General features: G+C 71.1%; 47 protein-coding genes and 1 tRNA gene (1 of these 48 cut by a window edge). 18 read left to right on the forward strand and 30 right to left on the reverse strand.

Going from position 1 to position 56503, the window contains the following annotated elements:
* Positions 1–12 precede the first annotated feature (12 nt).
* Positions 13–88, forward strand: a tRNA-Glu gene (locus ABZT49_RS12615).
* 31 nt (positions 89–119) lie between these two features.
* Here ABZT49_RS12615 and ABZT49_RS12620 read toward each other — a convergent pair.
* The 3 genes from ABZT49_RS12620 to ABZT49_RS12630 form a co-directional block, all read right to left on the reverse strand.
* Positions 120–587 carry a hypothetical protein gene (locus tag ABZT49_RS12620; protein ID WP_355286411.1) on the reverse strand — a complete coding sequence of 156 codons (468 nt, stop codon included), beginning with the start codon at positions 585–587 and terminating at the stop codon, positions 120–122.
* Between the two features lie 278 nt (positions 588–865).
* Positions 866–1552, reverse strand: a complete 687-nt coding sequence (locus ABZT49_RS12625; RefSeq protein ID WP_355286471.1) for an aldolase — start codon at positions 1550–1552, stop codon at positions 866–868.
* Between the two features lie 2 nt (positions 1553–1554).
* Positions 1555–2601 (reverse strand): LacI family DNA-binding transcriptional regulator, encoded by a 1047-nt coding sequence (locus ABZT49_RS12630; RefSeq protein WP_407943496.1) that lies wholly within the window; start codon positions 2599–2601, stop codon positions 1555–1557.
* 133 nt (positions 2602–2734) lie between these two features.
* Between ABZT49_RS12630 and ltnD the strand changes: the two genes are divergently transcribed.
* The 3 genes from ltnD to otnK all read left to right on the forward strand — a co-directional run bounded on the left by ltnD (position 2735) and on the right by otnK (position 6001).
* Entirely contained in the window at positions 2735–3706 is a 972-nt protein-coding gene (ltnD, locus tag ABZT49_RS12635; RefSeq protein WP_355286413.1) for an L-threonate dehydrogenase, read from the forward strand.
* Between the two features lie 247 nt (positions 3707–3953).
* A complete protein-coding gene (otnI, locus tag ABZT49_RS12640) occupies positions 3954–4736 on the forward strand; it encodes a 2-oxo-tetronate isomerase (protein WP_355286414.1) in 783 nt (260 codons plus the stop codon).
* Positions 4733–6001, forward strand: coding sequence for a 3-oxo-tetronate kinase (otnK, locus tag ABZT49_RS12645; protein ID WP_355286415.1), 1269 nt, complete (start codon positions 4733–4735; stop codon positions 5999–6001). The genes otnI and otnK overlap by 4 nt, the downstream gene beginning before the upstream one ends.
* A gap of 33 nt (positions 6002–6034) precedes the next feature.
* Here otnK and ABZT49_RS12650 read toward each other — a convergent pair whose 3' ends face one another.
* The gene (locus tag ABZT49_RS12650; protein WP_355286416.1) at positions 6035–6352 is read right to left on the reverse strand and encodes a helix-turn-helix transcriptional regulator; all 318 of its coding nucleotides are present in this window, start codon (positions 6350–6352) and stop codon (positions 6035–6037) included.
* A 284-nt stretch (positions 6353–6636) separates the two neighbouring features.
* Positions 6637–8904, reverse strand: coding sequence for a ComEC/Rec2 family competence protein (locus ABZT49_RS12655; protein ID WP_407943493.1), 2268 nt, complete (start codon positions 8902–8904; stop codon positions 6637–6639).
* A 194-nt stretch (positions 8905–9098) separates the two neighbouring features.
* Between ABZT49_RS12655 and gltX the strand changes: the two genes are divergently transcribed.
* A complete protein-coding gene (gltX, locus tag ABZT49_RS12660) occupies positions 9099–10520 on the forward strand; it encodes a glutamate--tRNA ligase (protein ID WP_355286417.1) in 1422 nt (473 codons plus the stop codon).
* 239 nt (positions 10521–10759) lie between these two features.
* On the forward strand, positions 10760–12052 hold the full coding sequence (gene gltA / locus ABZT49_RS12665) for a citrate synthase (RefSeq protein WP_355286418.1): 1293 nt from the start codon (positions 10760–10762) through the stop codon (positions 12050–12052).
* A gap of 311 nt (positions 12053–12363) precedes the next feature.
* Here gltA and denD read toward each other — a convergent pair whose 3' ends face one another.
* The 6 genes from denD to ABZT49_RS12695 all read right to left on the reverse strand — a co-directional run bounded on the left by denD (position 12364) and on the right by ABZT49_RS12695 (position 20892).
* Positions 12364–13347, reverse strand: a complete 984-nt coding sequence (gene denD, locus ABZT49_RS12670; protein WP_355286419.1) for a D-erythronate dehydrogenase — start codon at positions 13345–13347, stop codon at positions 12364–12366.
* Between the two features lie 238 nt (positions 13348–13585).
* Positions 13586–14332 carry an SDR family oxidoreductase gene (locus ABZT49_RS12675; protein ID WP_355286420.1) on the reverse strand — a complete coding sequence of 249 codons (747 nt, stop codon included), beginning with the start codon at positions 14330–14332 and terminating at the stop codon, positions 13586–13588.
* A 64-nt stretch (positions 14333–14396) separates the two neighbouring features.
* A complete protein-coding gene (locus ABZT49_RS12680; RefSeq protein WP_355286421.1) occupies positions 14397–15554 on the reverse strand; it encodes a GNAT family N-acetyltransferase in 1158 nt (385 codons plus the stop codon).
* Entirely contained in the window at positions 15551–16417 is an 867-nt protein-coding gene (locus tag ABZT49_RS12685) for an isocitrate lyase/phosphoenolpyruvate mutase family protein (RefSeq protein WP_355286422.1), read from the reverse strand. The genes ABZT49_RS12680 and ABZT49_RS12685 overlap by 4 nt, the downstream gene beginning before the upstream one ends.
* 76 nt (positions 16418–16493) lie before the next feature.
* Entirely contained in the window at positions 16494–18461 is a 1968-nt protein-coding gene (locus tag ABZT49_RS12690; protein ID WP_355286423.1) for a methyl-accepting chemotaxis protein, read from the reverse strand.
* Between the two features lie 619 nt (positions 18462–19080).
* The gene (locus tag ABZT49_RS12695; protein ID WP_355286424.1) at positions 19081–20892 is read right to left on the reverse strand and encodes an IlvD/Edd family dehydratase; all 1812 of its coding nucleotides are present in this window, start codon (positions 20890–20892) and stop codon (positions 19081–19083) included.
* A gap of 225 nt (positions 20893–21117) precedes the next feature.
* Here ABZT49_RS12695 and ABZT49_RS12700 point away from each other — a divergent pair, with 225 nt between their 5' ends.
* Both ABZT49_RS12700 and ABZT49_RS12705 read left to right on the forward strand, forming a co-directional pair.
* Positions 21118–21330, forward strand: coding sequence for a hypothetical protein (locus tag ABZT49_RS12700; protein WP_355286425.1), 213 nt, complete (start codon positions 21118–21120; stop codon positions 21328–21330).
* Between the two features lie 98 nt (positions 21331–21428).
* Positions 21429–22607, forward strand: a complete 1179-nt coding sequence (locus tag ABZT49_RS12705; RefSeq protein ID WP_355286426.1) for a pyridoxal phosphate-dependent aminotransferase — start codon at positions 21429–21431, stop codon at positions 22605–22607.
* Positions 22608–22845: 238 nt separating this feature from the next.
* On the opposite strand, the gene ABZT49_RS12710 is transcribed toward ABZT49_RS12705, so the two are convergent.
* Genes ABZT49_RS12710 through ABZT49_RS12720 form a run of 3 tightly spaced genes read right to left on the reverse strand, consistent with a single transcriptional unit; the run spans position 22846 to position 24748 of the window.
* Positions 22846–23316 (reverse strand): DUF3237 domain-containing protein, encoded by a 471-nt coding sequence (locus ABZT49_RS12710; protein ID WP_355286427.1) that lies wholly within the window; start codon positions 23314–23316, stop codon positions 22846–22848.
* 17 nt (positions 23317–23333) lie between these two features.
* Positions 23334–24191, reverse strand: a complete 858-nt coding sequence (locus ABZT49_RS12715; RefSeq protein WP_355286428.1) for a DUF1206 domain-containing protein — start codon at positions 24189–24191, stop codon at positions 23334–23336.
* Positions 24192–24202: 11 nt separating this feature from the next.
* On the reverse strand, positions 24203–24748 hold the full coding sequence (locus ABZT49_RS12720; protein ID WP_355286429.1) for a DUF533 domain-containing protein: 546 nt from the start codon (positions 24746–24748) through the stop codon (positions 24203–24205).
* Between the two features lie 124 nt (positions 24749–24872).
* Here ABZT49_RS12720 and ABZT49_RS12725 point away from each other — a divergent pair, with 124 nt between their 5' ends.
* On the forward strand, positions 24873–25670 hold the full coding sequence (locus tag ABZT49_RS12725; RefSeq protein ID WP_355286430.1) for a DUF3750 domain-containing protein: 798 nt from the start codon (positions 24873–24875) through the stop codon (positions 25668–25670).
* Between the two features lie 9 nt (positions 25671–25679).
* Here ABZT49_RS12725 and ABZT49_RS12730 read toward each other — a convergent pair whose 3' ends face one another.
* Positions 25680–26828 (reverse strand): DUF305 domain-containing protein, encoded by a 1149-nt coding sequence (locus tag ABZT49_RS12730; protein ID WP_355286431.1) that lies wholly within the window; start codon positions 26826–26828, stop codon positions 25680–25682.
* 192 nt (positions 26829–27020) lie between these two features.
* Here ABZT49_RS12730 and ABZT49_RS12735 point away from each other — a divergent pair, with 192 nt between their 5' ends.
* Positions 27021–27236, forward strand: coding sequence for a hypothetical protein (locus ABZT49_RS12735; RefSeq protein ID WP_355286432.1), 216 nt, complete (start codon positions 27021–27023; stop codon positions 27234–27236).
* A 12-nt stretch (positions 27237–27248) separates the two neighbouring features.
* Here ABZT49_RS12735 and ABZT49_RS12740 read toward each other — a convergent pair whose 3' ends face one another.
* Positions 27249–28244, reverse strand: coding sequence for a LacI family DNA-binding transcriptional regulator (locus tag ABZT49_RS12740; protein WP_355286473.1), 996 nt, complete (start codon positions 28242–28244; stop codon positions 27249–27251).
* Positions 28245–28291: 47 nt separating this feature from the next.
* Positions 28292–29332, reverse strand: a complete 1041-nt coding sequence (locus ABZT49_RS12745; protein ID WP_355286433.1) for an L-idonate 5-dehydrogenase — start codon at positions 29330–29332, stop codon at positions 28292–28294.
* A gap of 167 nt (positions 29333–29499) precedes the next feature.
* Here ABZT49_RS12745 and ABZT49_RS12750 point away from each other — a divergent pair, with 167 nt between their 5' ends.
* Positions 29500–30267, forward strand: a complete 768-nt coding sequence (locus ABZT49_RS12750; protein WP_355286434.1) for an SDR family oxidoreductase — start codon at positions 29500–29502, stop codon at positions 30265–30267.
* 214 nt (positions 30268–30481) lie between these two features.
* Here the strand turns inward: ABZT49_RS12750 and ABZT49_RS12755 are convergent, their stop codons facing one another.
* On the reverse strand, positions 30482–31177 hold the full coding sequence (locus tag ABZT49_RS12755) for a DNA-binding protein (protein WP_355286435.1): 696 nt from the start codon (positions 31175–31177) through the stop codon (positions 30482–30484).
* A gap of 151 nt (positions 31178–31328) precedes the next feature.
* On the opposite strand from ABZT49_RS12755, the gene ABZT49_RS12760 reads away from it, so the two are divergent.
* The 3 genes from ABZT49_RS12760 to ABZT49_RS12770 all read left to right on the forward strand — a co-directional run bounded on the left by ABZT49_RS12760 (position 31329) and on the right by ABZT49_RS12770 (position 34737).
* Complete coding sequence (locus ABZT49_RS12760) at positions 31329–31997, forward strand: response regulator transcription factor (protein ID WP_355286436.1); 669 nt, start codon at positions 31329–31331, stop codon at positions 31995–31997.
* Positions 31994–33319, forward strand: coding sequence for a sensor histidine kinase (locus ABZT49_RS12765; RefSeq protein ID WP_355286437.1), 1326 nt, complete (start codon positions 31994–31996; stop codon positions 33317–33319). The genes ABZT49_RS12760 and ABZT49_RS12765 overlap by 4 nt, the downstream gene beginning before the upstream one ends.
* A gap of 338 nt (positions 33320–33657) precedes the next feature.
* Positions 33658–34737 carry an alpha/beta hydrolase gene (locus ABZT49_RS12770; RefSeq protein WP_355286438.1) on the forward strand — a complete coding sequence of 360 codons (1080 nt, stop codon included), beginning with the start codon at positions 33658–33660 and terminating at the stop codon, positions 34735–34737.
* Positions 34738–34783: 46 nt separating this feature from the next.
* On the opposite strand, the gene ABZT49_RS12775 is transcribed toward ABZT49_RS12770, so the two are convergent.
* A complete protein-coding gene (locus tag ABZT49_RS12775) occupies positions 34784–36940 on the reverse strand; it encodes a methyl-accepting chemotaxis protein (RefSeq protein ID WP_355286439.1) in 2157 nt (718 codons plus the stop codon).
* Positions 36941–37255: 315 nt separating this feature from the next.
* Positions 37256–37870, reverse strand: a complete 615-nt coding sequence (locus ABZT49_RS12780) for a TetR/AcrR family transcriptional regulator (RefSeq protein WP_355286440.1) — start codon at positions 37868–37870, stop codon at positions 37256–37258.
* A gap of 88 nt (positions 37871–37958) precedes the next feature.
* On the opposite strand from ABZT49_RS12780, the gene ABZT49_RS12785 reads away from it, so the two are divergent.
* Positions 37959–39212, forward strand: coding sequence for an efflux RND transporter periplasmic adaptor subunit (locus ABZT49_RS12785; protein ID WP_407943494.1), 1254 nt, complete (start codon positions 37959–37961; stop codon positions 39210–39212).
* 497 nt (positions 39213–39709) lie between these two features.
* Positions 39710–42901, forward strand: a complete 3192-nt coding sequence (locus ABZT49_RS12790) for a multidrug efflux RND transporter permease subunit (protein ID WP_355286442.1) — start codon at positions 39710–39712, stop codon at positions 42899–42901.
* A 336-nt stretch (positions 42902–43237) separates the two neighbouring features.
* Here ABZT49_RS12790 and ABZT49_RS12795 read toward each other — a convergent pair whose 3' ends face one another.
* The 5 genes from ABZT49_RS12795 to lptB form a co-directional block, all read right to left on the reverse strand.
* Entirely contained in the window at positions 43238–43555 is a 318-nt protein-coding gene (locus ABZT49_RS12795) for a hypothetical protein (protein ID WP_355286443.1), read from the reverse strand.
* Between the two features lie 2 nt (positions 43556–43557).
* Positions 43558–44022, reverse strand: coding sequence for a PTS IIA-like nitrogen regulatory protein PtsN (ptsN, locus tag ABZT49_RS12800; RefSeq protein WP_048451812.1), 465 nt, complete (start codon positions 44020–44022; stop codon positions 43558–43560).
* Positions 44023–44113: 91 nt separating this feature from the next.
* On the reverse strand, positions 44114–44731 hold the full coding sequence (gene hpf / locus ABZT49_RS12805; protein ID WP_355286444.1) for a ribosome hibernation-promoting factor, HPF/YfiA family: 618 nt from the start codon (positions 44729–44731) through the stop codon (positions 44114–44116).
* A 144-nt stretch (positions 44732–44875) separates the two neighbouring features.
* Positions 44876–46459 (reverse strand): RNA polymerase factor sigma-54, encoded by a 1584-nt coding sequence (gene rpoN, locus ABZT49_RS12810; protein ID WP_355286445.1) that lies wholly within the window; start codon positions 46457–46459, stop codon positions 44876–44878.
* A gap of 619 nt (positions 46460–47078) precedes the next feature.
* Positions 47079–47909 (reverse strand): LPS export ABC transporter ATP-binding protein, encoded by an 831-nt coding sequence (lptB, locus tag ABZT49_RS12815; RefSeq protein ID WP_355286446.1) that lies wholly within the window; start codon positions 47907–47909, stop codon positions 47079–47081.
* A gap of 264 nt (positions 47910–48173) precedes the next feature.
* On the opposite strand from lptB, the gene ABZT49_RS12820 reads away from it, so the two are divergent.
* Positions 48174–49418, forward strand: coding sequence for an amidase (locus ABZT49_RS12820; protein ID WP_355286447.1), 1245 nt, complete (start codon positions 48174–48176; stop codon positions 49416–49418).
* Positions 49419–49563: 145 nt separating this feature from the next.
* Here ABZT49_RS12820 and ABZT49_RS12825 read toward each other — a convergent pair whose 3' ends face one another.
* From ABZT49_RS12825 to ABZT49_RS12845, 5 genes are all read right to left on the reverse strand, one after another.
* Positions 49564–52302 (reverse strand): EAL domain-containing protein, encoded by a 2739-nt coding sequence (locus tag ABZT49_RS12825; RefSeq protein ID WP_355286448.1) that lies wholly within the window; start codon positions 52300–52302, stop codon positions 49564–49566.
* Positions 52303–52723: 421 nt separating this feature from the next.
* Positions 52724–54010, reverse strand: coding sequence for an FAD-binding oxidoreductase (locus tag ABZT49_RS12830; protein ID WP_355286449.1), 1287 nt, complete (start codon positions 54008–54010; stop codon positions 52724–52726).
* Between the two features lie 10 nt (positions 54011–54020).
* Positions 54021–54752: an amino acid ABC transporter ATP-binding protein gene (locus ABZT49_RS12835; RefSeq protein WP_355286450.1), complete on the reverse strand. Its 732-nt coding sequence runs from the start codon at positions 54750–54752 to the stop codon at positions 54021–54023.
* Positions 54749–55402 carry an amino acid ABC transporter permease gene (locus ABZT49_RS12840; RefSeq protein ID WP_109973670.1) on the reverse strand — a complete coding sequence of 218 codons (654 nt, stop codon included), beginning with the start codon at positions 55400–55402 and terminating at the stop codon, positions 54749–54751. Before ABZT49_RS12840 ends, ABZT49_RS12835 begins: the two co-directional genes overlap by 4 nt.
* A 17-nt stretch (positions 55403–55419) precedes the next feature.
* The gene (locus ABZT49_RS12845) at positions 55420–56199 is read right to left on the reverse strand and encodes an ABC transporter substrate-binding protein (RefSeq protein WP_355286451.1); all 780 of its coding nucleotides are present in this window, start codon (positions 56197–56199) and stop codon (positions 55420–55422) included.
* 112 nt (positions 56200–56311) lie between these two features.
* Between ABZT49_RS12845 and ABZT49_RS12850 the strand changes: the two genes are divergently transcribed.
* Positions 56312–56503 carry the 5' end (the start) of a cupin domain-containing protein gene (locus ABZT49_RS12850; protein WP_407943495.1) on the forward strand. It continues 441 nt past the right edge of the window, so only the first 192 of its 633 coding nucleotides appear in the window; it begins with the start codon at positions 56312–56314; its stop codon lies off the right edge, out of view.

Below are 56503 nucleotides of genomic sequence, written 5' to 3' on the forward strand. Positions count from 1 at the left end.
CCCGCCGGGCCAGCTCCCATCGTCTAGCGGTCTAGGACGTCGCCCTCTCACGGCGAAAACAGGGGTTCGAGTCCCCTTGGGAGCGCCACCGGCCGGAGATCTCTTCGAGCCTTCTCGCGCTACGCTGGTTCTTCTTCGGTAGGACGAAGCTCGAATTTGACCTCACTGGCGTAGAACGATTCGGTGAGGCCGATCGAGGTGCCGAACGCGATCTCGATGTCGTCTGCGGCGGGCCCTTCGCAGGTCGGCCATTCGGATCGGTCCGGGGTCGCAGGCAGGCGTCTGACGGTCAGCTCCGAGATGATGGATACCGCGTCGCCCGTCAGGCTCAGTCCGGTGACGCGGCGCATGTGGATCACCACCTGCGCGTGCCGGTCGAGGATGAAATACCCGTTCTCGTCGATCTCGTCCGTCATCCGGAACGCCTTGAGCACGATCGACGCGCTGCCGTCCGCAATGGTGATGCCGTCCAGGGTCGCGTCGTGGAAGCTCGGGCAGAACCCGAACCAGTCGATGACGGCTTGTCCGCCCGGGAGGGGCGCGAAGAGCGCCTTGTCGGTGGGGTACCACGCGCGATCGTCAGCCACGATTGCAGTGACTCCGTTACCTTGGACAGCGTCGCAAGCTCACGGCCCGCTTGAGGGACTGCGCCAATTGATCTGCGCACACGCCGTTATCTTACTATGTCATCCCGAGTCTCGTCTAAGACGAGAACCCGGGATCCATAAACGCCGACCTACCTGAATGAGGCGGAACGCGGCCCGCACCGTCCTGCATCGTCAGCGGTTATGGATCCCGGGTTCCGCTGCGCGGCCCCGGGATGACATCGAGGACTTCAATCCGGTCGGCCCAATCAAACAGAACCTCAATGCTCGTGCCCGTGCTCGTGCGTATGCTCCGGCAACGTCAGCCCGAAATGGCTCACCAGATCCTGCACCTGCGCCGGGGTCAGGTGGCGCGGGTTGAGGTTGCGCAGGAGCAGGTAGAGCTTGGCCGTCTCCTCCAGCTCCTCGGTGGCGAAGACCGCGGCCTCGAGGTCCTCGCCGGCTACCACCGGCCCGTGATTGGCGAGCAGCACGGAGGAGTATTGCCCGGCCAGGCCCCGGATCGCGTCCGCCACCGCCGGGTCGCCGGGACGGTAATAGGGCACCAGGGCGACCGCGCCGGCCCGCATCAGGCTGTAGGGGGTGAGCGGCGGCAGCACCGCGCGGGGATCGATCTCCGGCAGCATCGAGACCGCGACGGCGTGGGTCGAGTGGAGGTGGACGATCGCCCGCGCGGAAGCCCGGCTGTCGTAGAGGGCGCCGTGGAGCGGAATCTCCTTGGTGGGCTTGTCGCCGGACAAAAGCTGCCCGTCGCGGTCGAGGCGGGAGATCCGGGCTGGGTCGAGGAAGCCGAGCGAGGCGTTGGTCGGCGTCACCAGCCAGCCGCCGTCGTCGAGGCGCAGCGAGATGTTGCCCGACGAACCCGGCGTCAGGCCGCGCTCGAACAGCGAGCGGCCGAAGCGGCAGATCGCCTCGCGCAGGGAGGATTCGCTCTTGCCCGATCCAATCGTCACGCCGTCGCTCCCTCGATCAGCTCGAAGCCGAGATCCACCACCGTCGCCGGGCCTCCGGTGCAGAGGAGCCGGGCCGCCGTCGCGCCGGCCTCGACCCGCGGGGTGCGGATGGTGGCGAGCGGCTGCGGCATCAGCCGGCCGACATCGAGGCCGTTATAGCCGAACAGCGCCAGCCGTCCCGGCACAGAAAGGCCGTGGGCGAGGCAGTGGAAGTAGCCGCCGAGCGCCATGTCGTCGTTGGAGAAATAGGCTGCGTCGAGGTCCGGCACACGGGCGAGCAGGGTCTCCAGCCCGTGTCGGCCGGCCTCGACGGAGGACGGGCTCGCTACCCGCTCCTCGCCGGCGAGCGCCAGCCCGGCCGCGCCCAAGGCGTCGCGAAAGCCGGCATAGCGCTTGGCGGCGCGCTTATCCTTGGTCAGGTCGTGGCCGATATAGCCGATGCGACGATAGCCGCGGCCGGCGAGGTGGCGGGCGCTCGCCTCGCCGGCCGCTCGGTTGGAATAGCCGACCACGATGTCGAGCCCCGGCCCGTCGACGTCGAGGAGCTCGGCCACCCGCACTCCGCTGGCGAGCAGCCGCCGCCGCGTACCCGAATTGTGCTCGAGCCCGGTGACGATCAGCCCGGCCGGGCGCCAGCTCAGCAGCGAGCCGACCACCGCCTCCTCCTTGTCCTGATCGTAGTCGGTGACGGCGATGACCGACTGGAAGCCCTCCTGCTCCAGGGCGGCGGTCGCGCCGCGCAAGAGGTCCGGGAAGACGATGTTGGTGAGCGACGGGATGACGATGCCGATCAGCCGCGAGCCGGTGGAGGCCAGCGTCCCGGCGATGCGGTTCGGCACGTAGCCGAGGCGCGCCACCGCCGCCTCGACCCGGGCGCGCGTCTTCTCCGAGAACGAGCCGTGGCTGCGCAGGACCCGCGACACCGTGCTCTCGCCGACCCGCGCCTCGCGGGCGACGTCCGCGAGCGTGATCGGGCGGCGGCCGATCCCCTCCCGCAACGTCTCCTCGTCGGCCGCGAAGGCCTCGTTGCCCCCCTCGTCCATCCGCCCTCCCGTCTCGCCCGGCACCTTGTCACGGCGGCTCGGGAAAGCCACGATGTCACGGTTCCCGGGCCGGCTCAACGGATCCATGATCCGGATTGGCAGCGCTGCCACATCGATGCTAGAGCTAGGGGCGATGGCGCGGCGTCAGATCGCGCAGATCCGGGCCGGTCACGGTCCGCAGGGAGGATACGGCATGAGCGACACCCCCGCCCGCGTCGCGGTGATCGGCCTCGGTTCGATGGGCTACGGCATGGCGCAGGCCCTGCGCCGGGCCGGCCTCGACGTCGCCGGCAGCGACGTCACGTCCGACAATGTGGCGCGTTTCGCCTCCGAGGGCGGCCGTGGCGCCGCGAGCGCGGCCGAGGCGGCATCGGATGCCGGCATCGTGGTCTGCGTCGTCGTCAACGCCGCTCAGACCGAGGCGGTGCTGTTCGGGCCCGGCGGCGTCGCCGAGGCGATGCCGAACGGCGCGGTGTTCGTCTCTTGCGCCACGATGGATCCGGAGATCGCCCGCCGCCTCGCCGCCCGGCTCGAGGCCACCGGCCGCCACTACCTCGACGCGCCGATCAGCGGCGGTGCCCAGCGCGCGGCGCAGGGCGAGCTGACGATCCTGGCCTCCGGCAGCGCGGCGGCCTTCGCGCAGGCGAAGCCCGCCCTCGACGCCATGGCGGCCAAGCTCTACGAGCTCGGCGACGCCGCCGGCCAGGGCGCGGCCTTCAAGATGATCAACCAGCTGCTCGCCGGCGTGCACATCGCCGCGGCGAGCGAGGCGATGGCCTTCGCGGCCCGTCAGGGGCTCGACCTGCGGAAGGTCTACGAGGTGATCACGGCGTCTGCCGGCAATTCCTGGATGTTCGAGAACCGGATGCCGCACGTGCTCGACGGCGATTACGCCCCGCGCAGCGCGGTCGACATCTTCGTCAAGGACCTGGGCATCGTGCAGGACATGGCCCGGACCCAGAAGTTCCCGGTGCCGGTGGCGGCCGCCGCGCTCCAGATGTTCCTGATGGCCGCCGGCGCCGGCATGGGCCGCGACGACGACGCCTCGGTGGCGCGGATCTACGCGCAGGTGACGGGGACGGCCCTGCCGGGCGGGGCAGGCTGACGCTCTTCGGGCGATACGAATACTTATCCCACCCTTGACCTCATCCTGAGGTGCCGGCCGATCGAAGATCGGTTGGCCTCGAAGGAGGCCTCCAGAAGGCTCTGTGATCCCTGGAGGCCTCCTTCGAGGCTGCTACGCGGCACCTCAGGATGAGGTCGCGGGTGGGAGGTGCTGCCAGGGAGCCGTCAGGGCTCAACCAGATGCGCCGCGCCCGGACGTGCGCCGGTGCTGACGAGGGAGGATCATCATGCCGCGCTTCGCCGCGAACCTGACCCTGATGTTCACCGAAGTCCCGTTCCTCGATCGCTTCGCGCAGGCCGCCGAGGCGGGGTTCGAGGCGGTCGAGTTCCTGTTTCCCTACGACCATCCGCCCGAGGCGATCGGCGAGCGCTTGAACGCGCACCGCCTGACCCAGGCCCTGTTCAACCTGCCCCCCGGCGACTGGGCCGCCGGCGAGCGCGGCCTCGCGGCCCTGCCCGACCGGTTCGAGGAGCTGAAGGGCGGCGTCGAGACGGCGCTCGGTTACGCCCGCGCGACGGGCGTCAAGCGCCTGCACCTGATGGCCGGCATGGCCGATCGCACCGACCGGCGAGCGCAGGATTCCTATCGCCGCGCCGTCGCCTGGACGGCGGAGCGCCTGCAAAAGGCAGGCCTCGACCTCGTCCTCGAGCCGATCAACGCCCGCAACATGTCGGGCTACTTCCTCAACGATTTTGCTTACGCCGCCGACCTGATCCGCGAGCTGGCGCTGCCGAACCTGAAGCTCCAGTTCGACCTCTACCATTGCCAGATCCTGCACGGCGACGTGACCATGCGGTTGCGCGCGCTGATGCCGATCGTCGGCCACGTCCAGACCGCGAGCGTGCCGGAGCGGCACGAGCCCGGCAGCGGCGAGATGAACGACGCCTTCCTGTTCGCCGAGCTCGACCGGCTCGGCTATGACGGCTTCATCGGCTGCGAGTACAATCCGCGGGCCGGCACGCGCGAAGGGCTCGGCTGGTTCGCCCCCTACAAGGGAGCACGGACATGACCCTGGCGCTGGGCTGCATCGCCGACGACTATACCGGCGCCTCCGACCTCGCCAACACCCTGACCAAGGCGGGACTGCGCACGGTCCAGACTATCGGGGTGCCGGCGGACGATCTCGCGCTGCCCGAGGTCGACGCCGTGGTGGTCTCGCTCAAGAGCCGCTCGATCCCCGCCGGGGAAGCGGTGGCGCGCTCGCGCGAGGCCGCGGCGTGGCTGAACGCCCGGGGCGCCGGCCACCTGCTGTTCAAGGTCTGCTCGACCTTCGATTCGACCGATGCCGGCAATATCGGCCCGGTGACGGACGCCCTGCGCGCGGATGCCGGCGAGGCGATTGCCCTCGTCACCCCGGCCTTCCCGGAGACGGCGCGCACGGTCTATCTCGGCCACCTCTTCGTCGGCGCGGTGCCGCTCGCGGAGAGTCCGCTGAAGGACCACCCGCTCAACCCGATGCGGGATTCGAACCTCGTGCGGGTGCTGGCGCGCCAGAGCCGGTCCGACGTCGGGCTGATCGACCTCGCGACGGTGGCGCTGGGCGCGGAGGCGGTGAGCGCCCGGCTCGACGCGCTCGCCCGCGAGGGCAAGGGGGCGGCCATCGCCGACGCGGTGCTCGACCGCGACCTCGCGGTTCTGGGTGCGGCCGCCCTCACGCGAAAGGTGTCGACCGGCGCCTCGGGCCTGGGCCTCGGCCTCGCCCGCGCGCTCGTCTCCTCGGGCCGGGTCGCGCCGGCGGCCGCGGAGTCCGACCTCGGCGGGCCGATCGGCGGCCCGGCGGCCTGCCTCGCCGGCAGCTGCTCGCAGGCGACGCTCGGGCAGATCGCCCGGGCCGAGGCCGCGATGCCGGTGCGCCGCCTCGATCCGGCGCGGCTGCTCGCCGGCGCGGACGAGGCCGGCGCGGCGCTGGCCTGGGCGAAGGAGCGGATCGGCGACGGTCCGGTGCTGATCGCCAGCAGCGCCGGCCCGGAGGACGTGGCCGCGGTCCAGGCCAAGTACGGCCGCGACGCCGCCGGCCACGCCATCGAGGCCGCGATGGCGCGGATCGCCGAGGGGCTGGTCGCCCACGGCGTGCGCCGCCTGGTGGTGGCGGGGGGCGAGACCTCCGGCGCCGTGGTCGACCGCCTCGGTCTGCCGGCCTTCCGCGTCGGCCCCGAGATCGCCGCCGGCGTGCCGGTCCTGCGCACCACCGACCGGGACATGTGGCTGGCGCTCAAGTCGGGCAATTTCGGCGGGCCGGACTTCTTCGCCGATGCGCTGAAGTTGATGCCGTAGTGTCGTTGCGCGGCCCGGCCGGGCTCCGTCCGGTCAGGTCGCGCGGGCCTCGGAGCGGCGGGGCTGCATCACCAGCCTTACCTCAAGGTCGCCGTCTAGCTTCTCCAGGATCGTCATCAGCCGGTCGAGGGTGAAGCGCCGCAGCTGGCCGTTGCGGATGCAGGAGAAATCGCTATGCGCCACCCCCGTCGCAGCCTCGGCGTCGCGGATGGTGAGGCCACGCCCGTCGAGCGTCCGGATGATCTGCGCGGCGATGAGGGTGCGTGCCTGTTCGAGATCCGGATGCGGGCGCTTCAGGTCGCGATAGACGTTCCCGCTTCCGTGGACGAGGTCGAGATCGTCGTTGCTCATCGTAAGGCCTCCTGCACTCTCCTTACGTAAGATCATGGATCACGTCATACGACCCTCGCTCGTTCTTTTCTGGAACAAATGAAGCGCGGGATCCCCTCTCCCGTGTGGGAGAGGGGTAGGGGTGAGGGTGACACGCCGCAGTGTGAAGCTCTAACCGTTGTGCTGGCAGCTCAACGTTTGGTGCCAGACTCAGAGCCGTAGCACCCTCACCCCCGACCCCTCTCCCACACGGGAGAGGGGAGACGCGCTCTGTCCTAATGCGATCAGGTCCGGAAAATATCGCGTCACGGCTCACCCTGCCCCTCCGCCTCTTCCCCCTCGGGCGCGGCGGGCGGCGGCACCGGCCGCGGCGCCACGCTCGGCACCGGCGCGACAACCACCGGCGGCGCAGGCGCCGCCACGACCGGCGCCGGCCGCCACGGCCGCGTCTCTCCCGGCCGCTTGGCGGTCTCGATCACCGGGCCGTCGGTGGTGAAGCGCAGGGTCGTCGCCCCGTGCGCCGCCAGGAATGTCTTGTCGAGGATGTGCGAAGCGGCGCAGCCCGGCGGCGCCGGCAGCCGGCTCACCACCACGGTCGCGCGGGCGCAATCCTCCGGAAAGGCGCGCTTGTCGCGGACCAGCGCCACGCTGACGCCCCGGGGCCCGTGGCCGACGCAGCCGAGCTTGTCGCAGCGGGCGCCGGCGGTGAGCCCGGGATCGTCGCGGGAGCGGCCGTCGCCGTCGGCCTTGAGCCACTGTTCGAGCACGAAGGCGGGGGGCCGCCCCAGAACCACGAGGCGCCCGTCCGCCCCGCGCAGGGCCGCGCCGCCGCCCTCGCGGTCGACATAGAGGTCGCGGCGCTCCGGCGACGCCGCCAGCGCGAGGCCGAGGAGGCCGGGGGCGAGGCCGAGCCAGCGCAGGCCGGAGACCGGCAGCACCAGGAGCAGCAGGGCCACGCTCATCAGCCCCAGCGCCTCCGGGCCGAAGGCCGGCAGCACGACCGTCGCCCGGTCGAAGCCCTGGATCCAAGTCGAGATGTCGAGCATGCCGCGCACGGCGAGCCCCATCGCCCACCAGACCGGCCGGTCGAGGGCGAAGGGATAGGCCAGGATGCCGAGCACCGCCGCCGGCATCACCACCAGCGAGACGAGCGGCAGGGTCAGCGCGTTGCCGACGACGCCGAAGGGCTGCACGGTCTGGAAATGGTAGGTGGCGAAGGGCGCGGTGGCGACCTGCGCCACGAGGGTGGTGGCCAGCGTGCCGATCACCGTGGCGAGGCACCAGGCGAGCGCCCGGGTGACCGGCCCTGCCCCCTCCGGGTTCCACAGCCGCCCGTCGATCAGCTTCGCGCAGGCGATGAGCCCGGCCACCGCCCCGAACGACATCTGGAAGCTCGGGCCGAGCAACCCGTCCGGCTCGCGGGTGAGCGAGATCAGGGCGGCGAGCGCGAGGTTGCGCAGGCTGAGCGCCGGCCGGTCGACCAGGATCGCGCCGAGCATCACCAGGGTCATCACCAGGGAGCGCTCGGCGGCGAGGTCCCAGCCCGAGAAGGCACAGTAGGCGGTGACCCCGAGCATGGCGAGGCCGGCGGAGATCTTCTTGATCGGCCAAGCCAGCGCCAGGCCGGGGACCAGGGCGAGGAGCGCCCGGGCGAGCCAGAACACCACGCCGGCGGCCAGCACCATGTGCAACCCGGAGATCGACACGACGTGATAGATGCCGGCCGCCCGCAGGGCGTCGTTGGTCGGCTGGTCGATGAGGCCGCGCTTGCCGGTGACGAGGGCTGCCGCCACCGCGCCGGGTTGGCCGCCATTGGACTCGGCGATGCGGCGAGTGAGCGCGTTGCGGGCCTCGTCGAGGCCGGCGGCGAGGCGCAGGGCGAGCGGTGCGGGCTCCGGTGGCGGCTTCACCGCCGCCTGGCCGAGGAGCGAGCCGACGGCGCCGATCCCGCGAAAATACGCGTCGCGGGAGAAATCGTAGCCGCCGGGCCGGGCCGGCTCCGGCGGGGGCAGCAGGCGCGCCTTGGCCTCGATGTAGTCGCCGGGTTTCAGGTTGTCGGCGCGGCGGTACGAGACCCGCACCCGGGCCGGGCGCTCGGAGACGGGCATCTCGCCGAGCCGCAGGACGCGCACCACCAGCCGCGCGCCCTCCTCCCGCTCCTCCAGCGCCTCGACGAAGCCGTGGAGCGGCGCGATCACCGTGCGGGCGAGGACCGGCGCGGCGACGCTGGCGGTGCGGTAGGCGGCGGCGGAAAAGCCGAAGAACGCGAAGGCGGCAGCGAGCAGCAGGGCCGGCGCCACCGCCCGGGCGCGCAGGCCGAAGGCGGCCCCGGCGAGGACGAGCCCGGTGCCGAGCGGCGCGGCGAGCACGGCCGGGCCGTCCGCCACGGTGAGGAACAGGAGCGCCCCGCCACCGAAGGCGACGGCGAGCCAGGGAAACAGCCGGCGCTGCGCGGCCTCCTGCGCGAGGCCGGCGGAGAACCAGCCGCCCAAAGCCGGCAGCAGCAGCACGGGCGCCGGCATCGCGCGCAACCGGCGCGCCACGGCTCCCGTTCCTGCCCCCGGCCCCGCCATCCCGCGTCCCGACCCGACGAGGCTGCGCCCAACCGCCGCTGATCCCGCCGTGACGGGACGGCCCGGAAGACGGTTTCTTAACGGCTCGTCCCGCGCATGCTACAGGACCCGGCGCCGGCGGGTCGACTCGAGCAGCCCTGCCCTAACGGCCCCGGCCACACCGTTTTTTCGCTCTCACCCGGTTCACGTCGCGCATGTCCTCCGTCGTCACCCGCTTTGCCCCGTCGCCCACGGGCTTCCTCCACATCGGCGGGGGTCGCACGGCGTTGTTCAACTGGCTCTACGCCCGCCGGCACGGCGGCCGGATGCTGCTGCGCATCGAGGACACCGACCGCGAGCGCTCGACGCAGGGAGCCATCGACGCGATCCTCGACGGGCTCAACTGGCTCGGCCTCGATTGGGACGGCGACGTAGTCTACCAGTTCGCCCGGGCCGCCCGGCACCGCGAGGTGGCGGAGGGGCTGCTCGCGGCCGGCCGGGCCTATCACTGCTACGCCACGCCCGACGAGCTGACCGAGATGCGCGAGGCGGCCCGCCGCGAGGGCAAGCCGATCCGCTACGACGGCCGCTGGCGCGACCGCGACCCGTCCGAGGCCCCGGCCGGCGTCAAGCCGGTGATCCGGCTTCGCGCCCCCACCGACGGCGAGACCGTGGTCGAGGACGCGGTGCAGGGCCGGGTGGTGTGGCAGAACAAGGACCTCGACGACCTCGTCCTGCTGCGCTCGGACGGCACGCCGACCTACATGCTGGCGGTGGTGGTCGACGACCACGACATGGGCGTGACCCACGTCATCCGCGGCGACGACCACCTGACCAACGCGGCGCGCCAGACCCAGATCTACCAGGCGCTCGGCTGGGACGTGCCGAACATGTCGCACATCCCGCTGATCCACGGGCCGGACGGGGCGAAGCTCTCGAAGCGCCACGGGGCGCTCGGCGTCGACGCCTATCGCGACCTCGGCTACCTCCCGGTCGCTCTGCGCAACTATCTCGTGCGCCTCGGCTGGAGCCACGGCGACCAGGAGATTTTTTCCACCGAGGAGATGATCGCCGCCTTCGATCTCGGCTCGGTCGGGCGCTCGCCGGCCCGGTTCGACTTCGCCAAGCTCGAGAACCTGAACGGGCACTACATCCGCTCGTCCTCGAACGAGGCGCTGGTGGAGGCGATCGAGGCGATCCTGCCGACGCAAGGGCAGCGCTGGGGTCTCTCGGCTCCCCTCGATCCGGCCTTGCGGGAAAAATTCATCGCCGCGATGCCGGGACTGAAGGAGCGGGCCAAGACCCTGATCGAGCTCGTCGACAGCGCCTACTACCTCTACGCGCCGCGCCCGCTCGCCCTCGACGAGAAGGCGACCGGCCTCCTCGGCAATGGCGGGCGCGAGCGGCTGGCCGGCGCGCTCACGCACCTCGAAGCGTTGAACGAGTGGAGCGCCGCCTCGACCGAGGGTGCGGTGCGGCATTTCGCCGAGACCGCCGGGGTCAAGCTCGGACAGGTGGCCCAGCCCCTGCGGGCCGCGCTCACCGGCCGGACGACCTCGCCGCCGCTCTTCGACGTGATGGCGGTGCTCGGCCGCGAGGAGAGCCTGGAGCGCCTGCGCGAGCAGGTTGCAGCGTAGGGCCGACGGCACGCCCCTCGCGAATCCACCGTCGCGGGGGGCGATCCAAGCCCGATCCGAGGGCCTCTGAACAGATCATGAATTCTGTCACCCGTGCGGGGGGCCGCGGTTGATGCCGGTGCGACGATCCGCTAACCCGGTCGGCGAGTGAGCACCCGCAGCAAAGTCGCCGCCCTGCCCCGGGGGCCGCGGTCGAGGCGCCAACGCTCAGTCACGTTGATGAAAGGGTCCGCAACCCCATGAGCCTCCCCACCAGCACCCTCACGGTGAACGGCCGCGCGATCGAGATGCCCACCAAGGCCGGTACGATCGGTCCGAGCGTCATCGACATCAGCAAGCTCTACGCGCAGACCGGCCAGTTCACCTACGACCCGGGCTTCACCTCGACCGCCTCGTGCGAGTCGAAGATCACCTACATCGACGGCGACGAGGGCGTGCTGCTGTACCGGGGTTACCCGATCGAGCAGCTGGCCGAGCACGGCGACTTCCTCGAGACCTGCTACCTGCTGCTGTACGGCGAGCTGCCGACCGCGGCCCAGAAGGCCGATTTCGATTACCGCGTCACGCGCCACACCATGGTGCATGACCAGATGAACCGGTTCTTCCAGGGCTTCCGCCGCGACGCCCACCCGATGGCCGTCATGGTGGCCTCGGTCGGCGCGCTCTCGGCGTTCTACCACGACTCGACCGACATCACGGACGAGAAGCAGCGCATGATCGCCTCCATGCGCATGATCGCCAAGATGCCGACGCTCGCGGCCATGGCGTACAAGTACACGATCGGCCAACCCTTCGTGTATCCGAAGAACGACCTCGACTATACCTCGAACTTCCTGCGGATGTGTTTCGCGGTGCCGTGCGAGGAGTACCAGCCCAACCCGGTGCTGTCGCGCGCGCTCGACCGGATCTTCATCCTGCACGCCGACCACGAGCAGAACGCCTCGACCTCGACGGTGCGTCTGGCCGGCTCCTCGGGCGCCAACCCCTTCGCCTGCATCGCCGCCGGCATCGCCTGCCTGTGGGGGCCCGCGCATGGCGGCGCCAACGAGGCGGCGCTGAAGATGCTGGCCGAGATCGGCACGCCGGAGCGCGTCTCCGAATACGTCGCCAAGGCGAAGGACAAGAACGATCCCTTCCGCCTGATGGGCTTCGGTCACCGGGTCTACAAGAACTACGACCCGCGCGCCCGCATCATGCAGAAGACCACGCACGAGGTGCTGAGCGAGCTCGGCATCAAGGACGACCCGCTGCTCGACGTCGCGATGGAGCTGGAGCAGATCGCCCTCAAGGACGAGTACTTCATCGAGAAGAAGCTCTACCCGAACATCGACTTCTACTCGGGCATCACGCTCAAGGCGATGGGCTTCCCGACCTCGATGTTCACGGTGCTGTTCGCCCTCGCCCGCACCGTTGGCTGGATCAGCCAGTGGGCCGAGATGATCGAAGACCCGTCCCAGAAGATCGGCCGTCCGCGCCAACTCTATACCGGCGCTCCGAAGCGGGATTACGTCACGGTGGCTCAGCGCGGCTGAAGCCTCGGGCATCCGGATATGAGAACGGGCGGCACGCGCGTGCCGCCCGTTTCTGTTTGTGCGACCACCAAAACAACACCGCTCCCTTTCCCGGACGACTGAAACGAAGTGGAAGGAGATCCGGGATCCAGCGAAGCAAGTGCCGCGCAGCGGCTCTGCATACTGCACCGTGGCAGACAAGCGGACGCTTCGCGATTTCTTATGCTGGATCCCGGATCTCCTTCCGCTGACGCTACAGTCGTCCGGGAAAGGGGGCGGAGAACTTTGACTCTCGGCGGATTGATGTATCCGCCGAGAGTGCTTTCAGCCCGTTACGCCGGCACCTTCCCGCCCAGCTCGTCCTCGATATGCGCCCGCACGATGGCGTCGAAATCGGGCTCGGCCTTGAAGCCGAGCTCCAGCGCGCGGCGCGCGTCGAAGGTGCGGGGCCAGCCGGAGACGATGCGTTCGATCGTCGGATCGGGCTCGCGGCGGATGCGGGCGACGGCCGAGTCGCCCGCGGCGCGGCGCAGGGCCTCGATCTGCTCGGCCACCGTGGCGCCGACGCCCGGCATGGTCAGGTTGCGGCGATCTCCCAGACGCTTCGTGTCGATCGTCGCGGCATGGATCAGGAAGCCGACCGCCGAGCGCGGCGAGGCGTGCCAGTGGCGGACCTGGTCGGAGACCGGCAGCACCGCCTCCTGGCCGGCCAGCGGCTCGCGGATAATGCCGGAGAAGAAGCCCGAGGCCGCCTTGTTGGGCTTGCCCGGCCGCACGCAGATGGTGGGGAGGCGGATACCGACGCCGTCGAAGATCCCCCGCCGGCTGTAATCGGAGAGCAGCAGCTCGCCGATCGCCTTCTGGGTGCCGTAGCTGGTGAGCGGCGCCGTCAGGTATTCGTCGGGGATCGGGTCGGGCATCGGCGCCCCGAACACCGCCACCGACGAGGTGAAGACGAAGCGCGGCTTGTAGCCCTCGCCGATCGCCCGCACCGCGTCGTAGAGGCGGCGCGTGCCGTCGAGGTTGATCCGGTAGCCCTTGTCGAAATCGGCCTCGGCCTCGCCGGACACGATCGCCGCGAGGTGGAAGATCACGTCCGGCCGGCCGGCGACCAGGCGCTCGGCCTCGCCGGGATCGGAGAAGTCGGAGGCCGAGAGCGAGACCGGGATCGCGGTGCCGGCGGGTGCCTCGGGCGGCACCACGTCGTGCAGGGTCAGGCGCGAGATCGTCTCGCCGCCGAGCGAGCCGTCCTTGACCAGCCGGTCGAGGAGCTTGCGCCCGACCATGCCGGCGGCGCCGAGGATGAGGATATGCATGGGATGATGTCCTTCGCGTCGTCAGAGCCAGTTCGGCTTCGTTCGCATCGTCGTCCCACCCTCACCTCATCCTGAGGTGTCAGTCGATCATGGATCGACTGACCTCGAAGAGACCTCCAGAGATGTCTCAGGCTTGTGGAGGCCTCCTTCGAGGCTCACTGCGTGAGCACCTCAGGATGAGGTTGCGGGTGGGAGAAATCGATGCTCGCGGTACCGTGGCTGCGAGTGAAAGAAGTTCTCAGAGCGTGAAGCCGCCATCGGCGACGTGGGTCTGGCCGGTGGTGAAGCGGGACTCGTCGGAGGCGAGGTAGACGGCGAGCAGGGCCATCTCCTCCGGCGTGCCGAGCCGGCCCATCGGCTGGCGGTCGATGAAGGCCTGGCGGGCGGCCTCGACCGAGGTCTTGTTCATCTCCGCCAGCGCCGCGATGCGGTCGTCGAGGGAGGGCGACTGGATCGTGCCGGGGCAGATCGCGTTCGCCCGCACGCCGCTGCGGATGAAGTCCCGCGCCACCGCCTTGGTCAGGCCGACCACCGCCGCCTTCGAGGCGCCGTAGACGTAGCGGTTGGGCGCGGTGGCATCGGCGCCGACGGCCGAGGCGATGTTGACGATCGAGCCGTTGCCGCGCTCCAGCATGCCGGGCAGGAAGGCCCGGATGGTGCGGTGCATCGAGCGCACGTTGAGGTCGAAGGCGAGGTCCCACTCGGCGTCGGTGCAGTCGAGGATGGTGCCGTGATGGACGAAGCCCGCGGCGTTCACCAGCACGTCGACCGGGCCGGCGCCCTTCGCGAATTCCGCCACCGCCGCATCCGAGCGCACGTCGAGGGCGGCGGCCTGCGCACCCTTCAAGCTCTCGAGCTTCCCCGCATCGAGATCGGTCGCCAGCACCTCCGCGCCCTCGGCGAGGAACGCCGCCGCGATGGCGCGTCCGATCCCCTGGCCCGCCGCCGTCACGACCGCGCGCTTGCCCGTCAGACGTCCCGCCATTCTGTCCTCCCGCTTGTGTCGTGCCCCGCTCGCCGGCGGGGCTTGTTCGTGAAACCGTGGCGCCTCAGGCGAGGCGCTTGAGCATGTGGACCAGGCGCCGGTCCGGCAGATCCTCGACCCGCTCGGTGGCGTAGCCCCGCCGCGCGTACCAGTCGATGTTCCGCACGAGCTTGTCCCCGGTGTAGAGCCGCAGGCACGACAGGTCGAGGTCCCGCGCCCTCGCCTCGGCCGCCGCCAGCAGGGCGTTGCCGAGGCCCGATCCCTGATGCGCCGGATCGACCGACACGCTCCAGATCATCAGGTGATCGGGCGTCGGGTCGAGGATCAGGGCGCCGGCGGGCTTTTCGTCCTGGTCGGGCAGCCAGACCTCATAGCGCGCCAGCACCTCGGCGGCCGGCGTGAGGAGCGGTACCGGCTCGACGCCGAGGAGCGGGCGGTTCGGCGCGTAGGCGGCTTCCTGAAGGGCCGCGAGGGCGCTCTCGTCCGCATTGGTCGCCCGCCGCAAGGAGGTGCCGGGGATCGTCGCCCGGTTGAGCGCGCCGAGGCGCAGGGACTGTCCGCCTTCGAGGTTGTCGGGCGCGAGCCAACGGTCGAAGCCCTGGGCGAGCTGCGGCCACTCGCCGTCGAGCATCGAGAACCACGCCGTGTCGCGGTTGCGGCCCTTGACGATCACCGCCTGGCGAAACAGCCCCTCGTAGGAGAAGCCCAGGCGCTCGGCCGCGCGCCGCGAGGGCGCGTTGAGGGCGTTGCACTTCCACTCGTAGCGGCGATAGCCGAGGTCGAAGACGTAACCGGCGAGGAGCCGCATCGCCTCGGTGGCGCCGGGCGTGCGCTGGAGCGCCGGGGTGTAGAGGATGTTGCCGACCTCGATCACCCGGTTCGCCCGGTCGATCCGCATCAGGGAGGCATGGCCGATCGCCTTGGCCGTCTGGGCGTCGAGGATGGCGTAGAACAGCGGATCGGCCGAGGCGGCGCAGGCCGCGATGTAGGCCTGGAAGCTCTCAGGATCGTCGAACGGCCCAGCGGCCATGTACTGCCACAGGGCCTCCCGGCCCGGCCCGACCGCGCCCTCGGCGAGGTCGGCGGCGTGGGCCGCGTCGAGGGGCACGATCGTGACGTGGCGCCCCTCCAGACGGATCCGCTCCGGCGCGGGGGCCGGGGCGGTGATGGCGACGGGCCGGCCGATCGGCAGGCCGGTGACGGGATCGCGGTCCTGGCTCATGCGCCGCCCTGCTCCTTCGGGTCTCGCGCCTTGAGATCCTGGCGGAAGAAGCCGTTGATCTCCGAAAAACTCACCGAACCGTCAAAGCCGCCGAAGCTGCCCTCGTCGTGGATGCGCCTGGCCGCCCGGATGAAGCCGGTCCAGGCCGCCCGCGCCAGCGACGAGCCGACGCTGATCCGGCGCACGCCCAAGGCTTCGAGATCGGCGACCTTGAGTCCCGGATTGGTGCTCATCAGGAGGTTGACCGGCACCGGCGCCAGGGCGTCGACCAGGGTGCGGATCTCCTCGCGCCGTTTCGGGCCCGGCGCGTAGACCACGTCGGCCCCCGCCTCGGCATAGGCCTGGAGCCGGCGGATCGCCTCTGGTAGCGGCTCGGGATGGCCGGTGAGGTAGCACTCGGCCCGGCCGGTCAGCATCACGTCGGCGCCCGCGGCGTCGATTGCCGCGCGGGCGGCGCGGATGCGCTCGGCGCCCTCCCGGATGTCGTAGAGCGGCCGGGCGGGATCCCCGGTGGCGTCCTCGATCGACAGCCCGGCGATTCCGGTCGCGACGCAGGCCGCGACGTTGCGGGCCACGCCCTCGGGATCGTGCGCGTAGCCGGATTCGAAATCGGCGTTCACCGGCAGGTCGGTGGCGGCGACGATCTCGGCGATGTGGGCGAGCATCGCCTCGAGCGGCACCGCCCAGTCGGTGTCCGGCAGGGCGCGGGTGAACGCGTAGCCGGAGCTGGTGGTGGCGAGCGCCGGAAACCCCATCGCCGCGAGGTAGCGGGCCGTGCCGATGTCCCAGGGATTCGGCATCACGAAGCAGCCGCTCTCGTGGAGCCGCCGGAAGGCGGCGCGGCGCGCGGCGAAATCGGTCATCGGGGTCGTCTCGCGGGAATCGGAGCGCCAGCCTTTCATAGGGCGCGGGCCGCTGTAAACTGGTCGTCGCCGCGCGTCAGGCGGCGCGCACCGAGGCGATGAAGCCTGCGACCTCGGCCCCGAGCCGGTCGGCTTGCTGCGTGAGCGCCGAGGCCGATTCCAGCACCGCGGCGCCGGCGGCGCCGGCCTGCTCGGAATCCTGCGCGACGCTCGCGATGGTGCGCGTCACCTCACCGGTGCCGGTCGCGGCCTGCGCCACGTTGCGGGCGATCTCCTGCATCGCCTCGCCCTGCTGGGCGACCGCGGCGGCGATCGCGGCGGCGCCCCCGTCGATCTCCCGGATGCGTGCCGTGACCGTGCCGATCGCCGCGACGGCGCGGGCCGTGGCGGCCTGGATCTCGCCGATCTGGCCGCCGACTTCTTCAGTCGCCCGCGCGGTCTGGCTCGCCAGCTGCTTCACTTCCGCCGCCACCACCGCGAAGCCGCGGCCTGCCTCGCCGGCCCGCGCCGCCTCGATCGTGGCGTTCAGCGCCAGCAGGTTGGTCTGGGCGGCGATGGACGAGATCAGCTGAACCACGTCGCCGATCCGCGCCGCGGTCCCGTCGAGGGCCCGGACGGTGGCGCCGGCCTCGTCGGTCTCGGCCACGGCCCGCCGCGCGAGGTCGGCGGAATCCCGCACCTGCCCGCCGATCACCGTCACCGAGGTTCCGACCTGCCCGGCCGCGGCCGAGACCGCCTCGACGTTCCGCGCCGTCTCCTCGGCGGCGGCCGCCACGGTGGCGGAGCGCTCCGCCGTGTCGGTGGCGACGGCGCTCATGCTGCGGGCGGTCTCCTGGAGGGCGCCCGCCGAGGCCGAGACCGTCGCGACCACCGCACCGACCGCCTGCTCGAACCGGTCGGCCATATTCCGGAACGCCGCCCGGCGCTCCGCTTCGCTGCCCGCGCGCAAGGAGGCCTGCTCGGCGACGAGCGCGCCGTTCTCGACCATCTTGGCGTGGAACACCGCGAAGGCGCGGCCGATGGCGCCGATCTCGTCGCGGCGGCGGGAATCCGGGACGGCGACCGCGAGGTCGCCCCCGGCGACCCGCCCCATGGCGTCGGCCAGCTGCGTCAGCGGGCCGGAGATGCGCTGGCCGACCCACCAGGACAGGCCGGCGGCGCACAGCATGACGAAGCCGATGCAGCCGAGGATCAGCCGGCCGGTCCAGTCCCGCGAGGCGGTCACCGCCGCTTGCGCCCTGGCGCGCTCCTCCTCGGCGGCCTGCGCGACCGCGGCGATGCGGGGCGCGAGGCGGGTATAGAGGGTCGCGAGGTCGTCCGCTTCCTGCTTCAGGCTGCCGGCGCCGACGAGGTAGGCCATGAAGCCGTCCCGGTAGCGCCCGACGAGGTCGCCGATCTCACCCCGCTCGGCCGGGCTCAGCCGCGTGCCCTTCAGCGCCTCGACGAATTCCGCCGCCCGCTCCCGCAGCGCGTCGCCGTAGGCCTCGTCGCCCCGCAGCATGAAGTCCTTCTCGTGCCGCCGCATCATCAGCATCAGCACGGCGAGGCGCGGCTCGTCGATCCGGGCGAGCCGCGTCTCGACGTCGTGGATCGCCCCGCGCAGGCGTCCCTGCAGCCCGTCCTTCTCGGTGAAGCCGAGGGTGCGCTGCGCCGCTGCGACGTTCTGGAAGCGCGTGGCGTAGATGTTGAGACCGGCCCGCAGCGCCTCCGCGGCCTTGAGCGGCGCATCGTCCGGCAGGGGGGCGACCTGCCGCTCGATCTCGTCGAGGCGTTCGCCGGCCTTCGCCAGCAGGGCCTGGCGCTCGTCGATCAGCGCGTCCTTCCGGTGCAGCAGGAAGTCGGTCTCGACCTGATGCGCCTTGAGGAGATCGTCGGCGAAGGCGGTGATCCGGGCCGCGAGATCGGCGGCCCGGTCAGCGCTTGCCTGGAGCCGCTCCTGGCTCCACGAGCCCCAGCCGAAGACGACGCCCAGCAGAAGGACTCCGCCGACGCCGAGAACCGCAATCTGTGCGCGCAGACCGACGCTGGGGAAACGGAGCTTCATCGAAGGACCTATCGGGACGACAAGGTCTTTTTGTTAGCCGGATGAGCGTTAAGATCCGGTGAGATCCGGTATTTTACGCCATATGACCGTTATATATCTCGAATTTCCGGAATGATGCGGTGCGGAACGCTGGGTCAGAATGGCGGATCAGCACGCAGGCTCAGGGAAGCAAGAGACAGGAAAGTTGCGCACGGCCATGCTGATGAGACGGACCTCTTGCCCGGATCGCTCCCCTTTCCCGGACGACTGAAGCGGCAGCGGAAGGAGATCCGGGATCCAGCACGAGAAGTCGCGAAGCGTCTGCTTGTCTGCGACGGTGCATAAGACAGAGCCGCTTCGCGGCGAATCCTTGTGCTGGATCCCAGATCTCTTCCGCTTCGCTTCGGTCGTCCGGGAAAGGGGAGCCGTTCAAGGAGGGGCGTTTGCGCGTCGACACAGGTCTCCGCATGGTCTTCGGCGAACCGTGATCGGCGGCGTCGAGCGATAGCCCGGCCGCACCATCGAAAAAAAGAGCGCAGGACCTCCCCTCGCCCACGGGAGAGGGGAAACCCTGCGCTCGGTCTCGAAACGGCGTTTCTCGATCGCGCCCCAGTCCGTCATCGGCCCGGGGCGCGGGACATCAGTGGTTGTCGCGCGGCACGCCGTGCGTCTGGGCGATGCGCTGGAAGGCCTCGGAGCCCTTGAGGATCATGCCCTCGGAGAGCTGGTCGACCATCGCGCGCTGGATCGCCTGCCAGGGGGTCTGGCTCGCCGGGTAGGGGTAGCCGCCCCGGGCGTTCAGGTCCTCGCGGCGGCGCCGGATCTCCTCCTCGGGGAGCAGGATGTCGGCGGTGCGCTTGTTGAGGTCGATCCGGACGCGGTCGCCGTTCTGGAGCAGCGCCAGGCCGCCGCCGGCCGCGGCTTCCGGCGAGGCATTGAGGATCGAGGGCGTGCCCGAGGTGCCGGACTGGCGCCCGTCGCCGATGCAGGGCAGCGACAGCACGCCCCTGCGGATCAGCTCGCCCGGGGGCTGCATGTTCACGACCTCCGCCGCGCCCGGATAGCCGATCGGCCCGGCGCCGCGCATGATCAGCACCGTGTGCTCGTCGATCTCCAGCGCCGGATCGTCGATGCGGTGGTGGTAATCCTCCGGCCCGTCGAACACCACGACGCGACCCTCGAAGGCGTAGGGGTCGTCCGGGTTGGCGAGGTAGCGATCGTAGAACTCGCGGCTGATGACGCTGGTCTTCATGATCGCGGAATCGAACAGCGAGCCCTTGAGGTTGAGGAACCCGGCGCGCTCGCGCAGGGGCTCGTTATAGGGCTTGATGACGTCGCGATCCCAGGTCTGGGCGCCGGCGCAATTCTCCGCCACGGTCTTGCCGTTGCAGGTCAGCACGTCGGCGTGGAGCTTGCCGGCCTCGAGCAGCTCGGACATCACCGCCGGCAGGCCGCCTGCGCGAAAATACTCCTCGCCGAGATAGTGGCCGGCGGGCTGCATGTTGACGAGGAGCGGGATGTCGTAGCCGACGCGCTCCCAGTCGTCGCAGGTCAGCGGCACGCCGATCAGCTTGGCGATGGCGTTGATGTGGATCGGCGCGTTGGTCGAGCCGCCGATGGCGGTGTTGGCGACGATCGCGTTCTCGAACGCCTCGCGGGTGAGGATGTCGGAGGGCTTCAGGTCCTCCCACACCATGTCGACGATGCGCTGGCCGGTGGCGTAGGCCGCTTGTCCCCGCTCGCGGTAGGGCGCGGGGATCGCCGCCGAGCCCGGCAGCGCCATGCCCAGCGCCTCGGCGAGCGCGTTCATGGTCGAGGCGGTGCCCATGGTGTTGCAGTGGCCGTCCGAGGGTGCCGACGAGGCCACGATGTCGAGGAACTGCTGGTAGTCGATGTCGCCGGCGGCGTGGCGCTCGCGGGCCTTCCACACCACGGTGCCCGAACCGGTGCGCTCGCCGCGGCTCCAGCCGTTCAGCATCGGGCCGACATTGAGCGAGATCGTCGGGATGTTCACGGTGGCCGCCGCCATCAGGCAGGCCGGCATGGTCTTGTCGCAGCCGGTGAGCAGCACGACGCCGTCGAGGGGGTAGCCGTACAGCACCTCGACCAGCGACAGGTAGGCGAGGTTGCGGTCGAGCGCGGCGGTCGGCCGCTTGCCGGTCTCCTGGATCGGATGGCACGGGAACTCGAACGCCACGCCGCCGGCCGCGGTGATGCCCTCGCGCACGCGCTTGGCGAGCTCGAGATGGTGGCGGTTGCAGGGCGAGAGGTCCGAGCCGGTCTGGGCGATGCCGATCAGCGGCTTGCCGCCGCGCAGCTCGCCCACCGTGAGGCCGAAATTGAGGTAGCGCTCGAGGTAGAGCGCGGTCATGCCCGGGTTGTCCGGGTTGTCGAACCAGAGGCGCGAACGCAGGCGGCTGGCGTCGATGCGGGGGCGCGGCGTCTGGGCCATGGCGGGGTCGTCCTTCCCGAGTTCGTTCTTGTCGAGAACCGTTCCGGGGAACCTATGGACCCGGCCGGTGCAGGAAGGCAACACCGCCGTGCGCATGGCCGGCGCCCCCGCGGCTGCGACGCCGAGAGGCCGAAAGTTTCTCGCGGTACTGCTGTCGCATCACGGCGGAGCGGTGCTATGAGGCCGGCTGAACCACATCGCTCGACTAGTCCAGGGGAGCCGCCGATGAGCCAAGAGAAGCCGTCCAACCCGCTCGTGCCGATCGCCATCGTGGTGGCGATCCCGGTCGTCGTCTGCCTGATCATCATGCTCACCGACGACGGCATCGAGCGCTCGCTGCTCTGGGCGGCGATCAAGACCGGCATCATCCTGACGGTGCTCGGCGGCGCGATCTCGTACGGCGTCAGCCGGCTGGCCGAGCGCAACGCCTCGCGCTGAGCCAGATCCGTCCCGACGGCACCGGAAGGCCGCGGGACCGCCGGGCGGGGCGCGACGACGCCCTGCCCCGCCTGCCATCGAGGAAACGAGTGACCGCCATGCCCGCCATCGTCCCCGCCTTCTCGCGCATCGGGGAGGAGAACGCTTTCGCGGTGCTCGCCCGCGCGACCGCCCTCGCCCAGGCCGGCCGCGACGTGATCAATCTCGGCATCGGCCAGCCCGACATGCCGACCCCGCCCCACGTGGTCGAGGCGGCGGTGAAGGCGCTCCAGGACGGGCATCACGGCTACACCCCGGCCACCGGCATCCTGCCGTTGCGCGAGGCGGTGGCCCACGACCTCGACCGGCGCCTCGGCGTACAGGTCTCGCCCGACAGCGTGATGATCGTGCCGGGCGGCAAGGTCACCATGTTCATGGCGATCCTGATGTTCGGCGAGCCGGGCGCCGAGATCCTGTATCCGGATCCGGGCTTCCCGATCTACCGCTCGATGATCGAGTTCACCGGCGCGACGCCGGTGCCGGTGCCGATCCGCGAGGAGAACGGCTTCGCCTTCTCGGCCGAGGAGACGCTAGGGCTGATCACGCCGCGCACCCGCCTCTTGATTCTCAACTCCCCCGCCAATCCGACCGGCGGCGTGACCCCGAAGGCCGAGATCGACACGCTCGTGGCGGGGCTGGCCAATCACCCTGACGTGACCATCATGTCGGACGAGATCTACGGCACGATGACCTATGACGGCGAGCGCCACCACACGCTGCTCGCCTATCCGGAGATCCGCGACCGGCTGATCTACCTCGACGGCGCCTCGAAGACCTACGCGATGACCGGCTGGCGCCTCGGCTGGTCGGTCTGGCCGGCGCCGCTCTACGACGCCGCCCGCAAGCTCGCGGTGAACTCGTTCTCCTGCGTCAACGCCGCGACGCAATGGGCGGGGATCGCCGCTCTCGACGGGCCGCAGGATTGCGTCGCCGCGATGATGGCCGAGTTCGACCGCCGCCGCCTCCTAGTGGTCGATGGATTGAACAAGCTGCCGGGAATCTCCTGCATCACCCCGAAGGGAGCCTTCTACGCCTTCCCGAACATCAGCGAGACCGGCTGGAAGGCCAAGGCCCTCGCGTCGGCGCTCCTGGAGGAGTCCGGCGTCGCGACGATCGGCGGGCCGGATTTCGGGGTGCACGGCGAGGGCTACCTGCGCCTGTCCTACGCCAACTCGGCGGAGAACATCTCTCGGGCGCTGGAGCGGATCGGGGCTTTTCTGGAGGGGAACCGGCGCTGAGCAGGACGAAGAGATGACGACGAGCCCTATCCCACCTGCGACCTCATCCTGAGGTGCGACCGTAGGGAGCCTCGAAGGAGGCCTCCAGTGATCGCAGCGATAGCTGGAAGCCTCCTTCGAGGTCAGTCGATCTTCGATCGACTGACACCTCAGGATGATCGACTGACACCTCAGGATGAGGGTGTGGGCGGGACGGGTGTTCAGCCCGGGAACAGGATTTCCAGATCGTCCCTGGGAATCACATCACCCCATACACATCATAAACCGGCCCCTCCGGCAGCCGCTGCCCCACCCCCACGGCGACCACCCGGTTGAGCCAGGCGAGATCCGCCGCCCCGGTCTCGAAGCGGAGCGACGTGCGGAAGTAGTACTCCTCCGGCCCCACCGCCTCGCCGCGGCCGAGGCGGGCCAGCACCTCGGGCGGGCCGGCGCGCAGGCCGGTATACTGGCAGTAGACCAGGGCACCGCCGGAGGCCCGAAAAGTCAGGCGCACGTCGAGATGGGTGGTGCCGTCGGGCTCGACCCGCAGCCAGTCGCCGGCCGGGCCAGGCAACACCTCGCCAGAGAGCCGCGGGCCCGTGACGGTGCCGCCGGTGACCGGGACGACCCGCAGGTCGGTGCCGCGGGACGCGCCGATCCCTTGCGGCGCGCCGACCGTCAGGGCCATGCGGAACAGGAACTCGGTGTTGAGCGGCAGCGGTGCGTCCATGCGGTCTCCTCCGATTCTTATCGCGCGATATCCTCTACCGCCCGGCGCGCCGCGTCGAGGTCCGGCGGGTCGATGCGGCGGTAGCGGGCCTGGACGAGTCCGAACACCCCGAAGGCGGCGAGCCCCGCCGCAGTGAGGCCGAGCAGCACCCAGCCATAGGGCTCGCCCCGCAAGGCCTGGAGGGCGCCGCCGAGGCCCTTGACCTCGCTCGACCGGCTGGCGAGCGCCGCGGCGATCAGGAACCCGCCGATCAGCCCGAAGGTGAGCGCCCGGGCGGCGTAGCCGAAGCGGCCGACATGGCGCACCCAGTCGCGGGCGTCGTGAGGCACGGAGAGGCGCTTGCACACATCGCCCTTCCACGCCTTCCACGCGAAGGCAAGGCCGGCGCCGATGACGACGAGCCCGACCGCGCCGACGAGCCACTGGCCGAAAGGCTGCTGCAGCAGCCAGGCGGTCCAGTCCCGCGCGCCCTGGTCCTCGGCCTGGCGCGCCGTGCCGCGCCCAAGGGCCGCGAGCATCATCGAGACGCCGAGGCCGCCATAGGTGAAGCCGCTGACGAGGTGGCCGGCCCGGGTCGCCAGCCCCTTGGCCGAGCGGCCGTAGCCGTCGGCGTCGGTGAGCGCCTCGACCACCCGCCAGAGCGCGAAGGCGGCGAGCCCGAATGCCACGATCCCGAGCAGGATCCAGCCGAAAGGCCGCTCCAGCAGGATCAGGAGCGCGCTGCGGCTGCCCCCGGTCTGGCCGCCGACGCCGATCGCCGCGAGCAGCGCGAGGCCGCCGACGAGGCAGTAGGTCACGCCGCGGGCGCCGTAGCCGAGGCGGGCGAGCAGTTCGAGGGCTTGCCGGCCGCGGGAAGGCACGAGACCTCGGCGCATGGCGGTTCCCCTCAGGCCGCGAGGCCGGATTCGACCCGGGCCACCGCCGCCTCGTCGAGGTCGAGGGCCTCGGCCAGCATGCGCAGGAAGGTGCGCTCCTGCATCGTGTCGGGATCGATGGCGAGACGGGCCGCGGCGTAGACCCGGGCTCCGGCCTCCGGATCCTGCACCCGGTCGGCGATCTCGTCGATCGTCGCCGGATCCTCCAGTTCGCGGGCGAGCCATTGCCGGCCGGCGAGGTCGAGGCCGGATTCGGCCACAGCCGCGTCGAGCCGCTCGCGCTCGCGGGTATCGATCACCCCGTCGGCGGCCGAGGCCGCCACCATGATGCGCAGGCAGAGCGTCGCCTCATCGTCGCTGAGCGCGCCGGCCTCGAAGGGCGTCCCGGACGGCGTCGCTGCCGACTTGGCCGCCGACTTGCCGGCCGGCGTCTCCGGCTGCGTCGCCCGCAGGGCCAGACCGGCGATCAGCGCCAGCCCGCCGAGGGCCGCGGAGGCCGCGAGCCCGCCGCGGCGACTGCGCACCAGGGCGTCCAGCACCCGCTTCACCTCGGCCATCGCGCTCTCCCGTCACACGCACAAATCTTTGCCGACAACGGTTTCGTGCTGCTCCGGTTCGCGCGGGGCGGATCGATCGCCGCAGCCGTTGCGCCGCCACGCTCGACGCGCCATCTCTCCAGTCATGCTTCTCGCCCTGGCCTGGCTGGCACGCACCCTCGTGCTCGCGCTCGTCCTCCTGTTCCTGCTGCCCCTCGCCGCCCACGCCCTGTGGTGGTGGAGCCGCGACGACCTCGCCCCCGACTGGTCGACCGCCGACTGGTCGAGCGCACGGCTCCTGCCCGCCGCCGCCGCAACGCCGCAGGCGATCGTGCGGATCTACGCCGCCCGGGTCGGGCGCTGGCGGGGCATCTTCGCCCATCACACCTGGATCGTCGTCAAGGAGGCCGGCGCCCCGCGCTACACCCGCTACGACGTGGTCGGCTGGGGCCTGCCGGTGCGCACGGACGCCTACGCGGCCGATGCGCGCTGGTTCGGCAACCCGCCGCAGGTGGTGCTGGCCCTCGACGGCGAGGCGGCGGCACGCGCCGTGCCGGCGATCCGCGCGGCGGTCGCGGCCTATCCCTACGCCAAGGCCGGCAGCTACAGCGCCTGGCCGGGGCCGAACTCCAACACCTTCGTGGCCCACGTGGCGCGGGCGGTGCCGGACCTCGCCGTAGCGCTGCCGCCGACGGCCCTCGGCAAGGACTTTTCGGAGAATCTGGTCGCCTGGACGCCGAGCCGGACCGGAGTGCAGGTCTCGGCGCGGGGCTATCTCGGCCTCACCTTCGGCTGGGTCGAGGGGATCGAGCTGAACGTGCTCGGCACGGTGGCGGGGCTCGACCTGCGTCGCCCGGCCCTGAAGCTGCCCGGCTGGGGCCGCATCGGCATGGACCCGGCCGGCGCGACCGAGACGCTGATCGCCCCGACGGCGCGGGGGTGAGCGGGCCCTTCACGGCCCGGCTCGGTCGAGGGCGCGGTCCGCCGTCACTTGTCCGAAGGGCAGGAGAAGGTTGCGGGTCGCCGCCGCGACCGCCGCGAGATCCCGCGTCCCGCGCATGAGGTCGATCTCGCCACGCTGCTGGTGGCGGATGGCGTGGGAGAGAAGGCGCACCCGCGGATCTCCGGCCCGGCTTAAGGCCTCGTCGGCCATCTGCGCCGCGCCGGCGTGGTGGCGGCTCATCAGGGCGACGAACAGCGCGTCGAAGGCGCTCCCCTCGGCCCGGCGCAGGGTCTCGATCTCGTCGGGACGCGCCCGCCCGGGCATCGCCTCGCGCTCCTGCGGCGTGCAGAGGGCCGAGAGTGCAGGAAACCAGCTGTCCCACCATTGCGACATCACGGCGATCTCGCCGTTCTGCGCCGCCTCCATCAGCCCGGCAAGCGCCCGCAGGTGCGGATCCTCGGCCTTCTCGACGGCGAGAGCCGCGAGTTGCGCACCCTGCGCGTGGTGGTCGCTCATCCGCCGCAGGTAGGCCTGGTCGAAGGCCGCGTCGCCGAGATGCGGCACCTCCCAACCGAGCCATCCGAGGAGTGCGAGGAGGCCGAGTCCGGAGACCCCCGCCGCGGCGAGGCCGGCCCACACCTCCGAGAAACGCCGGTGCGGCGAGGGACGGCCGACGACCCAGTCGCGCAGGACGGGAAACAGCGGGTAGAGCGAGGCCGAGGTCAGGTGGACGAGGAAGCCGATCCAGTAAGGCTGCTCGAGGGTGAAGAGCGGCTGGCGGAACGGCAGCAACGGCACCAGCACGAACCATTCGAGGGCCGAGGTCAGGAGCGCCCAGGGCCCGCACAGGACCAGCAGGGTGATGGGCGACAATCCCGCGGTCCAGCGGCCGAGGAGCCCGAAGAACACCAGCGCCCAGGAGACATCCGCCCATTGGTGAAACAGGATGCCGGCCGCGATGACCGACCAGCCCGGCTCGGGCGAGAGCGCGGCGTCGCGCAGCGGGATCGCCGCGACCACCATCCAGTCCACCGCCGCGTCGCGGCCGATGCGAGCTGCGGTCGACTGGCTCACCAGGGTCGAGAAGGTGCTGCTGAGGAGCCCGAGCAGGGCGGCGGCGCGCCAGGCGGTGGAGTCTCCGAAGGGCCGGGTGAGCATCGTGACGGGTCGCTCCCGTGCGGGGTCCTCCCCTGAACCTAAGGGAGAGGCCCGCCGCGGCACGACAGCCTATGTTGCTCTCCCGCATCGGTGCGCGGGCTAGGGAGCCATCCGGCGAATCATCCGAACGCAGGTCGTGAACCAAACCATGGTGCAGCGCGTTGACACTGGCTCCGAGGTTTGCACTGCCACATGTCCAGCTCCCGATTCGTCAGGGTCGACGCGGCCCCCTCCCCGCTCTCCGGCCCCTTCGCCCCGGTCCTCACGGGCGTCTCGCGCGGGCTGCAGGACCTGTTCCCGCTGGTCGAGCTGCCGCAGGCGGCGCGCGTCGTGCGGGACGAGGAGGAGCACGAGGCAGTGGCCCCAGTGCTGCGGCCGCGCCAGAATCCGGAGCCGCGTCTGGCCTGACGGCGCACTCCCCTAACCAGTGCTCTCCCGCAGAACGAGCCGAAACCCCAGATCGACCACCGCCGGCGCGACCGCTTCTCCTTCCAGGAGCCTGAGCAGCAGCTCGCCGGTCCGCCGCCCGATCCCGACCGGGTCGACCGCGATGGTGGAGAGACGCGGCACGCATTGGCGGCCGATCTCGAAATCGCCGAAGCCGAGGATCCGGACGTCCCGCGGCACAAGCAGGCCGCGGCGCCGGCACTCCATCAGGGCGCCGAAGGCCGAGATGTCGGAGACGAGGAAGACGGCCTGCGCGCCGCCGCGGGCGAGCAATTCGGCCATCGCCTCGGCCCCGTGCGCGAAGGCGCCCGCCGCCCGGCCGTGATGCAGGATCAGGTCGTCCGGCAGGCCGGCCTGCCGAAGGCCGTCGCGCAGGCCGCGCAGGCGCTCCTCGCCGCGAAAGTCCCGGACCTCACCGGTCCGTTCCGGCCCGAGCCCGGCGATGCAGGTGGCGCCGAGGCCGATCAGGGCCTGCGCGGCGAGCCGGCCGGCCTCGTAATTGGAGAAGCCCACCGCACGGTCGATCGGCCTCTCGGGCCGATCCCAGATCTCCACCACCGGCACGCCGGCGCGGGCGAGCAGGTCCCGCGCGGCGGGGGAATGCCGCATGCCCGACACCACGATCGCGTCCGGGCGGCGCGACAGCATCGCGCGCAAAACCACCTCCTCCTCGGCCAACGAGTAGCCGGTGACCCCGATCAGCGGCTGGTAGCCGCGCGGGCGCATCGCCGCGGTGAGGCCGGCGGCGGTATCGGCGAAGTTCGGGTTGGTCAGCGTCGGGACGATCAGGGCGACGAAGCCGGTGCGCCGCGACGACAGGCCCCCCGCCCCGCGATCCGGCACGTAGCCGAGCCGGTCCACCGCCGCGAGCACCCGCGCCCGCGCCTCCGGCGAGACGAGGCCGGGATCGGCCAGCGTCCGCGAGACCGTCATCGGCGAGACGCCGGCGAGGCGCGACACGTCGCGCATCGTCGGCGCCCGGCGGGGCGGCGCCCGGTCCTCGGACACCGTAAGCTCTAGAAGGCGAGGTGGACCTTGATCGCCCGGCTGCGGTCGGCGGCGAGCGCGAAGGCCTCGTCGGCCCGGCTCATCGGCATCTCGGCCGAAAGGATCGGCCCGACATCGATCCGGCCGGCGGCGAGCAGCGCGATGGCGGTGCGGTACTCCTCGTGGAAGCGGAACGCGCCGACGAAGTCGATCTCGCGCGCCATCAGCATGTTGGCCGGCACCGGCACGTCGCCCGGCGGCATCATGCCGAGCTGCACCACCCGGCCGCCGGGCCGCACCACCCGGAACAGCGAGGCTAGCGCCACCGGCGAGCCGGTCGCCTCCAGCGCGACGTCGAAGGTGCCCTTGTCGGCCTCGTAGGCGGCGAGCCGCTCGGGCTCGCTCCCGACATTGATGGTCTCGGCGGCGCCGATCTCCCGGGCGAGGCTAAGCGGCGCATCGGACAGGTCAGTGCAGACGATCCGGCGGGCGCCGGCGAGCTTCGCCGCCATCAGGCACAAGAGGCCGATCGGCCCGGCCCCGGCGATGAGGACGTGGCGGCCGAGGAGCTCCCCGGCCCGCCGGATCCCGTGCAGCGACACTGCCAGCGGCTCGCCGCAGGCCGCGACCCGCATCGGCATCGAATCGGGGATCGGCACGCACTGATCGGCCCGGGCGAGGAAGAGCTCGCTGAAACCGCCCTGGACGTGCGGGTAGATCGCCGCCGAGCCGAAGAAGCGCATGTTGCGGCACAGGTTCGAGCGGCCGGCGCGGCAATAGTCGCAGGACAGGCAGGGCCGGCTCGGATCGACCGCGACCCGGTCGCCCGGCTTGACGCTCGTGACGGCGGCGCCGACCCGCTCCACCGTGCCGGCGACCTCGTGGCCGAGCACCATCGGCTCGCGCAAGCTGAAGTCGCCGACCCGGCCCTTGCCGTAATAGGACAGGTCCGAGCCGCAGATGCCGCCGGCGCCGAGCGCGACCACGACCTCGTCGGCCGCCGGCTCGCGGAGCGAGATCGCCTCGACCCGCAGGTCCTTGGCGGCGTGGATGCGCGCGGCGAGCGTCATGCGTCAGGTCTCCTCCCGGTGCGGCGTCCGGATCGGCGCGAGTCTCGCGCGCCGAGATGCCGCTTGCGCTGGTATCGGTACCATGCTTCCCTCGCCGTACAAGCGCAATCGCGGGAGCGGCCTTTCCGGCCGCCGGAACCGGGGCGCTCCAGGGGAGGAAGCGTCTCGTGTCGACCGCCTTGTTCGATCTGTCGGGCCGACGGGCCCTGGTGACCGGCTCCAGCCAGGGCATCGGCCTGTCGCTGGCGCTCGGCCTCGGCCGGGCCGGGGCGGCGATCGTGCTCAACGGCCGCGACCGGGACAAGCTCGACGGCGCGGTGGCCGAATTGCGCCAGGAGGGTCTCACGGCCGAGGCCGCGGCCTTCGACGTGTCGGATTCCGCCGCCGTGAAGGCCGGCATCGACCGGATCGAGGCCGAGATCGGCGCGATCGACATTCTGGTGAACAATGCCGGCATCCAGCGCCGCGGGCCGCTCGAAGATTACTCCGTCGAGACCTGGCACGAGCTGATGCGGATCAACCTCGACAGCGTGTTCTACGTCGGCCAGGCGGTGGCCCGGCACATGATTGCGCGCAAGCGCGGCAAGATCATCAACATCGCCAGCCTCCAGAGCGAGGCGGCGCGCTACTCGATCGCCCCCTACACCGCCTCGAAGGGCGCGGTGAAGAACCTGACCAAGGGCATGTGCACCGACTGGGCCCGCCACGGCCTGCAGGTGAACGGCATCGGGCCAGGCTACTTCGCCACGCCGCTGAACCAGGCGCTGATCGAGAACCCCGAATTCGACGCCTGGCTGAAGAACCGCACCCCCGCCGGGCGCTGGGGCCGGGTGGAGGAGTTGCAGGGCGCGGCGATCTTCCTGGCGTCGGCCGCCTCGGATTTCGTCAACGGGCAGATTCTGTACGTCGATGGGGGCGTGCTGGCGACGTTGTGAGTTTGTCTTTTTCCACACTCCAACGATGACACCCTCCGCGTCATCCCGGGGCCGCGAAAGCGGAACCCGGGATCCATGAACGCTGAGGCTTCAGGACGAGGCGGACCGCGATCCGCGTCTTTCTCCAACGTCGGCGGTTATGGATTCCGGGTTCTCGCTTGCAGCGAGCCCCGGAATGACAGGGTGGGTGTCAGACGCCGTCGGATCTCGACGCTCAGAACACCCGCTTCTCGCGGATCTGCCCGTCGAAGCCGACATGGAGCATCCGCTCCTTGCCGTCCTGGCCCTTGGCCGCCACGTCGAGGTGGCGCGGCCCGCGGCCGGCGACGCGCACGTCGGTGTAGCCGGCATCCGAGACCGCCTTGGTGAGGGCCGGGACGTCGACGCTCGGCCCTAAGCCCACCTTGTCCTTGGCCCAGTCGAGGCCGCCGGGGGGCGGGCCCACCGGGCGCAGGGACTCGACGCGGCCGTCGGCCCGGGTCAGCGCGGCGGCATGCAGGAAGCCGTTCTCGAACCGGCCCTGCACCGTCACGCTCTCGCCCTTGGCGACGAGGGTGCCGCCCTCCCCGGCCCGGCCGGTCTCGACCAGCGCCCGGCCGGTGCCGTCCTGGAGGATGAACTTGTTGCCAAAAATCTCGGCGACCTCGCCCTTGGCGGCGGTGGCGCCGGAGGGGGCGAGCGCGCTCACGGCGACCGGCGCGACGGGGGTGAGCGGCGTCTGCGCCGGCTGGGCCAGCGAGAGCCCGACGGCGCCGAGCGCCAGCGGCACCGCCACGGCGCCGACGAGGAGGCCGCGGCGGGGCCGCGGGCGCGGGGCGACGGGCGCCTCGGTGTTCGGGGTCTCAGTCTTCGGGGTCTCGCGGGTCTCGATCGCGACGGCCTTGCCCTCGATGGTGGTGTGGTCGGTCATGTCGGTGTTCCCTGTGTGTGAAAGCCCTGTCCGGGTCGGCGCTGCTTCTACGTCAGGCCTCGGGAACCGGGCCTGAACCCGCCCGTTCAGGTTCGGTTAAACCGCCGGGACTACGGCGGAATCCGCTCCAGACACTCGGGTCCGCCCATCCATGAAGCTCCTGCTCGTCGAGGACGACGCAGCCCTCGCGGCCGAGATCCTGCGGGTCCTGCGCGCCGAGAACTGCGCCGTCGATCACGCCCGCAACGGCGAGGACGGCGCCCATCTCGGCGACACCGAGACCTACGACGCTGCAGTGCTCGATCTCGGCCTGCCGAAGCGCGACGGGATCGCGGTGCTCCAGGGCTGGCGCGCCGCCGGCCGCACCCTGCCGGTGCTGATCCTCACCGCCCGGGACGCCTGGAGCGACAAGGTGGCGGGCTTCAAGGCCGGGGCCGACGACTACCTGGTGAAGCCGTTCCGGGTCGAGGAACTGGTGATCCGCCTCCGCGCCCTCGTGCGCCGCGCCGCCGCCCACGGCGCGACGACCGTCGCGTGCGGGCCGGTCAGCTTCGATCCCGGCCTCGGCGCCTTCACCCGCGACGGGCTGCCGCTCAAGCTCACCGCGCTCGAATGGCGGGTGCTCTCGTGCCTGATCCTGCGCCGGGACGGGGTGGTGCCGCGGGGCGAGTTGCTGGAGCGGGTCTACGAGGGCGACGCCGAGGTCGATTCGAACTCGGTCGAGGTCATCATCACGCGCTTGCGCCGCAAGATCGCCCCGGCCCGGATCGAGACCGTGCGCGGCCACGGCTACCGGCTCACCGCCGGCGAGACGTCGTGACGGCTCTCGGCCAGATCGGATCGCTGCGCCGGCGCCTGCTCCTCGGGGCGCTGGCGCTGATCGCGACCGCGCTCGTGGTGGCGGGCCTCGCGATCGGGCTGATCCTCGCGCGCTTCGTGCGCGGGCAGATCGACCAGCGGCTCGACGCGCAGATCGTCTCCCTGGTCTCGGGGCTGGAGCCGGGGCCGACCTTGCGCCTCTCCCGCGACCTCGACGCGCCGCCCTTCGACCGGCCGGGCTCGGGCTGGACCTGGCAGGTGACCCGCGGCTCCGCCCGGCTCGGCTCCGGCTCGCTCGGCGAGCGTGCCCTCGCCGTGACGTCGGCGCCGCAGGCCGACGAGGACAGACCCCGCCCGGCCGACGCCACCGGTCCGCGCGGCGAAGCCCTGATCCTGCGCGTCCTCGCCCTGCCGGACGGCACGGTGGTGGCGGCGAGCGCGCCGCGGGCGGCCCTCTACGGCCCGTTGCGCGAGGCTGGGCTGGCGCTCGCCGCGAGCCTCGGGGTGCTGGGCCTGTGCCTCGCCGCGGGCGCGGTGGCGCAGGTACGCCTGGGGCTTCGCCCCCTCGACCGGCTGCGCCAGGAGCTGGAATCCGTGCGGGCGGGCCGGCGCGAGCGGGTGCCCGATCCGCAGCCGGCGGAGGTCCGGCCCCTCGCCGCCGAGATCAACGCCCTCCTCGACCAGAACGCGGCGCAGCTCGCCCAGGCCCGCACCCACGTGGCGAACCTCGCCCACGGGTTGAAGACGCCGCTCGCCACCCTGTCGCTCGCCCTGTCGGAGCCTGGCCGCGACCCGGACGGGCGCCTGTCGCAGCTCGTGGCCCAACTCGACCGCGGCGTGCGCCACCACCTGCGCCGGGCCCGCAGCGCCGCGCTGACCGGGGCGGCCCGGATCCGCATCGAGCTCGCCGGGCCGGTCGCCGACCTCGCTGGCGCCCTCGAACGGCTTCACGCCGACAAGGGAGTGCGGGTCACCTGCGCCGTCCCGCCCGGCCTCGCCGCGGCCTGCGACCCGCAGGACCTCGACGAGATGCTGGGCAACCTCGTCGACAATGCCTGCACGTGGTGCCGGCGCGCGGTGCGGGTGTCGGCGGAAGGCTCGGGCAGCGACGTGGTGGTGGCGATCGAGGATGACGGACCGGGCCTCGGGCCCGAAGCCCTGGCGGCGGTGGCGCAGCGCGGCCGGCGCCTCGACGAGCGGGTGCCCGGCCACGGTTTCGGCTTGGCGATCACCACGGAACTCGCCGAGCTCTACGGTGGCGGGCTGGCGCTCGACCGGTCCGCGATGGGGGGCTTGCGGGCGCGGCTGCGGCTGCCGGGGTGAGAGGCTGTTCGATAGATAGATAGATAGATAGATAGATAGATCGATTCTATTCCACCCTCGACCTCGTCCTGAGGTGCGAACGAAGTGAGCCTCGAAGGAGACTTCCAGAAGTCTGCGAGGGAACTCGAGGCCTCCTTCGAGGCCGCTACGCGGCACCTCAGGATGAGGTCGCGGGTGGGATGGGACTATGTCTCGCGGGACCGCTCCCCGTGCATCGAACAGTCTCCGAGCCCCACCGGCCACCGGCTTGCTGGCATACTCCTCCGCCCTACACTCCATCGGACCGGGGGAAGCGTCGCACGAGACGGCGCGGAGACCGGCCGGGAGGAGTTTTGTCCATGACCCATCGTCCGCGCCGCCTCGGCGGCTGGAGCGGCTCCCTGACGGGTGCCGTGACCCTGGCGGTCCTCGCCGCCGTTACCCAAGCGGCCGCGCAAGGCGCGCCGCCGCCGCTGCAGGTGCCGGCGAAAAGCGTCCCGGTGCCGGACGATGTCAGCCCGCAGATGGCGAAGATCATCGGCGCGCCCCTGCGCACGAACTGGGACATCCAGCCGAAGACCGGCGAGGCATGGAAGCCCGTCGCCGAGGCCGGCGCGGCCGCGCTCGGAAAGCTCGTGCCCGGCATGCTCGAGCGCCTCAAGGTGAAGGTCGAGCGCACCACGATCGACGGGGTGCGCGCCTTCATCCTCACCCCCGAGGAGATCCCGCCGGAGAACCGCAACCGGCTCCTCGTCCACGTCCATGGCGGCTGCTACGTGCTCAATCCCGGCGAGGCCGGCCTGCCGGAGGCGATCTTCATGGCCGGGTTCGGCCGCTTCAAGGTCATCTCGGTCGATTACCGGATGCCCCCGGAGGCGACCTATCCGGCCGCCCACGACGACGCGATGACCGTGTGGAAGGCGGCCACCAGGATGGCCGACCCGAAGAACATGGCGATCTTCGGCACCTCGGCGGGCGGGGCGCTGACCCTCGCCATGGTGCTGCGGGCCAAGCAGGAGGCGCTGCCGCTTCCCGCGGCGATCGCCCCCGGCACGCCGATGTCCGACACCACCAAGGTCGGCGACAGCTTCGTCACCAACGCCATGCTCGACAACGTGCTGGTCTCCCCCGACGGCTTCTGCGACGCCGGCGCCAAGGTCTACGCCAACGGCCACGACCTGAAGGACCCGATGCTGTCGCCGGTCTACGGCGACATGCACGGCTTTCCGCCGACGATCCTGACCACCGGCACCCGCGACCTCTTGCTCTCGAACACCGTGCGGGTGCACCGCAAGCTGCGCGACGCGGGCGTCGAGGCCTATCTCCAGGTCGCCGAGGGACAGTCGCACGCCCACTACATCCGCGACGACACCGCGCCCGAGACCCGCAAGGTGTTCGAGGAGATCGCCTGGTTCTTCAACCGGCATCTCGGCCGGTAGGGTCTGAGGCCGGCGGTCGTCCTCACAGGACCGCCGGCCCGGGCCGTCAGGCGGCGCGCACGCTGCTTAAGAAACCGGCGACCTCCCGGCGCAGGCGGGCGCACTGGTCCGACAGGGCGTCGGAGGCCAGTGCCACCTCGCCGGCCGCGCGGCCGGCGCTGCCCGCCGCATCCGCGACTTCGCCGATGTCGTGCGTCATCGCGGCGGTGCCGTCCGTCGCCTCGGCCATCTGGCGTACGATCTCCTGGGTCATCGCGCCCTGCTCCTCGATCGCCGAGGCGATGCCGGTCGCGACCTGGCTCATCGCCTCGATCTGTGCGGTGACGCCGGCGATCGCCGCGCCGGCCCCCTGGCTGGTGGACTGGATCGCCGCAACGTGGCGGCCGATCTCGTCGGTCGCCCTCGCGGTCTGGCCGGCCAGTTCCTTCACCTCCGCGGCGACCACCGCGAAGCCGCGACCGGCCTCTCCCGCCCGCGCCGCCTCGATGGTGGCGTTCAGCGCCAGCAGGTTGGTCTGGCCGGCGATCTGCGAGACGAGGCCGACGACGTCGCCGATGCGGGCGGCGGCGGCGGAGAGGTCCGCCATCGTGCCGCCGGCATCACGCGCCTGCGCCACCGCCTCGGCCGACATCGTGGCGGCCTGCACGACCTGGCGGCCGATCTCCGCGACGGTCGCGCCGAGTTCCTCGGCCGCCGCCGCGACGGCGCCGACATTGCCGCTGGTCTGGCGCGCGGTGGCGGCGACGCCGACCGAGCGGGACGCGGTCCCCTCGACCGCGCGGGTCACGGCGCCGGAAGCCCCGGTCAGCCCCTCGGCCGTCCCCGAGACCGCCGCTACGATGCCGCCGACCGAGACCTCGAACCGGTCGGCGAGGTCGCGCAGCAGGCCGCGCCGGGCCTGCTCCTCGCGCAGGCGCGCCGCCTCGGTGGTCTGGAGCTGCTGCGCCGCCTCCTCCAGGGACAGGTCGCGGATCCTCGCGACGGCCCGGGCGATGTCGCCGATCTCGTCGCGGCGCCGGTGGCCGGGTACCTCGTCGAGGGTCCGGCGGGCGGCCAAAGCCGTCAGCGCCGCGGTGAGCGCGCCGAGGGGACGCACGATCGCCCGCGACATCAGGAGCCCGAGGATCGCGGTGCCGGCGAGCACGGCGAGGCCGATCGACACCAGGATCCGCGACAGGGCATCCACCGCCCGCAGCGCCTCGGCCTCGGACTGCTCGGCCAGCATGGTCCAGCGGGCGCCGAGCACCGGTACCGCGGCGCTCACCGCCATGCGGCGGCCGGCGGGCGCCTCGTAGGAGAACGGCGCCTGGGCGGCGAGCCGGTCCGGAGTGATGCCGAGATCGCTCGCGGCGGCGCCGGCCGCGACACCAGACGAGAGCGGCGGGGTGCCGCGCAGGCGCCCGTCGGCCCCGATCACAAGGGTCTGGCCGGTCTCGCCGAGGCCGGCGCGCTGCGCCAGGGTCGCGTCGAACAGGGCGGGGGTGATCCGCATCACGACGTAGCCGGCCCGCTCGACGGCCTGCGCAGTGCCCATGGCGACGTTGGCGCGCCGGCTCATCGCCTTGCCGATGAAGGCCGCCGGAGCCCCGCCGACCGGGTAAGCGGAAAAATCCGCGAAGGAGACCGCGTCGGGCGCCGCCTCCTTCATCTGCGCGAACAGCCGGGCGAGGCCGGTCTCGCGCAGGGCCGGATCGGCGACCGAGGCGGCGAAGTCGTCGCCCTTGGTCGCCGTGTAGACGATGCGCCCGTCGGGATCGAGGAATAGGAGGTCGGCGTAGCCGGGCCGGCCCAGGAGCTTGCGGGCCACCTCCTGCACCTTGACGTGACGGCGGCCATACATCGTGTTGGTGGTGGTGCCGTCGAAGGCGAGCCGCGCCTCCACGCTCGGCGGGGCCCGGAAGGCTGCCAGGATCCCGGCGTAATCGGGCTTGGCCGGGTCGAGGGTCTCGATCAGGTCGGTGAAGTTCGAGGCGACCTGCGGGTGGCCCGCGGCGGCGACGAAATCGGCCTTGGCCTGGTCGGCGACGAGGGCGATGCCGTGGCCGGTCGCCGTCGCGGCGAGCGCCAGCCGGTCCTGGACGGCCGCGACCAGGCTGCCCTTCGCAGAGGACCAGCTCAAGCCTCCCATCACCGTCGCGCTGACGAGCGCGAGCCCGACGATGGTCGAGGGCAGCCTGACGGCCAGCTTGGACAGGGAAGGCATGTGGTGATCCAGCTCGCGACGCGCTGCTTGCCGTGGAGGACCTTGTGAGGACCCGATGAGACGCGGGGCGCGGATGCCCCTCGATGGCCACGGAGCCAGATCGGACATAATTTCCGGTAAAGACCTGATGGGCGATCGTCGCACCGATTGCTCCGCGTGACCCAGGAGAGCCATGCCGCGAATCATGCCTTTACGGTTAGTTCGCGCGCAGGGATCGCTGCCGATCGATCGGGATCCGCCGCAATAGCCTCGATCGTCGGCAGCCCTCGCGGAAGCGCCGCGCGCCGACGAGGAGGGGCGCCGGGCTCTCTCCCGTCAGCCCGGCCCGTCGGCGGCCGCGCCGCAGGCCGGGAACGCCCCGAGCGACACGAGCGCCACCTCCCGCAGCGCCTCCCGGTCCGCGCCCGAGGAGGCCAGCACGCCCATGCCCGAGGCGACCGTCGACAGGAAGCGGGCGAGCGCGGCCGGGTTGCTGCCCTCAGGGAGATCGCCCTCCTCCCTCGCCCGCACGAAGCGCTCGCGCAATTCGGCCTCGCCCTGAGCGCGGCGGGCGGCGAGTTCGAACGGGATGTTCTCCGAGCCGGCGCCGCAGGCGAGCCCCCCCTGGACCAGGAGGCAGCCGGGCGGGTTCGCCGGATCGGTGTGGCTCTCGGCGATGCTCGACAGGAAACGCTCGGCGACGTCGCGGGCGGTCGCTCCGGCCAGCACGTAGCGCATGTGCTCCGAGCGCCGCTCGGCGTAGCGGTCGAGGGCGGCCTTCAGCAGGCCCTCCTTGCTGCCGAAGGCGGCGTAGAGGCTCGGCGGCTTGATGCCCATCGCCTTCGTCAGCATGGCGAGGGTCGCCCCATCGTAGCCGTGGCGCCAGAACACCTCCATCGCCTCGTCGAGGGCCTTGTCCGTGCAGAAGGACCGGGGCCGCCCCATCACCATTGTCCGCTGGCTCCAACTTTTGTATCGAGTGGTAGATAAGTCTCTTGACGGCCGGCGTCCATGCCGACATGTGTAACGCACCTTACAGATGTCGGAGCCGGTCGTGAATCCCGATCCTGCTGTCGTCCCTTCTAAAAAAGCTCCGCGTCTCGCCGCGGCCGGCCTCGCCCTCGCGCTTCTCGCAGGGGCATCCTACCATGTCGCTCCCCTGTCGCGCCTCTCAGGGAATCAGGCCGTCGCCGCGACGCCGCCGGTCGAGCAGGCGGTCCCGGTGCCGGTCGCCGCGATCGAGCCGCGCGACGTGGTGCTGTTCGATGAATTTTCCGGTCGCCTCGAGGCGGTCGAGCGCGTCGACGTGCGGGCCCGGGTCGGCGGCGCGGTCGCGGCGACGCATTTTTCCGAGGGCGACCTCGTCCGCGCCGGCGACCTCCTGGTGACGATCGACCCCGCGCCCTATGCGGCCGAGGTGCAGCGCCTGGAGGCGCAGGTCGCCGTCGCCGAGGCGCGGTTGGCACTGACGGCGAGCGACTACGAGCGCGGGCAGCGCCTGTCGGATCAGCGCATCGTCACCGCGCGCGACCTCGACGTACGGGCGAACGCCTTCAAGGAGGCGAAGGCCAATCTCGACGCCGCGAAGGCGACGCTGGCCTCCGCCCGGCTCAACCTCGACTACACGCAGGTGCGGGCGGCGGTGGGTGGCCGGGTCGGGCGCCGGGAGATCACCCCCGGCAACCTCGTGGCGACGGGGGCGGGCGCCGCGGTCCTCACCACCCTGGTCTCGGTCGATCCGATCTATGCGAGCTTCGACGCCGACGAGACGGTGGTCTTGAAGGCGCTCGGGGCCATCGCCGACCCGTCGGGCCGGCGCGGCAAGCTCGACCGCATCCCGGTCGAGATGGCGACCGCCGACGGCGAGCGCGCCAAGGGGCACCTCCAGTTCATCGACAACAAGGTCGATGCCCGCTCCGGCACGGTGCGGGTGCGCGCCACCTTCGCCAATGCCGACGGGCACCTGATCCCGGGCCAGTTCGCCCGGATGCGCCTCGGCCAGGCGGCGCCCGAGCGGCTGCTCCTCGTCGACGAGCGGGCGGTCGGCACCGACCAGGACAAGCGCTTCGTGCTGGTGGTCGGAGCCGACAACCGGGCCGAGTTCCGGGCCGTGACCCTCGGCCGGGCGGTCGACGGCCTGCGGATCGTCACCGCCGGGCTATCGGGGGGCGAGCGGATCGTCGTCAACGGCCTGCAGCGGGTGCGCCCGGGCAGCCTCGTCAGCCCGTCGCCGGTGACGATGGGCGCGCGGCCGATGCAGGAGCCGGGGACGGGGAAGCTGGCGCAGCGGTGAGGTGGGTGGCGGATGGCTTATCTAGCATCGGCCGACACCCCCTCCCGGTCATCCCGGGGCCGCGCAGCGGAACCCGGGATCCATAACCGCCGACGTTGAAGATCATGGCGGCCCGCGTTCCGCTTCATCCTGGACCGTCGGTGGTTATGGATCCCGGGTTCCGCTGCGCGGCCCCGGGATGACGCGGAGGGTGCAAGATCTGTCGTGCAATCGGAAACATTCCTGAACTGCACGCCTCCACCGCCTCGCGTTCTCAAACATAGATCTCAGTTCCCCTCTCCCGTGTGGGAGAGGGGCCAGGGGTGAGGGTGCTACGTCTCCGCGTAAAACTCGGATCGTTCCGGTCCCGGCACCCCGATCAGTGCTTGATCCTGAACCATCTCCACCCTCACCCCTACCCCTCTCCCACTCGGGAGAGGGGATCCCGCGATCATTCCTGATCCCGGGACGTGGACGGCATCCGCCTTCCGCGACCCCTCGCGCCCCCGGAGGGCGGCATGAACCTCTCCAAATTCTTCATCGACCGCCCGATCTTCGCGGGCGTGCTCTCGGTGCTCATCTTCATCGGCGGATTGCTGTCGCTGTTCGCGATGCCGATCTCCGAGTACCCGGACGTGGTGCCGCCCTCGGTCGTCGTCAGGGCGACCTTCCCAGGCGCCAACCCCAAGGTCATCGCCGAGACCGTCGCGACGCCGATCGAGGAGCAGATCAACGGCGTCGAAGGCATGCTATACATGTCGAGCCAAGCGACGACGGACGGCATCATGACGCTGACCGTCACGTTCCGCCTCGGCACCGATCCCGACAAGGCGCAGCAGCTGGTGCAGAACCGCGTCTCGCAGGCCGAGCCGCGGCTGCCGGCGATCGTGCGCCAGCTCGGCATCGTCACGGTGAAGTCCTCGCCCGACCTGACGATGGTGGTCCACCTCGTCTCGCCGAACGGCCGGTACGACATGACGTACCTGCGCAACTACGCGGTCTTGAACATCAAGGACCGGCTCGCCCGCCTCGACGGCGTCGGCCAAGTCCAGCTCTTCGGCTCGGGCGATTACGCGATGCGGATCTGGCTCGACCCGCAGAAGGTCGCCGAGCACGGCCTCTCGGCCGGCGACGTGGTGCGGGAGATCCAGGCCCAGAACGTCGAGGCGGCCGCCGGCGTCATCGGCGCCTCGCCGGCGATCCCCGGCCTCGACCTCCAGCTCTCGCTCAACGCCGAGGGGCGGCTCACCAGCGAGGAGCAGTTCGGCGACATCGTGGTCAAGACCGGCGAGAACGGCGAGATCACGCGCCTGCGCGACATCGCCCGGATCGAGCTCGGGGCCTCGGACTACGCTCTCCGCTCGCTCCTCGACAACAAGTCGGCGGTGGCGATCCCGATCTCGCAATCGCCCGGCTCGAACGCGATCCAGATCTCCGACGAGGTCCGCCGGACCATGGCGGAGATCAAGACGACCATGCCGGAGGGGATCGATTACCAGATCGTCTACGACCCCACCCAGTTCGTGCGCGCCTCGATCGAGGCGGTGATCCACACCCTGCTCGAGGCGGTGGCCCTCGTCGTCCTGGTGGTGATCCTCTTCCTCCAGACCTGGCGGGCCTCGATCATCCCGCTGCTCGCCGTGCCGGTCTCAATCGTCGGCACCTTCGCGGTGATGCACGCTTTCGGCTTCTCGATCAACGCGCTCAGCCTGTTCGGCCTCGTGCTCGCCATCGGCATCGTCGTCGACGACGCGATCGTGGTGGTGGAGAATGTCGAGCGCAACATCGAGGCCGGGCTGTCGCCGCGCGACGCCAGCTACCAGGCGATGCGCGAGGTCTCGGGGCCGATCATCGCCATCGCCCTGGTGCTGGTGGCGGTGTTCGTGCCGCTCGCCTTCATCAGCGGGCTGACGGGCCAGTTCTACAAGCAGTTCGCGCTGACCATCGCGATCTCGACCGTGATCTCGGCGATCAACTCGCTGACCCTGTCCCCCGCCCTCTCGGCCCTGCTGCTCAAGGACCACCACGCGCCGAAGGACCGGCTCACCCGGGTCCTCGACACTCTGCTCGGCTGGTTCTTCCGCCGCTTCAACCGCGCCTTCGGCTGGGCCTCGGACGGCTACGGACACGGCGTCGGCGGCGTCATCTCCCGCAAGGGCGCGATGATGGTGATCTACCTCGTCCTCGTCGGCGTGACCGCGATGCTGTTCCGCCAGATCCCCGGCGGCTTCGTGCCGGGCCAGGACAAGCAGTACCTCGTCGGCTTCGCGCAGCTCCCCGACGGCGCGACCCTCGACCGGACCGAGGAGGTGATCCGCAAGATGAGCGAGATCGCCCTCAAGGAGCCCGGCGTCGAGAGCGCGGTCGCCTTCCCCGGCCTGTCGATCAACGGCTTCACCAACTCGTCGAATTCGGGGATCGTGTTCTCGACCCTCAAGCCCTTCGAGGAGAGAAAGGATCCGGGCTTGAGCGGCGCCGCCATCGCGATGTCGCTCAACAAGAAGTACGCCGCCATCCCGGAAGCCTTCATCGCCATGTTCCCGCCGCCGCCGGTCAACGGCCTCGGCACGATCGGCGGATTCAAGCTCCAGATCGAGGACCGGGCCGGCCTCGGCTACGAGGCGCTGAACGAGGCCACGAAGGCCTTCCTCGCCAAGGCCGCCCAGGCGCCCGAGCTCGCCGGCCTGTTCTCCAGCTTCCAGATGAACGTGCCGCAGCTCTTCGCCGACATCGACCGGACCAAGGCACGCCAGCTCAAGATCCCGGTCACCGACGTGTTCGACACCCTGCAGATCTATCTCGGATCGCTCTACGTCAACGACTTTAACCGCTTCGGCCGCACCTACTCGGTCCGGGTCCAGGCCGACGCACCCTTCCGCGCCCATTCCGACGATGTCGGCCAGCTCAAGGTGCGGGCGGGCTCGGGCGAGATGGTGCCGCTCTCGACGCTCCTGCGCGTGCGCCAGACCGCCGGGCCCGAGCGGGCGATGCGCTACAACGGCTTCCTCTCCGCCGACATCAATGCCGGTGCGGCGCCGGGCTTCTCGTCCGGCCAGGCGCAGGAGGCCGCCGCCCGCATCGCCGCCGAGACCCTACCGCGGGGCTTTGCCTTCGAGTGGACCGACCTCACCTACCAGGAATTCATCGCCGGCAATTCGGGGGTGTGGGTGTTTCCGCTGGCGCTGCTCCTCGTCTTCCTGGTGCTGGCGGCGCAGTACGAGAGCCTGGCCCTGCCGCTGGCGATCCTGATGATCGTGCCGATGGGCCTGCTCGCGGCGATGACCGGGGTCTGGCTGTCGTCGGGCGACAACAACGTCTTCACGCAGATCGGTCTGATCGTGCTGGTCGGGTTGTCGGCGAAGAACGCGATCCTGATCGTCGAATTCGCCCGCGAGCTGGAATTCGCCGGCCGCACGCCGGTCCAGGCGGCGATCGAGGCGAGCCGCCTGCGGCTTCGCCCGATCCTGATGACCTCGATGGCCTTCATCATGGGCGTCCTGCCCCTCGTCACCGCCACGGGCGCCGGCTCGGAGATGCGCCGCGCCATGGGCGTGGCGGTGTTCTCCGGGATGATCGGGGTGACCGCCTTCGGGCTCTTCCTGACCCCGGTCTTCTACGTGCTGCTGCGGCGGCTCAGCGGGAACCGGCCGCTGAAGCAGCATGGTGGGCACGAGGGAGTGGCGGAGGGGCGCGTGGTCGAGGCGGCGTGAGGGGGAGGTCGCCGGTGGCGCCATCGGGCGGCATCGTCAACGGCGCATTGACCGTGGTGTCGTCACACGCTGCCAGCAGCGCTGGTTGTTCGAGACACGCAAAGCTGTACGGGAAAGGAAGAGGCGCCGGTCCCCCCTCTCCCGTGTGGGAGAGGGGCCGGGGGTGAGGGTGACACGGTTCAGTATGAAGCGCGGTGCGTGGTGCTGGCAGCTCAACAGTCGGAGTTTACTCCGGCACCGTGTCACCCTCACCCCTACCCCTCTCCCACACGGGAGAGGGGATCCCGCGCTTGATCTTGAGAGGGATTTGCCTCGGGCAACACCACTCAACAGTTATCACCGCCCCTTGCAGCGGCTCCGCAGCAGCTCCAAGAACTCCTTCTCCGAGCCCTGGACCTGGGCCAGGCGCTCGCTGCGCTCTCCCCCTGAGAGACACCGCCCATAGACGGTGGCGGCGCGGCGCATCGTGTCGACGTGCTGGCGCCAGCCGCGGCAGCGGTCGGCCTCGCTGTCGCCGACGGTCTCCAGGCGCTCGATCGCCATCTTCTGCGAGGATTGCGCCACCAGGAGGTCGCGGGCGCAGGTGCCGTCGGTGGCGTGGGCGCCGCCGGCCGCGACGACGAGGAACGCCGCCGCGCAGAGAGCAAGTCGCATGGTCACGCCGCCTGGGCGGGAGATTGGGTCAGGAGGGCGTAGAGCGCGTCGGCGTCGCGGGCGGCGCGGATGCGGTCGATGATGCCGGGCTCGCGCAACACCCGGGCGACCCGGGCGAGCGCCTTCAGGTGGTCGGCGCCGGCGCCCTCGGGGGCGAGCAGCAGGAAAGCGATGTCGACCGGCTGGCCGTCCAGGGCCTCGAAATCGACCGGGCGCTCGAGACGGGCCATCAGGCCGAACAGCGTGTCGAGCCCCGGCAGCTTGCCGTGCGGGATCGCCACGCCCTCGCCGATGCCGGTCGAGCCGAGGCGTTCGCGCTGGAGCAGCGTCTCGAAGATTTCGCGCTCGTCCAGGCCCGGCAGGTGGCGGGCCGCCTGGGCGGCCAGCTCCTGCAGAACCTGCTTCTTCCCCTGCGCGCGCAGCGCCGGGAGGACCGCCTCCGGCTTCAGGAATTCCAGCAATGGCATCGAGACCGCTGCCTCATCGGCGGGGAGCGCGACGGGCGCCCCGCACTTGTTCCAGGACCGGAGGCCTTCCGCGACAGGGGGTTAGACCTGCTCACGGAGTGCCGCGTTCCGGCGGATCGATCCAGCCGATCGCGCCGTCGCCCCGACGATATACGACGTTGACCCGCTCGGTTCCAGCGTGAACGAAGACGAGAACGGGGACACCGGTGAGATCGAGCTCCACCACCGCCTCGCTCACCGTGCGCCGATGCAGGGTGCGGGTGCTCTCGGCGATGATCGGCGGGTGCTCGCCGGTATCCTCCTCGGGCGATTCCATCACCGAGTAGGCCGCCTCCATCACGGCGGTGTCGTCGCTCCGCAAGGCCCCGTTTCCGAGGACGCCGTCCACCGCCGCGCCCTTGGCGTGGCCGTTCGGATGGGCCTTGAGGCGATGCTTGTAGCGGCGCAGGCGCTTCTCGATCCGCTCGGCGGTCTGGTCGAAGCTCGCATTCGCGTCGTGGGCGGCGCCCGACGCCTCCAGGGTGATGCCCGAGGGCAGGTGCAGCACGCAGTCGGTGCGAAAGGCGCTGCCGTCCCGACCGACCGTCACGTGGCCGTGATAGGCACCGTCGAAGTACTTGGCGAGGGCCGCGGAAATCCGCTCCTCCACCCGGGTTCTCAGGGCCTCCCCGAGATCCACGCCACGACCCGACACGCGCAACGCTGCCATCAGCTCCCTCCGGTCTCGTCGTTCGTCGGCCCTTGCTCCGGGGACGTCTCCGGCGCCAGGGCCAGCCCTCAAGAGCTAAGAACGCCGGGACGCGAAGTCAACGAAGCCGGCTCAGTTGCGGCAGCGGAAGCGTGGCCGCTGCGTTCAGCGCGCCGGCATCGCCGCGCGCTCGCGCCGGCGCTCGATCGAGGACGGGATGCGCAGGGATTCCCGGTACTTCGCCACGGTACGGCGGGCGATGTCGACGCCCTCGCCGCGCAGGCGCTGCACCAGGGCGTCGTCCGACAGGACGTCGTCGGCGGTCTCGCCGTCGATGAGCTGCTTGATGCGGTGGCGCACCGCCTCCGACGAATGGGCCGCCGCGCCCGCCGCCCCGGGGATCGCCGCGGTGAAGAAGTACTTCATCTCGAAGGTGCCGCGGCTGGTGCCGATCGACTTGTTCGAGGTCACCCGCGAGACGGTGGATTCGTGCATGCCGATCGCGTCGGCGACGGTCTTCAGGTTGAGCGGCCGCAGGTGGGCGACGCCGTTGACGAAGAACCCGTCCTGCTGGCGCACGATCTCGCTCGCCACCTTCAGGATGGTGCGGGCGCGCTGCTCCAGGCTGCGGGTGAGCCAGTTGGCGGTCTGGAGGCATTCCGACAGGAAGGCCTTGTCGGTCTCGGTCGCCGCCCCGCGCGAGACGGTGGCGTAGTAGCTCTGGTTGACCAGGACCCGCGGCAGCGCCTCGCTGTTGAGCTCGACCAGCCAGGAGCCGTCGGGGGCCGGGCGCACGAACACGTCCGGCACCAGCACCTCGACCGGGCCGGCGCCGAAGGCGCGGCCGGGCTTGGGATCGAGGCGGCGCAGCTCCGCCAGCATGTCGGCAAGGTCCTCCTCGTCGACCCCGCACAGGCGGCGCAACCCCGAGAAGTCGCGCTTGGCGACGAGGTCGAGGCGCGAGACCAGCGCCTGCATCGCCGGATCGAACCGGTCCTGCTCGCGCAGCTGGATCGCCAGGCACTCGGCGAGGTCGCGGGCGCCGACGCCGGAGGGATCGAAGCCCTGCACGATCCCCAGAACCCGCTCGACGACGGCCAAGGCGACGCCGAGGCGCTCGGCGAGGGCGGAGAGATCCTCGCGCAGGTAGCCGGCCTCGTCGATGGCATCGACCAGGAAGCCGCCGACTAGGCGCTCGACGGGGTCGCGAGTGGCGATGTCGAGCTGGGCCGCGAGGTGGTCGTGCAGCGAGGATTCGGCGGTGAGCGTTGCCTCGAAATCCGGCGCCTCGCCGTCGAAGCTGCCGCCGCTGCCGCTCCACGGCGCCGGGGTGAGCGACAGCCCCTCCCCTGCCGCCGCCGGCGCCTCGCGGCCGACCGGGCCATCATCCGGAAACACGTTGTCGAGGCGGGTGCCGAGGTCGCTCTCGATCTCGCTGCGGCTCGGATTGAGGTCGTGGGCGAGCCAGGGCTCGGCCGCCGAGTCTCCGTCGAATCCCGCGCCGTCGAATCCCGCGCCGTCGAACCCGTCGCCGTCGCCGCCCGAATCGGACGCCTCGCCGCGGGAGTCGCCCGGCTCCGGCGCCTCGGTCTCGGCCCGCTCCAGGAGCGGGTTGCGCTCCAGCTCGGCATCGACATAGGTCGCGAGGTCGAGGTGGGACAGTTGCAGAAGCTTGATCGCCTGCAGGAGTTGCGGCGTCATCACCAGGGCCTGGCCCTGGCGCATCTCGAGCCGTTGCAGCAATCCCATCAGCCAGCCCCGCCATGCGACGCCCCGGCTTCGCCCGAGGTCGGCACAAGTCTTGCTTCAGACATCTGACAGCAGCTTTAAACCGAAGCGGGTCACGCGTCAAAGCGATCGTGAGGGGGCGGTCGGCTGCCCCCGAGGGTGCCGCAGGGCAGGGCCGGGTGCCAGTGGAAAAGAGCCCTCCCTCTCAAGAGGGGGCGGATCGACGCAAGGTCGCTTGAATCTGCAAATTTTTTGACAAGTGAAGATCGCGAAAATCCTTGAAACCACTATTCCGCGATTATCTAGATCGCATCCGATCGCAGCGTGACACGGCACACGCTATGGAAGGACTCCATGCCGCCGGACGGTCCTTCATAAGCCACTCCCCTTTCCCGGACGACTGGAGCGTCAGCGGAAGGATATCCGGGATCCAGTAGAAGACGCACCGCGAAGCGACTCTGTATGCTGCAACACCACAGACATACGGTTACTTCACGATTTCTTGTGCTGGATCCCGGACCTTCTTCCACTTCGTTTCAACCGTCCGGGAAAGTGGGAGCGCCATGATCGATGCACGAGATTCTTGATTTCGTAGCATTGTCTCCCATGGAGCGGCATCCGCTTCGTCGGAGAAAAGACTCTACAGCCGGAAATCCTCGCCCAGGTACAGCCGCCGCACGTCCTCGTTCGCCACGATCTCGTCGGGCGTGCCCTCGGTAAGGATGCGGCCGGAATGGACGATGTAGGCCCGGTCGATCAGGCCGAGCGTCTCGCGCACGTTGTGGTCGGTGATGAGCACGCCGATGCCGCGGCCCTTGAGGTGCATCACCAGCTCCTGGATGTCGCCGACCGCGATCGGGTCGATGCCCGCGAAGGGCTCGTCGAGCAACATGAAGGAGGGCGAGGAGGCGAGCGCCCGGGCGATCTCGCAGCGCCGCCGCTCGCCGCCCGAGAGCGCGATCGAGGGCGACTTGCGCAGGCGGGTGATGTTGAACTCCTCGAGCAGCGAATCGAGCTTGCGCTCGCGGGTCTTGCGGTCGGGCTCGACCACCTCGAGCACCGCCCGGATGTTGTCCTCGACGTTGAGGCCGCGGAAGATCGAGGCCTCCTGCGGCAGGTAGCCGATGCCGAGGCGCGCCCGTTGGTACATCGGCAGCCGGGTGATCTCCTGGCCGTCGAGGCTGATCGTGCCGCGGTCGGCCGAGACCAGGCCGGTGATCATGTAGAAGATCGTCGTCTTGCCGGCGCCGTTGGGGCCGAGCAGGCCCACCGCCTCGCCGTTGCGCACGGTCAGGCCGGCATCGTGCACGACGGTGCGGGCGCCGTAGCTCTTCTTGAGCCCGGCCACCGCCAGGATGCCGGGCCCGCCGAACCCGTCGGCGGCGCCGTCCTGCTCCACCGCCAGGCCTTCGGCCCGGCGTCCGCGGCCGAACAGGCGCCCGAGGCGCGAGACGGCCCGGGGGGCGGGCATGGCAGGCGTCTGGGTTGCGTGCGCTTGCAGGGGCAGGGCGGAGGGAAAGGTCACGGGCTCACTCGCGAAGGATGCCGGAGGTCCGGCGCCCCGCCGCGTCGGCCTGATCCGCCCCAGGCGGCCGTGCGGCGGGTGAACGGCGCCGGTTTAGCCGAAGCCGGGCCCCGGCCGCAACGCGCGCGAGATCCACTTCGTGTTCTGGAACACACCGCCACAATGCGCTTACAAAGTCGTTCATCCGACTCCTCCCGCCCGGACGGCCCGATGCTCTCGCTCCTCGACCTCTGCGCCCGAATCGATGCCGGCCATCTGACGCCCGAGGGGGCGGTCGGCCTCGTGCGCGAGGCGATCGCGGCCCGCGAGCCGGAGATCGGCGCCCTGGTCTGCGTCGATCCCGCCCCCGCCGTCGCGGCGACGGGCCCGCTCGCCGGCATCGCGGTCGGGATCAAGGACATCATCGACACCGCCGACCTGCCGACCCGGATGGGCTCGGAGATCTACGAAAACTGGCGCCCGAGGGCCGACGCGCCGGTGGTGGCGCGGCTGAAGACCCTCGGCGCGGTGCCGCTCGCCAAGACCACCACCACGCCCTTCGCCTTCCTCGACCCCACCGCGACCCGCAACCCGCATAACCCCGGGCACACCCCCGGCGGCTCCTCGGCGGGATCGGCCGCCGCGGTGGCGGCCGGGATGCTGCCGCTGGCGCTCGGCACCCAGACCGGCGGCTCGATCATCCGCCCGGCGGCGTTCTGCGGCGTCGTCGGGGTCAAGCCGTCGTTCCGGCTGCTGCCGACGGTGGGGGTGAAGTGCTATTCCTGGGCCCTCGACACGCTCGGCCTGTTCGCAGGCAGCGTCACGGATGCCGCCCACGCGCTCGCGCTGCTCGCCGACCGGCCGGCCATCGCGCGCACCGGCGATGCCGGCGCGCCCCGGATCGGGATCCTGCGCCAGGAGTTCTGCGCCGCCCCCGAGCCGGAGGCGGAGGCAGCGCTGGCCCGGGCAGCGCGCGCGGCCGAGGGGGCCGGCGCGACGGTCCGCGACCTCACCCTGCCGGCCCCGTTCGGCGAGGCCTTCGCGGCGCACGGCACGATCCAGGACTACGAGGCGCGCCAGGCGCTCGCCTGGGAATACGCCGCCCACCGCGACGCCCTGCCGCCGCGCCTGCGCGCCGCCCTCGACGCGGCGCAAGGGGTCGAGACCGCGGCCTACGACGCCGCCCGCCGCACCGCCCACCACGCCCGCCGCAGTCTGAAGGACGTTTTTTCCGAGAGCGGCTGCGATGTGCTCCTGACCTACGCGGCGCCGGGCCCCGCGCCGGCCGGCCTCGACCAGACGGGCGATTCGCGATTCAACCGGCTCTGGACCCTGATGGGCGTGCCCTGCGTCACCCTGCCGGTCGACCGGACCTCTACCGGCCTGCCGGTCGGGGTGCAGGTGATCGCCCGGTTCGGCGACGACGGCCGGGCACTCGCGGCGGCGGGGCTGATCGAGCGGGCGTTGCGGGAGTAATACCAACGGTCGTTGAAAACGACCTTTCGTTCCGTTCTCGAATTTTCGCCAAGCGAAAGGCCCTGGACGTCTGGGCTTGGCATCGGAAATTCGAGATGGATCAATGGCCCGATGCGTCAACATCTCGGGCCATTGGTATAAAGGCTTACGCCGCCGCCGACACCCCTCCACCGGCCGCCCCGGCTCCCGGCAGCGCTCCCACCGGACAGGGCCGGCCGAACAGGAAGCCCTGCAGCTCGTCGCAGCCCGCCTCGCGCAGGATCGCCGCCTGCGCCTCGGTCTCGACGCCCTCGGCCAGCACGATCATGCCGAGCGCCTTGCCGAGACCGACCGTGGCGCGCACGATCTCGATGCTGCCGGCCTCGTCGCCCGCCCCCTGCCCGAGGCCCTGCACGAAGCAGCGGTCGATCTTGATCTTGTCGAAGGGGAAGCGGCGCAGGTAGCTGAGGGACGAGTAGCCGGTGCCGAAATCGTCCATCGCCGTGCCGATCCCGAAGGCGCACAGGCGGTGCAGGATCGCCAGCGTGGCCTCGTCGTCCTGCAGCAGCACCGATTCGGTGATCTCGAGTTCGAGCCGCTCGGGCGGCAGGCCACTCGCCGCGAGGGCCCCCATGACCTCCTCGACGAGGCTGTCGCCGACGAACTGCGCCGGAGAGAGGTTCACCGCCACCTTGATGTCCGCCGGCCAGGCGGCGGCGTCGGCACAGGCCCGGGCGAGGGCCCAGGCGCCGAGCCGGCGGATTTGCCCGGTCGCCTCGGCGATCGGGATGAATTCGCCCGGGCTGACGAACCCTTCGCGCGGGTGGCGCCAGCGCAGCAGCGCCTCGCGGGCGCGCAGGCCCGACCCGTCCGCGGCGACGATCGGCTGGTAGTAGAGGTCGAGCTGCCCCTCGGCGAGGGCGACGCGCAGGTCCGCGCCGAGCTGGCGGCGGCGCTGGAGGTCGGCATCCATCGCCGGGTCGAAGAAGCGCCAGCCATTCCGCCCCGAGGACTTCGCCTGATAGAGGGCGACATCGGCCCGGCGCAGGAGCTCGGCGGTGGTGAGGCCGGGCTCGTCCGTCATCGCGAGGCCGATCGAGGTGCCGATGCCGACCTCGTGGCCCTGGACCTCGAAGGGCCGGCGCAGCAGCTGCACGATCCGCTCGGCCAGCGCCGCCACGCCGGCCGGGTGCGAGGGCGCGCAGCGGATCACCGCGAACTCGTCGCCGCCCAGGCGCCCGACGAGCGCCGTGGCGCCGACCGCCTCCTGGAGCCGCCGCGCCACGAGGCACAGGAGTTCGTCGCCGACCGGGTGGCCGTGGGTGTCGTTGACCTCCTTGAAGCCGTCGAGGTCGAGGCAGAGCACGCTCACCACCTCGTCGGCGCCGCGCTCCGCCAGGACCGCGTCGAGGCGCTCCTGGAGCTGCGTGCGGTTCGGCAGCCCGGTCAGGGCGTCGTGGCCGGCCATGTGGGCGATGCGCGCCGCGCTACGGCTGCGCTCGGTCACGTCCTCGTGGGTGCAGACCCAGCCGCCGCCGGGAATCGGCACGTGCACGACCGCGATGGCGCGCCCATCGGGGAGATCGCAGGTGAAGCTCGTCGGCGTCCCGCCGGCGGCGATGCGGGCGCAGGACTCCACCAGCGGGATCGCCAGCCGCCCGGCCGCGCCGAGATGTCCGAGCAGCGCGGAGAGCGGCGCGCCCGGCCGGCGCAAGGCCTCCGGCACGGCGTGCATCTGGGCGTAGCGCGCGTTCATCACGATCAGCCGGTCGTCGCGGTCGAACAGGCACAGGCCCTGAGTCATGTGGTCGAGGGCGACGCCGAACTGTGCGTGCTGGGTGCTGAGCTCCCGCTCGGCGCGCGCGCGCATCTCGGCGGCGGCGCGGGCGGCCTCGGCCTGCACCAGCTGCGCCTGCGCCCGCACCTGGCGGAAGGCCAGGAACACCAGCCCGCCGAGGCCGAGATCGAGCAGCAAAGCGGCCGCGCCGACGAGCCAGGCCTGCCGGCGCCACCCGGCGAGGCTCGCCTCCGCCGTGCGGCTGACGCTCAGGAGCATCGGGTAGCGTATCAGCGTCCGGCTGGCGATGATGCGGTCGCGCCCGTCGATCGGGCTGGCGGTGCGGATCACCCCGCTGGTCATCTGCTTCTGCGCGACGCGGGACGCGCCGACTCTCGCGAAGACCTGCCCGACGCTGCCGTCGTGCTGGGGATGGCGCACCAGGAGCGTCCCGTCGTCGCGGAACACCGAGATCACGTCGTTCGGCGTCGGGGCGATCGTCCGGTAGAGCCGCTCGAAATAGCCGAGCTCGACCGCGCCGAGCACCAGGCCGAGGAAGGTCCCGTCCGGGGCCCGGACCTTGCGGGCGATGTAGATCGTCCACACCCCGTCGCCGCGGTTCTGCACCGGCCGGCCGATGAAGCGGTCGAGGGCGGGATCGGCCGCCAGGGCCTTGAAGTAGTCTCGGTCGGCGATGTTGACCGTCGGGATGGGCCAGTAGCGGCTGAAGTTCAGGAGGTTGCCGCGGCGGTCGATCACCGTGACGGCGTTCACCTGCGGCAGGGCGGCGATGCGGGTCTTGAGCGCCTCGTGCAGCGCCTCCCGGCCCGCGAAGGCGGCGTAGGCCTCCTCGCTCGCCACCTGCGCGGTCCGGGCCTCGGCGATCACCGTCTCCTGGACCAGCTCGATCGATTGCAGCGCCCGGTCGGCTTGGTCGGCGAGAACGGTGGAGAGGCCGATGAGGCTGCGCTCGGTCTCCGTGATCGCCTGCTCGTGCAGGTTGCGGACCAGCAGTCCCGCCGCAGCGGCGATCATCGCCGCCAGCAGCCCGGCGGAGGCCGCCACCATCCGGAAGGAGCGGCGGCGCGGGGCCCCGGTGGGCCGCAGGATCGAGGTCGTCGGGTCCACAGCTCTCGTCTGGTCGAAGCGGATGCGTAGAGGCGACGTGTATGCGGCGGGGCTTAAGGAGCGATGAAGCCGCGGGCTGCAATCGGACTTTGCCGAGGGAGAGGCCGAGTATAGGACCGGGCCTCGATTTCAAGGGTGTGGGAATTGTTTCGCTTCGGTCGCAACCGGACGGCGGCACGCAGGATGCGACGGTCGTCCCCGCACGAAGGAATACACCGTGGCAGCCCCGATGCGGCGGCTTCACGCGCCGCCGGGCGTTGGCGGACAGAATTCCCATGAATACCGGGAAGCAGTCCAGTACCAGGACATCGGTTCCGCTGCGTTCCGATGAAGCGTGACCGTGGCGGGCGAGGTCGATGCGGGCTGCAAAGGCGTTCGGCGTCTCTCGGACTCGACTTGCCGCCCCGATGTGCCGCCGCCGCTACAACCCGCCGTCGCGGAACCGGTACCAGGCGACCACCGCCGAGGCGTAGAGCCGGTGCAGGCGGTGCAGCGGCAGCGGCGCGATCGGCGTGGGGGCGAGGGGCAGCGCGTCGGCATCGCCCCGGGCGAGATAGGCGGCGATCGCCTGGCCCATGCGGGTCTGGAGGCCGACGCCCCGGCCCTGGCAGCCGATATCGACGAGGAGGCCGGGCTCGGGCGTGTGCAGGTGGGGCAGGTAGTCCCGGGTGACCGCGACCCGGCCGCACCAGCGGTGGTCGAAGCCGATGCCGGCGAGCTGCGGAAACAGTTTCGGGACGATCCGCTCCAGATGCGCCCAGTCGCCCTGGCCCCGCGGCTCGCGGAACGGCCCGCGCCCGCCGAGCAGCAGCCGGCCGGTATGGTCGAGGCGGAAATAGAGCAGGAGCTTGCGGGTGTCGGAGGAGACCTGGCCCTCCGGCAGCACGCTGCGGCGCAGGTTGTCGGAGAGCGGCGTGGTCGCGACCTGGAACGAGTTCGCCGCGATGATGGTCTGGCGGAGATTCGGCCACAGGTCGCGCGAATAGCCGTTGGTGCAGAGCACCACCTGCTCGGTGGTCAGGCTCGGGCCGGCCTTCGTCCGCACCGTCCAGGTCGCACCCTGCCGCGACAGGCCGGTGACGGGCGTGTCGGTGTGGATCCGGGCGCCGGCGGCCAGCGCGGCGCGGGCGAGGCCGCGGGCGTAGGAGAGCGGCTGCACCGCGCCGCCGCGCCCGTCGAGCCAGCCGCCGCGGTAGCGCTCGGAGCCGATCAGCCGGTCGGTCTCGGCCTTGTCGAGGAGGCGCGCCGGGGCGCCGCGGCGCGCCCATTGTTCGGCCCGGCTTTCGGCCTGGACCAGCCCCTCGTCGGTATGCGCGCCCTGGATCCAGCCGGTGCGGGTGTGGGGCACGTCCATGCGGTGCTTCGCGATGAGGTCGAACACCGCGTCGGCGGTGCCGGCCCCGAATGCAGCGAGGCGCTCGCCGCGCTCAGGCCCGAACAGCTGCACCAGCTCGTCGGGATCGTGCTTGAGGCCCGGGATCACCTGGCCGCCGTTGCGGCCCGAGCCGCCGAAGCCGATCTCGCGCGCCTCCAGCACCACGGGCCTGAGGCCGGCCTCGGCCAGGTGGAGCGCCGTCGACAGGCCGCAGAAGCCGCCGCCAATCACCACCACGTCGGCCCGGCCGGATTCCGTCAACGGCGCCGTCGCGGGCGGGGGGGCGGCGGTGGTGGCCCAGAGGGCGGGCCCCAGCGGGAAGGGTTCGGTCATGGGACGCTCGTCACAGCGGGTTCAGCACCCGCCTCAAAAAATCCTGGGTGCGGGGCTGCTGCGGGCGGCCGAGTACCTCGCGGGCCGGGCCCTCCTCGACGATCACGCCGCCGTCGAGGAAGAGCACCCGGTCGGCGACCTCGCGGGCGAAGCTCATCTCGTGGGTGACGACCACCATGGTCATTCCCTCCTCGGCGAGCCCGCGCATCACGCCCAGGACCTCGCCGACCAGTTCCGGGTCGAGGGCCGAGGTCGGCTCGTCGAACAGGATCGCGTCGGGCCGCATGGCGAGCGCCCGGGCGATGGCGACCCGCTGCTGCTGCCCGCCCGAGAGCTGTTGCGGATGGGCCTCCTCCTTGCCGGAGAGCCCGACCCGGGCGAGCAGCGCCCGGCCGCGCTCGGTAGCCTCCCGGCGATCCTCGCCCTTCACGTAGACCGGCCCCTCGACGACGTTCTCGAGCGCCGTGCGGTGGGGAAACAGGTTGAAGCGCTGAAAGACCATCGAGACCTGGACCCGCACGCCCCGGATCGAGCGGTGGCTGCGGTCGACCTTGCGGCCGTTCACGGTGATCGTCCCGGAATCGTAGGATTCGAGGCCGTTGACGCAGCGCAGCACCGTCGACTTGCCCGAGCCCGACGGCCCGATCACGCAGACCACCTCGCCCTTCGAGACCCTGGCGGTGATGCCCTTCAGAACCTGCAGCGCCCCGAAGGACTTGCGGACGTCGTCGAGCACGATCATCGCCGGCCGGCCTGCTTCTCGAAGTGGCGCACGATCAGGATCAGCGGCAGGCTCAAGGTCAAGTACATCAGCGCGACGAGGGTGAACACGCTGGTGTTCTTGAAGGTCGCCGAGGCGATGAGCTTGCCCTGGAGCGCCAGCTCCGCGACCGTGATGGTCGAGGCCTGCGAGGAATCCTTCAGCATCATGATCATCACGTTGCCGAAGGGCGGCAGCGCGGTGCGGAAGGCCTGCGGCAGCAGCACCCGTCGCATGGTCAGCCCCCAGCCCATGCCGATGGTCTGCGCCGCCTCGACCTGGCCCTTGTCGATCGCCTCGATGGCGGCGCGGAAATTCTCGGCCTGGTAGGCCGAGTAGGCCAGCCCCAAGCCCAGCACGCCCGCCTGCACCGCCGAGAGCGACAGCCCGAAATCCGGCAGCACGAAGTAGATGTAGAACAGCTGCACGATAATCGGGATGCCCCGGATCACGTTGATGAAGGTCGCGGCGAAGAACGACAGAGCGCGGATCCCTGAGACCCGCATCATCGCCCAGACGAGGCCGAGCGCGGTCGAGACCACGAGCGAGCCGACCGTGATCAGGATCGTCAGCCACACGCCCTGGAGCAGGATCGGCACGAACTCGCGGGCGTCAGACAGGAAGCTGTCCATGGAACCGGGCGATCCGCTCAGGACGGGTTCACGGAGGGCTGCAGGCCCCACTTCTCCAGGATCTTCGCCAGCTCGCCGTTCTCCTTGATCTTGGCCAGCCCGGCGTTGATCTTCGCGAGCAGCGCGGTGTCGTCCTTGCGCACGCCGATGCCGACCGAGCCGACGACCACCGGCTTGTACGAGGCGACGAGGTGGGCGTTGGGGAAGTTGCCGCTCTTGAGGTTGTAGGCGATGATCGGCGAATCGGCGAAGATCGCCTTGACCCGGCCGGCATTGACGTCGCGCAGCATGTCCGGGAACGTGTCGTAGACCTTCACGTCGGCGAACTGACCCGATTTCTTGAGCGCGTCGACGAAGGCGGTACCCACCTGCGCGCCCACCGTCTCGCCCTTGAGGTCGGCGAACGTGGTGTAGGCCTTGGTGTCGGCCTTCGGCACCACCATCCCCTCGCCGTAGGAATAGACCGGGCCGGAGAACGCGATCACCTCCTGGCGCGGCGGTGTGATGAACATCGCGGCCGAGATCGCGTCGATCTTCTTGGCGGTCAGTGCCGCGATCAGGGTCGAGAACTGGAACGGCTCGATCTGCACCGAGAAGCCGGCCTGCTTGCCGATGGCGGTGATCACGTCCACCATCACGCCCTGGATGGTGTTGGTCTTGGTGTCGAGGAAGGTGAAGGGGACGCCCGTCGGCGTCGAGCCGACCCGGACCGTCTCCTGCGCCAGGGCGGGACGGGCGAGGGCGCTCCCTGCGAGCAGCACCAGGGCCGCGCCCGCGGCCCGAACGAGACGCTTCATCCTGATCTCCCCTGCCGGCTTCCTGCGGCACTTCGGCGGTTCACCGCTCGAATTTCATTGACATGAACATCAGGCCATATTTCGCTGCCTGTCGCAATCGAATTTCATGCGCATGAAACAGGCGGCAGATCGACCACGAAACGGGCAAGGGAGCGGGCAAGAGAGCGGCCTTGCCGGCGGGCCAGTGGCGGCCGACCTCGCGGTCGGGCAGCGGCTGCGCGCCTTGCGGCAGGCGCGCGGCCTGTCGCTGAAGGCGGTGGCGGCGGCGACCGGGCTGTCGATTGGTTATCTCAGCCAGGTCGAG

It is taken from the genome of Methylobacterium sp. EM32, from assembly GCF_040593685.1.
Lineage (GTDB): Bacteria > Pseudomonadota > Alphaproteobacteria > Rhizobiales > Beijerinckiaceae > Methylobacterium.

Coding starts and splice junctions, on each gene's coding strand:
- ABZT49_RS12830 (WP_355286449.1), bottom strand. CDS start 54,010: ATGACCGAACCCTTCCCGCTGGGGCCCGCCCTCTGGGCCACCACCGCC.
- ABZT49_RS12745 (WP_355286433.1), bottom strand. CDS start 29,332: ATGACGCTCGCCGCGCGCATCCACGCCGCCAAGGACCTGCGGGTCGAG.
- ABZT49_RS12700 (WP_355286425.1), top strand. CDS start 21,118: ATGAGCCAAGAGAAGCCGTCCAACCCGCTCGTGCCGATCGCCATCGTG.
- ABZT49_RS12705 (WP_355286426.1), top strand. CDS start 21,429: ATGCCCGCCATCGTCCCCGCCTTCTCGCGCATCGGGGAGGAGAACGCT.
- ABZT49_RS12725 (WP_355286430.1), top strand. CDS start 24,873: ATGCTTCTCGCCCTGGCCTGGCTGGCACGCACCCTCGTGCTCGCGCTC.
- ABZT49_RS12780 (WP_355286440.1), bottom strand. CDS start 37,870: ATGGTGATGGGGCGGCCCCGGTCCTTCTGCACGGACAAGGCCCTCGAC.
- gltX (WP_355286417.1), top strand. CDS start 9,099: ATGTCCTCCGTCGTCACCCGCTTTGCCCCGTCGCCCACGGGCTTCCTC.
- ABZT49_RS12720 (WP_355286429.1), bottom strand. CDS start 24,748: ATGGCCGAGGTGAAGCGGGTGCTGGACGCCCTGGTGCGCAGTCGCCGC.
- ptsN (WP_048451812.1), bottom strand. CDS start 44,022: ATGCCATTGCTGGAATTCCTGAAGCCGGAGGCGGTCCTCCCGGCGCTG.
- rpoN (WP_355286445.1), bottom strand. CDS start 46,459: ATGGGATTGCTGCAACGGCTCGAGATGCGCCAGGGCCAGGCCCTGGTG.
- ABZT49_RS12845 (WP_355286451.1), bottom strand. CDS start 56,199: ATGAAGCGTCTCGTTCGGGCCGCGGGCGCGGCCCTGGTGCTGCTCGCA.
- ABZT49_RS12840 (WP_109973670.1), bottom strand. CDS start 55,402: ATGGACAGCTTCCTGTCTGACGCCCGCGAGTTCGTGCCGATCCTGCTC.
- ABZT49_RS12730 (WP_355286431.1), bottom strand. CDS start 26,828: ATGCTCACCCGGCCCTTCGGAGACTCCACCGCCTGGCGCGCCGCCGCC.
- ABZT49_RS12835 (WP_355286450.1), bottom strand. CDS start 54,752: ATGATCGTGCTCGACGACGTCCGCAAGTCCTTCGGGGCGCTGCAGGTT.
- lptB (WP_355286446.1), bottom strand. CDS start 47,909: ATGCCCGCCCCCCGGGCCGTCTCGCGCCTCGGGCGCCTGTTCGGCCGC.
- ABZT49_RS12755 (WP_355286435.1), bottom strand. CDS start 31,177: ATGACCGACCACACCACCATCGAGGGCAAGGCCGTCGCGATCGAGACC.
- ABZT49_RS12690 (WP_355286423.1), bottom strand. CDS start 18,461: ATGAAGCTCCGTTTCCCCAGCGTCGGTCTGCGCGCACAGATTGCGGTT.
- ABZT49_RS12735 (WP_355286432.1), top strand. CDS start 27,021: ATGTCCAGCTCCCGATTCGTCAGGGTCGACGCGGCCCCCTCCCCGCTC.
- ABZT49_RS12655 (WP_407943493.1), bottom strand. CDS start 8,904: ATGGCGGGGCCGGGGGCAGGAACGGGAGCCGTGGCGCGCCGGTTGCGC.
- ABZT49_RS12760 (WP_355286436.1), top strand. CDS start 31,329: ATGAAGCTCCTGCTCGTCGAGGACGACGCAGCCCTCGCGGCCGAGATC.
- gltA (WP_355286418.1), top strand. CDS start 10,760: ATGAGCCTCCCCACCAGCACCCTCACGGTGAACGGCCGCGCGATCGAG.
- otnI (WP_355286414.1), top strand. CDS start 3,954: ATGCCGCGCTTCGCCGCGAACCTGACCCTGATGTTCACCGAAGTCCCG.
- ABZT49_RS12785 (WP_407943494.1), top strand. CDS start 37,959: ATGTCGGAGCCGGTCGTGAATCCCGATCCTGCTGTCGTCCCTTCTAAA.
- ABZT49_RS12820 (WP_355286447.1), top strand. CDS start 48,174: ATGCTCTCGCTCCTCGACCTCTGCGCCCGAATCGATGCCGGCCATCTG.
- ABZT49_RS12710 (WP_355286427.1), bottom strand. CDS start 23,316: ATGGACGCACCGCTGCCGCTCAACACCGAGTTCCTGTTCCGCATGGCC.
- hpf (WP_355286444.1), bottom strand. CDS start 44,731: ATGGCAGCGTTGCGCGTGTCGGGTCGTGGCGTGGATCTCGGGGAGGCC.
- otnK (WP_355286415.1), top strand. CDS start 4,733: ATGACCCTGGCGCTGGGCTGCATCGCCGACGACTATACCGGCGCCTCC.
- denD (WP_355286419.1), bottom strand. CDS start 13,347: ATGCATATCCTCATCCTCGGCGCCGCCGGCATGGTCGGGCGCAAGCTC.
- ABZT49_RS12685 (WP_355286422.1), bottom strand. CDS start 16,417: ATGACCGATTTCGCCGCGCGCCGCGCCGCCTTCCGGCGGCTCCACGAG.
- ABZT49_RS12715 (WP_355286428.1), bottom strand. CDS start 24,191: ATGCGCCGAGGTCTCGTGCCTTCCCGCGGCCGGCAAGCCCTCGAACTG.
- ABZT49_RS12680 (WP_355286421.1), bottom strand. CDS start 15,554: ATGAGCCAGGACCGCGATCCCGTCACCGGCCTGCCGATCGGCCGGCCC.
- ABZT49_RS12675 (WP_355286420.1), bottom strand. CDS start 14,332: ATGGCGGGACGTCTGACGGGCAAGCGCGCGGTCGTGACGGCGGCGGGC.
- ltnD (WP_355286413.1), top strand. CDS start 2,735: ATGGCGCGGCGTCAGATCGCGCAGATCCGGGCCGGTCACGGTCCGCAG.
- ABZT49_RS12740 (WP_355286473.1), bottom strand. CDS start 28,244: ATGCGCGACGTGTCGCGCCTCGCCGGCGTCTCGCCGATGACGGTCTCG.
- ABZT49_RS12630 (WP_407943496.1), bottom strand. CDS start 2,601: ATGGACGAGGGGGGCAACGAGGCCTTCGCGGCCGACGAGGAGACGTTG.
- ABZT49_RS12650 (WP_355286416.1), bottom strand. CDS start 6,352: ATGAGCAACGACGATCTCGACCTCGTCCACGGAAGCGGGAACGTCTAT.
- ABZT49_RS12790 (WP_355286442.1), top strand. CDS start 39,710: ATGAACCTCTCCAAATTCTTCATCGACCGCCCGATCTTCGCGGGCGTG.
- ABZT49_RS12775 (WP_355286439.1), bottom strand. CDS start 36,940: ATGCCTTCCCTGTCCAAGCTGGCCGTCAGGCTGCCCTCGACCATCGTC.
- ABZT49_RS12695 (WP_355286424.1), bottom strand. CDS start 20,892: ATGGCCCAGACGCCGCGCCCCCGCATCGACGCCAGCCGCCTGCGTTCG.
- ABZT49_RS12795 (WP_355286443.1), bottom strand. CDS start 43,555: ATGCGACTTGCTCTCTGCGCGGCGGCGTTCCTCGTCGTCGCGGCCGGC.
- ABZT49_RS12770 (WP_355286438.1), top strand. CDS start 33,658: ATGACCCATCGTCCGCGCCGCCTCGGCGGCTGGAGCGGCTCCCTGACG.